This window comes from Streptomyces sp. HD (assembly GCF_028369295.1).
In the GTDB taxonomy this organism is placed as follows: Bacteria; Actinomycetota; Actinomycetes; order Streptomycetales; family Streptomycetaceae; genus Streptomyces.
Map to the genome: position 1 here is coordinate 1 of NZ_JAQMYP010000048.1, position 57,671 is coordinate 57,671.

Below are 57,671 nucleotides of genomic sequence, written 5' to 3' on the forward strand. Positions count from 1 at the left end.
GAGCGGCACCCGGGGCGCCGATGACGGCGAGCTTGGCGCCGACCTCGGCGGTCTCGTCCTCGCCGACCACGATCTCCAGCAGGACACCGGCGACCGGCGCCGGGATCTCGGTGTCGACCTTGTCGGTGGAGACCTCAAGCAGCGGCTCGTCCTCCGCGACCTCCTCGCCGACCTCCTTCAGCCAGCGGGTGACGGTGCCCTCGGTGACGGACTCGCCGAGCGCGGGCAGGACCACGTCCGTGCCCTCGGCGGAGCCGGCGCCGGCGGCGGCCTCGGCGGTGGGGGCAGGAGCCGGGGCGGCCTGCTCGGTGGACGGGGCAGCGGCCTGCGGGGCCGGCTCGGGAGCCGCAGCGGGCTCGGCGGCCGGGGCCGGAGCGGCAGCCGGCGCACCGGTGCCGTCGTCGATCACGGCCAGCTCGGCGCCGACCTCGACCGTCTCGTCCTCGGCGACCTTGATGGAGGCCAGGACACCTGCGGCGGGGGAGGGGATCTCGGTGTCGACCTTGTCCGTCGACACCTCCAGCAGGGGCTCGTCGGCCTCGACGCGCTCACCCTCGGCCTTCAGCCAACGGGTGACGGTGCCCTCGGTGACGCTCTCGCCGAGCGCCGGAAGGGTTACGGAAACCGCCATGGTTTCGGTTGCTCCTTACGAATTGCGGAAGTCTGTGTTCGTCGCGGAGTCGCGTTCGTCGACCGAGGGTCAGTCGTGCGCGTGCAGCGGCTTGCCCGCCAGGGCCAGGTGGGCCTCGCCGAGCGCCTCGTTCTGGGTCGGGTGGGCGTGGATGAGCTGGGCGACCTCGGCCGGCAGCGCCTCCCAGTTGTAGATCAGCTGGGCCTCGCCGACCTGCTCGCCCATGCGGTCGCCGACCATGTGGACGCCGACCACGGCACCGTCCTTGACCTGGACGAGCTTGATCTCGCCCGCGGTGTTCAGGATCTTGCTCTTGCCGTTGCCCGCCAGGTTGTACTTCAGAGCGACGACCTTGTCCGCGCCGTAGATCTCCTTGGCCTTGGCCTCGGTGATGCCGACGGAGGCGACCTCGGGGTGGCAGTAGGTCACCCGCGGGACACCGTCGTAGTCGATCGGAACCGTCTTCAGACCGGCCAGACGCTCCGCAACCAGGATGCCCTCGGCGAAGCCGACGTGCGCGAGCTGGAGGGTCGGGACGAGGTCACCGACGGCGGAGACGGTCGGGACGTTGGTGCGCATGTACTCGTCGACGAGGACGTAGCCGCGGTCCATCGCGACGCCCTGCTCCTCGTAGCCGAGACCGGCGGAGACGGGGCCACGGCCCACCGCCACCAGCAGCACCTCGGCCTCGAACTCCTTGCCGTCGGCGAGGGTGACCTTGACGCCGTCGGCGGTGTACTCGGCCTTCTGGAAGAAGGTGCCGAGGTTGAACTTGATGCCGCGCTTGCGGAACGCGCGCTCAAGAAGCTTCGAGCTGTTCTCGTCCTCGACCGGGACGAGGTGCTTCAGGCCCTCGATGACGGTGACGTCGGACCCGAAGGACTTCCAGGCGGACGCGAACTCGACGCCGATGACGCCGCCGCCCAGGATGATCGCGGACTTCGGCACGCGGTCCAGGACGAGGGCGTGGTCCGAGGAGATGATGCGGTTGCCGTCGATCTCCAGGCCCGGCAGCGACTTCGGCACGGAGCCGGTCGCCAGCAGGACGTGGCGGCCCTGGACGCGCTGGCCGTTCACGTCGACGGAGGTCGGGGAGGACAGACGGCCCTCACCCTCGATGTACGTCACCTTGCGGGAGGCGACGAGACCCTGCAGGCCCTTGTACAGACCGGCGATCACGCCGTCCTTGTACTTGTGGACCCCGGCGATGTCGATGCCCTCGAAGGTGGCCTTCACACCGAACTGCTCGCTCTCGCGGGCCTGGTCGGCGATCTCGCCCGCGTGCAGCAGGGCCTTGGTGGGGATGCAACCCCGGTGCAGGCAGGTGCCGCCGACCTTGTCCTTCTCGATCAGGGCGACGTCCAGGCCCAGCTGCGCCCCGCGCAGGGCCGCGGCGTAACCGCCACTGCCACCGCCGAGGATCACTAGGTCGAAAACGGTGCTGGCGTCGTTCGCCACGTCACGTCCTCCATGCATGTGCGCCGTACGCCGGTCGTCGATGACCGACAGGCGGCTGGTGTCCGGCCGCTCTTTCTTCGGCCCTGTGGTGGGGGCCCTGTCCTGCCGAGCCCCATCTTCGCACTTGTCCACACCGAACGAGACGCCGGGCCGGTGTGTGAGACGCCCCACGTTCGGTTGAGCGCGCATGGAAGAGGGGCTCCGCCCTACCCGCGCGCGGAGCCCCCTCACATACGACGACCTCAGCCCAGGTCGCCCGCAGCCGTCACCTCGGCCAGCCTGACCAGCGTGCGGACCGCGCTGCCGGTGCCGCCCTTGGGCGTGTACCCGAAGGGCCCGCCCTCGTTGAACGCGGGGCCCGCGATGTCCAGGTGCGCCCAGGTGATGCCCTCGCCGACGAACTCGCGCAGGAAGAGCCCGGCGACCAGGCCGCCGCCCATCCGCTCACCCATGTTGGCGATGTCGGCGGTCGGCGAGTCCATGCCCTTGCGCAGGTGCTCCGGCAGCGGCATCGGCCAGGACGGCTCCCCGACCTCCTCGGCCGCCTCCACGATCGCGGTGCGGAACGCGTCGTCGTTGGCCATGACGCCGAACGTCCGGTTGCCCAGCGCCAGCACCATCGCGCCGGTCAGCGTCGCCACGTCGACGATCGCGTCCGGCTTCTCCTGCGAGGCCGCCCACAGGGCGTCCGCCAGCACCAGCCGCCCCTCGGCGTCGGTGTTGAGCACCTCCACGGTCTTGCCGCTGAACATGCGCAGCACGTCACCGGGGCGCACCGCGGTCCCCGACGGCATGTTCTCGGCGAGCGCCAGCCAGCCGGTGATGTTCACCTGGAGGCCGAGGCGCGCGGCGGCGACGACGGCGGCGAACACGGCGGCCGCGCCGCTCATGTCGCACTTCATCGTCTCGTTGTGCCCGGCCGGCTTCAGCGAGATGCCGCCCGAGTCGTAGGTGATGCCCTTGCCGACCAGGGCGAGGTGCTTGCTCGCCTTGGAGTGCGTGTACGACAGCTTCACCAGCCGCGGAGTGGCGGCCGAGCCGGAGCCGACGCCGAGGATGCCGCCGTAGCCGCCCTTGGTGAGGGCCTTCTCGTCGAGCACCTGCACCTTGATGCCGTGTTCCTTGCCCGCGGCCGAGGCGATCGCCGCGAAGGACTCCGGGGTGAGGTCGTTCGGCGGGGTGTTGATCAGGTCGCGGGCGCGGTTGAGCTCCTCGGCGACGGCGGTGGCGCGCTCGATCGCCGCCTTGTGCTCCTTGTCGCGGGGCTTGCCGCCGAGCAGGGCGGCCTCGGCGAGCGGAGCCTTGCCGTTCTTGTCGTTCTTCTTGTTCTTCTCGTCCTTGCCGTTCGCCTTGTAGGCGTCGAAGGCATAGGCGCCGAGCAGCACGCCCTCGGCGACGGCGCCGATGTCACCGGCGTCGCCCAGCGGCAGCGCGAACGCGGCCTTCTTGGAGCCGGCGAGGGAACGGGCGGCGACGCCTGCGGCCTTGCGCAGCGCCTCCCCGTCGTACGCCCCGTCCTTGGCGTCCGCGGGCTCGGCACCCAGGCCCACCGCCACCACGAGGGGGGCCTTGAAGCCGGCGGGGGCGGGGAGCTTCGTCACCTCGCCCTCGGCGCCGGAGGCACCGAGGGTCTCCAGGACGCCGGCGAGCTTGCCGTCGTACGCCTTGTCCACGGCCTCGGCGCCCGGTGCGACGACGAGTCCCCCGGACTTGGACGCAGCGCCCTTGGCGACACCGATCACGATCGCGTCGGCTCGCAGGCCGGGCGCCGCTGCGGTGCTGAGAGTGAGAGCAGTCACGGTGGTGAATTCTCGCTTCCGATGTGAAGTTGCATGGCCGAATGGTGTGGGTCGACCGGGCCCGACGGCCGACCCTAGTTCGGTCTTACGGGTGGGGTGACGGCGGGGCCTTCCCCGGTACGGCGAACACTGGGGACGAGCCTACGCTCGTGTGAGCGTTCGCTCATTCCTGCGGGCGTTCACCTGTCGGTGGCGTCGTGGCCCTTTCTTGATCCAGAGCGTCGGTGAGCTGAGTCACACTCGTCTCGTTCTGGCGAGTGATCGGCTCGGGGAAGGGGCGCCCAATGGCGCAGAGCGTGCGCAGACGGAGAAGCCGCAGCCATGCAACGGCCGTCGCGACGGCCATGAGTCTGCTGACCCTGGGCCTGGCCGCGGCCCCGGGCGCCGCGGCCGCCGGGCAGCCGCGCATCGATCTCAGGGTGCTGGTCGTGGACGACGGCGGCAGCCCCGTCCGGGGCATCGCCGCCCAGCTGAAGAGCACCGGCATCCCGTACACGACCGTCGACCTCACCGACGCCGGCCGCCCGACCCTCACCGAGGCGTTCCTCAGCGACACGGTGAACGGCCGGCCCCGGGCCAGGTACCAGGGCGTCGTCCTGCCCGACGAGGCCCCCTTCGGCGCGGGTTCCGCCGAGCAGACCGCGCTGGAGACCTACGAGCGGACCTACGGCATCCCGCAGGTCGACGCCTACACCTGGGCCCACCCCGGCGTCGGCCTCGACCACACCAGCGAGGGAGGCTGGGCCGGCAGCCTCGACGGGCGGACGGCGGCCGTCACCGACGCGGGCCGGGCGGGGTACTTCGGCTATCTCGACGGCGCCCTCACCTTCGAGGACAACGACCCGTCCGTACAGGAGAGTTACGGCTACGTCGCCCGCCCGCGCACCGGCTTCACCAGCTACGTCGACCTCCCCGTGCCCGACGGCTCCGGGCGCGGCAGCCTGATCGGCGAGTACCACCACGACGGGCGCCGCGAACTGGTGGTGACCTTCGCCCACAACCACCACCAGCAGCAGTTCCGGGTGCTCGCCCGCGGCATCGTCGAATGGCTGACCCAGGGCGTGCACCTGGGCCGGGCCCGCAACTATTTCGCGGTGCATGTCGATGACGTCCTCGCGCCCGACAGCCGCTGGGACACCGCGCGCAACTGCACACCCGGTGACTTCGGCTGCGTGGGCGTTGACGGCGGGGGAACCGCGCCGATCCGGATGACCGCGGCGGACGCCGGGTACGCCGCCCAGTGGCAGCGCGAGCACTCCTTCACGCTGGACCTGGTCTACAACGCCGGCTCCGGCGAGCGGTGGAAGAGCGAGAACGGCAACACCGACGCCCTCGCCGGCCAACTGCTCGCGGACAAGGCGCGGTACCGCTGGATCAACCACACCTACACGCACCCGTTCCTCGGCTGTGCGCAGGACACCTCGACCGTGCCGTGGAGCTGCGCCAGGAACGCCGACGGCTCGACGCGGTACATGAGCCGCGCTGACATCTCGGCGGAGATCAGGAACAACCACGACTGGGGCCTCGCCCGTGGGCTTCCGCTCGACCGCACCGAGCTCGTGACCGGCGAGCACTCGGGCCTGCGGACCCTGCCCCAGCAGCCCGACGACAACCCCGACCTGGCCGGCGCCCTCGCCGACAACGGTGTCAGATGGCTCGCCTCGGACAACTCCCGTGAGCCCGAGCAGCGTTCGGTCGGCGCCGCGCTCACCGTGCCCCGGTACCCGATGAACGTGTACTACAACGCGGGCACCGAGGAGGAGATGGCCGACGAGTACAACTGGATCCACACCTCGGCGGCCGACGGCGGCAGCGGCGGCTGCGAGAACGGCCCGTCGTCCACCTGCCTCGCCGCCCCGCTCGACGCGGCCACCGGCTACCGGTCGTACATCGTCCCACTGGAGGCCCGTACCGCCCTCGGGCACGTCGTCTCGGGCGACCCGCGCCCGCACTACGCCCACCAGTCCAACCTGGCCGAGGACCGGACGCTGTACCCGGTCCTGGACGAGGTGCTCGCCGACTACCGAGCCCTCTTCGCCGACAACACCCCGGTGGAGAACCTCGGGCAGCGTGCCATCGGCACCGAGCTGCAGCGCCGCGCCGCCTGGCGGACCGCGCTGGCCTCCGGCAAGGTCACCGCGTACCGGATCGGCACGACCGTCACGATCACGGCCCCGCCCGGGACCCAGACCCCGGTGACGACACCGGAGGGCACGAAGAAGCAACTCCTGATCGGCACGACCGCGTTCGGAACGCCGTACGCGGGGCAGCGCTCGGCCTGGACCACGCCGGAGCGGCTGCAGTCGGCAGTGGCACTGAAGCTGCCGTAGCGCAACGCCCCTTCTTTTAGGGGCGCGGGGAACTGCGCGACCAGCCCAAACGCACCCGCAGACGGCGTCCGGGCAGCAGTTCCCCGAACATCATCCGCACTACCGGGGGGAGCCGCGCAGCGATGCGCACCGGACGTCATGTCACCATGCTCACCGAAGGCACCTATCCGCATGTCCACGGCGGGGTCAGCACGTGGTGCGACCAGCTCGTCAAGGGCATGCCCGAGGTCGACTTCCACATCGTGTCGCTCACCGGAACCGGCCGCGAACCCGTCACCTGGGAGCTGCCGCCCAACGTCTACCGGCACACCTCCGTACCGACCTGGGGCCCGCGTCCGGGACGCAGCCGAGCGCCGTACGGCCGGGCCCGTCGCCGTTTCGCCGACTCCTACGAGCGTTTCCTGCTCTCCTTCCTCGATCCCGGGGCCCCATGCGACTTCGGCGAGGCCCTGGACGAGCTGGCCGAACTCGCCCGCGACGGACGCCTGTCGGCGGCCCTGCGCACCGAGTGGGCACTCAGGTCGCTGATGTGGATCTGGACCATGCCGCATCTGCAGATCTCCGCCGCCCGCCCCACCGTCCACGACGCCCTGACCGCGACCGACCTGCTGGAACACGCCCTGCGCCCCCTCGGGGTCCGCATCCCCGAGGACTGCGTCGCGCACGCCGTCAGCAGCGGCCTCGCGACCCTCCCGGCCCTCGCCGCCCGCAGGCTGGACGGGGTCCCCTTCCTCCTCACCGAGCACGGCATCTATCTGCGCGAGCGCTACCTCGGCTACCGCAGCGACGCCCAGCGCTGGCCCGTGAAGGCGTTCATGCTCGGCTTCTACCGCGAACTCAACTCCCACGGCTACCGGACCGCCGACCTGATCACCCCCTGCAACCAGTACAACCGCCGCTGGGAGGAGCGCGGCGGCGCCGACGCCGACAAGATCCGCACCGTCTACAACGGCGTCGACCCGCACGCCTTCCCGCACGCCGGCCCCGAGCCCGAGCTCCCCACCCTCACCTGGTGCGGACGCGTCGACCCCATCAAGGACCTGGAGACCCTGCTGCGGGCCTACGCCATGGTCCGCGCCGAACTCCCGGAAACCCGGCTGCGGTTGTTCGGCCCGGTCCCGCCCGGCGGCGAGGCCTACCGCACCGGACTGGAGAAGCTCGCAGCCGAACTCGGCGTGAGCGACGGCCTGACCTTCGAGGGCCGGATCAGCGAGGTCCGGCGCGCTTATGCGGCAGGCCACCTGGTGATGCTGTCATCCATCTCCGAGGGCTTCCCGTTCTCCGTCATCGAGGCCATGTCCTGCGGCCGTACGACCGTCTCCACGGACGTCGGGGGAGTGCGCGAGGCCGTCGGCGACACCGGTCTGGTGGTCCCGCCGCGCGAGCCGGAGAAGATGGCGGCCGCCGCGCTCACCCTTCTCCGGGACGACGAACGACGCCTGGAATTGGGTGAGTTGGCGCGTCAGCGAGTGATCGACCGCTTCACCCTGCGCCGCTCCGTGGACCATTTCCGGACGATCTACCAGGAGCTCGCGGGCAGCGCCGAGGCCTACCAGCCCACCCTCGAAACGGTCGCCGACTGGACCCTCGAACTGCGCGACCCCTGGTACGAGAAGGTCGCGACGGACGGGGCCGACTGGTGAGCGGAAGCATCTGGATGCCGCCCGGCTCGCGCGCCGACACCCTGGCCCCGATCCCACGACAACACACCACACCCGGCTGGGCCCACCCCGACCCGGTCGACGAACTCGCCACGCGCCTCGGCGACTTCGTCGCCGCCGCCGTCCACCCCGACGAGATCGCCGCACTGCTGGAGTCCGACGGCCTGTCGGACGACCAGATACGCGAGCGCTACGGCGTGAAGAACTCCTTCGCCCTCGCCGAGGAGCTGTACGAGCGGGTCGAGCGCCGCTACCCCGAGCCGGACGGCCCGGTCCACGACCCCTGGCGGACAGGCCTGCTGGGCTGCCTGCTCCGTGGCGTCGTCTTCGCCCTCCCCGGCCTCGGCTACGTCCTCGGCGCCCCTCTCCTCACAGGCCCGAGGGACGACTTCGGCCTCCCGGCGGGCACGCTCCCGCTCCTGGTCGGCGCCCTGGCCGGCTGGACCTGGAACCAGGGCCTCGCCCACCGGGCGTACTCCTGGCTGGGCTTGGGCGACCGCGAAGCCGCCCGCCGCAGCCTCCTGCTGGGCGCTGCGACGGGCGCGTTGCTCGGCGCTCTGGTGGCCCTGACCGTCGGGGGCAACACCCTCACCACAGTGGCTTTCGCGGCGGGCCAGTCGGTATACCTTGGCGCGGCCACGGCCTTGCTGGTGATGGGCCGCGAACGTGCCTTGCTGGCGGCGTTGCTGCCGATGGCGGCGGGAGGGGTGCTGGCGCTGGCCCATCCATTGCCGAACGCCACAAGGCTCACCCTTCTCTTGGTGTCGCTTGCAGCGGTGGCACTTCTGGGCCTACGCGCGGTAGCACCCCCCAAGGGGCGCGGGGAACTGCGCGACCAGCCACAACGCACCCGCAGCCGCCAACCAACCACGGGCCCCCGTCTCTCCGCGTCCTTCCCATACGCCCTGTTCGGCCTGGCCACCGGCGTCCTGGTCCTCCACACGGCCCTCGGCGACGCCCCCGTCGCAGTCGCCCTCACCCTCAGCATGGGCCCCGCCGAACGGCTCCTGTACCGCTTCCGCAGCGCCGGCCTCACGGGCCTGCGCTCCAGCAGCACCCCGAGGGCGTTCCGGTGGACGACGGTCCGCACGGTCGCCGAATGCCTCACCGCCTACCTGATCGCCCTGCTCGCCCTCGGCCTCGCCACCTCGGCCCTGTGGCCGCATGCCCCCGCCATCGCCGGCATCCGCCTCGCCGGTCTGCTCCTGCTGGGTGTGGTCCTGTGGACGGGCCTGCTGCTCCAGTCCTTCGGCGCGGTGCTCGGGGCGGCCGCGGTCTGCTGTGCGGCGGCCCTCGCCCAGACCGTCGCCCTGCTGACGCACACGGGCAGCCCGCACTGGGCCGGCCTGATCATCCACGGCACGGCGGCGCTCGCCCAGGCCACCTTCGTCTGCACCCTGCTGGGGAGAGCGACCGCCCACCGATGAACGACCTGCTGATCCCCTACTACGAGCACCCATCCGTCCGCCCGGCCGAATGGGACGCGATCATCGCCGCCGCGCCCCGCCTCCACGGCGTCGTACTGAACCCGGCCAACGGCCCCGGCGAGATACCCGACCCGGCCTTCGCCGAGGTCGCGGCACGGCTGCGGGACTCGGGCGCGGACGTTCGGGTGCTCGGCTACGCCGACACCGACTACGGCCGCCGCCCGTACGCCGACGTCGTCCGCGACATCGCACGGCACCGCGACTGGTACGGCACGGACGGCGTCTTCCTCGACCAGGTCGCCGCGGGCCGTGCGGAGTTCGGCCACTACCAGCGGATCGCGGCGGCCGCCTGGGCCGCCGGCTGCGGCACGCTCGTGCTGAACCACGGCACGGCACCGCACCCGTCGTACGCCAGGATCGCCGACGTCCTCGTCACCTTCGAGGGCACCTGGGCGACGTACACCCGCCTCGGCCCACAGCAGTGGCGCGGCGGCACCGGAGTGCGGCTGTGCCATCTGGTGTACGGCGTCCCGCCCGACGCCGACCTCGCGGGCCTGGCACGCGCCCGCGGGGCCACGGTGCACTGCGCGGTGCCGGGGACGGGTGATCATCCGTGGGGCACGCTGCCGCACGCGTTGACGCCGACGCGCTGAGGGGCGGCGGCGTCAGCCCAGGGTCAGCACGATCAGCGCGGTCGTCGCCGCGGTCTCCGCGAGCCCGCCGAAGACGTCGCCGGTGACACCGCCGAAGCGGCGGGTGCAGTGCCGCAGGAGGAGTTCGGCGGCGGCGAGTGCGGCGAGCACCGCGAGGGCGGTGCGGGCGATGTCGTACGTCCCGAACAGCGCCCCCGCCGCGGCGGCGACGCCGGTCACGGCCAGGGCGACGGCCACCGCACCCGGCACCGGAACGACCCCGGCCACCGCGGCCCCCAGCCCCTCCGGCCGGGCGGCGGGTACGCCGGTGCGGGCGGCGAGGGTGAGCGCGAGCCGGGCGGCGACCGCCGAGACGAGGGCGGCGATGGCGCCCCGGGCCCAGGAGTCGTCGTACAGCTGAAAGAGGGCGGCGACCTGCGCGAACAGGGCGAGCACCAGCGTGATCACACCGAACGGCCCGATGTCCGACTGCTTCATGATCCGCAGCGCGTCCTCGGCGGGCTTGCCGCTGCCGAGCCCGTCGGCGGTGTCGGCGAGCCCGTCGAGATGCAGGCCCCGGGTGAGTGCGGCGGGCACGGTGACCGTGGCGACGGCGGCGAGCAGCGGACCGGCGCCGAGAACGAGGAGCAGCAGCCCGAGCAGACCGGCGCACAGCCCCAGCACCGCCCCGACCAGCGGAGCGCAGAGCATCCCGCCCCGTGCGGCCTGACGGTCCCACCGGCTCACCTTGACCGGCAGCACGCTGAGGGTGCCGAAGGCGAAGCGGAGGCCGTGCAGGGGCGGTGGGGTCATGGACACGCCCGCAGACTAGCCCGGACGCCCCGGCCACGAGGCGGCCCACCCCCGTCCCGCACACACTGGGACCATGGGTCACTGGCTGGAACGCAACGTCATCGAACCGGGGAAGCTCCCGCTGCTCCTGGCCCTGACCGCGTTCGTCGTCACCTTCCTCGTCACCCGCCTCATCACCCGCCTCATCCGCGCGGGCAAGGGCCCCTTCCGCAACATCGAGACCGGCGCCGTCCACATCCACCACGTGGTCCCGGGTGTCGTCCTCACCGTGTTCGGCGGCTTCGGCGCGGTGTCCAGCAGCCGCTACGGCTTCGGCGCCGCCGTCTTCGCGGTGCTCTTCGGCATGGGCGCGGGACTGGTCCTCGACGAGTTCGCGCTGATCCTGCACCTCGACGACGTGTACTGGAGCGAGGAGGGCCGCAAGAGCGTGGAGGTGGTGGTCCTCACGGCGGCTCTGGGGGGCCTGCTGCTCGTGGGCTTCTCACCGCTGGGCGTCAACGACCTCAACCAGGACGAGACGCAGGGCCGCGGAACCTTCCTCTTCAACATCGGGCTGAACTTCCTCCTCTCCCTCATCGCGCTCAGCAAGGGAAAGGCCCGTATCGCGATCTTCGGCGTGATCGTGCCGGTCATCGCCCTGGTCGGCGCCATCCGGCTGGCCCGCCCCAACTCTCCGTGGGCCCGTCGCTTCTACGGCCGTCGCCCGCGCGCCCGAGCCAAGGCCGCCCTGCGCGCCTACCGCCACGACCGGCGCTGGGCACGGCCTCGCCGGGCTCTGGAGGAATTGGTGGGCGGCAAACCGGACGTGGAGCCGGACACCGTCGACCGGCGCTGACGGCGCCGCCGGCGCAGCGCCGCCCCCGCGCACAGCACCAGCACGGCCGCGATGGCCGCCAGGTGCTCCTTGCCGGCGAGGTTCTCCTTCAGCGCCACCTCGACCACCATCGCCACGATCACCGCACCGGCCGTGACATACGCGCCGTACCGCCACCCGAGGAACACCGCCAGGCCCACCACGGCCGCCGACGGCCCCGTGTCCACGACCCGCGCGTCCTGGGCGGGCAGCCCGATCGGGTGGTCCGGGCCGAGTGCGATGCCCACGCGCGCGTAGAGGGTTCCGGCGAGCGTCGCGACGTAGGCGACGACCAGGGTCCGCCACCAGCCCAGACACATCTCGGCGATTCCGAACACGACCAGCGTCTGCGCGAGCGCACCCCACACCGGCAGATCGAGCGCGGGCACGAACAGCGACAACGGCGTCCGCAGAACCGCCGGCAACAGGGGGTCCTCGGCCCGAACGCCCCCGAGGTTCTGAACGACCCGATACCCCCAGGACTGGTTCTGCACGACCTGCATGACCCCGGTGAGACACACGGCCCCGACGGTCATGGGCGCAGCCCACCACCGCCGCTCGACCAAGGCCCCCCGTACGGCGCGGTACAACGCCCCCCACTCCGCACGGGCCCAGCGGACGAGGGTGTTCACATGGTGATCATATGTCCATGGTCGTAAGGAGAGGCCTGTTTTGTCCCCTACTCGGTCTCCGACTCCACCTCGGAGTCCTGCGGCTTCTCCAGCGGCTCCGGCTTCTCCGGCAGCTCCGCCGCCAGTGCCGCCGCAGCCTGGACCGTCGGCAGGGCCAGCAGGCCGCCGGCGCCCTCGCCCACCTTCACTCCCTGGTCGAGCAGGGGGTCCAGGGCCATCCGGTCCAGGGCCTTCGCCTGCCCGGGCTCACCGCTGTCGTGCGCGGCCAGCCACCAGTCCGGGGCCCGGAACGCGATCCGCTGCCCGACCAGGGCGCAGGCGGCGACCACCATCCCGTCCAGCACGACCGGCATCTTCCGCACCGCGCTCTGCAGCAGGAACCCGGTGATCGCGGCGAGGTCGGCCCCGCCCACCGTCGCGAGCAGCTGGAGCTGGTCGCCGAGCACCGGCCGCGCCCGGCGCAGCGCGTCCCGGATCGCCGCGCACTTGCGCATCCAGGCGAGGTCGTCGATGGCCAGCCCGCCCCGACCGGTCACCACCGAGGCGTCGGTCCCGCACAACGCCGCGACCAGCACCCCGGCCGCCGTGGTGCCCCCGACGCTCACATCGCCGAGCACCACCAGATCCGTACCGGAATCGGCCTCCTCGTCGGCCACCGCGACCCCGGCCCGGAAGGCGGCCTCCGCCTCCTCAAGCGTCAGCGCGTCCTCGACGTCGATACGACCGCTGCCGCGCCGCACCCGATGCCGTACGACCGTCTCCGGCAACGACTCCGGGTCGCAGTCCAGTGCCATGTCGACGACCCGCACCGGGACCCCGAGCCGTCGCGCGAGCACGGACACCGGCCGGCCGCCCTGAAGGATCTCCCGCACCAACTCCCCGGCGCCGCCCGTGGGCCGCGCCGACACGCCCAGCTCGGCGACGCCGTGGTCACCGGCGAACAGCACGACCCGCGGCTGTTCGATCGGCCGCACCGGCACGGCCGCCTGTGCGGCCGCCAGCCACTCACCCAGTTCGTCGAGTCGGCCCAGCGCCCCGGGCGGCACGATCTGACGTTCACGGCGCGCCTCTGCGTCACGGCGCACCCCGCCGTCGGGGCGCTCGATCAGATCGGTGAAGTCGTCGAGATTAAGCGAGCTCATTCGCCGAACAGTACCGGCACCGGTCGAACAGAACGGCGCCACATGGCCACCGGGGGCTCCGCCACGTCACCGCCATATCCACGCGACGTCGTTGCACCCGAGATCGCCATCCCATACGTTCCGTTTTGCAGTGGATTGTCAGGGCATGCTCGCACCACTCCGCCGAACCCCAGCCGTACACCGCCGCCCCACACCCCGCGCCCGGGAGCCGCCCATGACCGCGACCGCACCCTCCCAACGACGCCGCACCGCCTGCGCGTTCACCTCCGCCGCATGCTGGGACCACACCTACGCCCCCCGGTACCTGAAGGCCGTACGGAAGGCGTCACCACGCCGGCTGAGAGCCGCGGCCCGCGCGGCGCTCCGCTTCTTCCCCGAGCCGGAGAGCTGGCTGGACGTGGGCACGGGCGACGCCCACTTCCCGGAGGCGGCGAAGGAACTCTTCCCGTACACGGCGTTCGACGGACTGGACCCCACCCATCGGGTGCTGCAAGCGCGCGTGGCCGAGCGGGTGGAGGAGGCCCACGTCGGCCGGCTGACGGACCCCCGGGTCACGGCCCGGCTGCGCACCCGCTACGACGTCGTCAGCATGTTGCGCCACCTGGAACACGCCCCTGACCCCCGCGCGGAGCTCCGCGCCGCCCTCGCGGTGCTGCGCCCCGGCGGCCATCTCGTCCTCGAACTCCCCAACCCCCGCAGCCTGTTCGCCCTGCTGTTCGGCTGCTGCTGGGTCCCGCAGAGCCCGCACGGCCACCTGCACCTGGTGCCGCTGCGCAAGCTCCGCGAGGAACTGCGGTCCCAGGGCTGCACGATCGTGGCGACGGACCGCCGCACCCCGCACGTCCCGTACGACCTCGCGGCCACGATCGCCCTGGTCCTGAACCTGGCCCTCGGCCCGGTACTGGCGTTGGCGGGCGCACCCCTGGTGGCCGCCGCCTGGGTGATCGACCTGCTCCTGGCCCCCCTGCTCCGCCTCACCCCCCTGTCGAACGCGTACCGCGTCATCGCCCGCAAGGAGCCGGCCTGAGGTTTGACACGCCGGGTGTCTTGCAGCGCCCCAAAGGGGCGCGGGGCGGTATCGATATGCGGCTCCGCCGCGTGGGCGCGACCAGCCACCGCGGAGCCGCAGACGAAGCACGACGACATATCGCGGCACTCTCATCCGCGAAGCACGAGCGCCTGTCCCGCCACCACCAGAACAACCTGCTCACACTCGCCCGCGAACGCGGCGTTCAACCGCCCAAGTTCATCGCGATACCGCCGCCCCGACGCCGTAGCCGGCACAATCCCCGACCCCACCTCATTGGACACGGCGACGACGGTCCGCCGAGTTGCCCGCACCGCCTCCGTAAGTTCCCGCACCCGCCCTCGCAGGGCCCGCTCCCCACCATCCGCCCACACCGCGTCGTCCCAAGCCCCGACGGAGTCCATCGCATCCGTCAGCCACAAGGACAGACAGTCGATCAGCAACGGCGCCCCACCCTCGGAGAGCAGCGGCACCAGGTCGCAGGTCTCGGCCGTACGCCACGACCCCGGCCGCCGCTCCCGGTGCGCGGCGACCCGCTCCGCCCACTCGTTGTCGCCGCTCCGGGTGCCGCCGGTCGCCACGTACAGGACATCCGGAAAGGCCTCCAGCCGACGCTCCGCCTCCACCGACTTCCCGGACCGGGCGCCGCCCACCACCAGGGTCCGCCGCGGCACGTCCGGCACGTCCTCGTACGCCCCCACCACCAGCGTCGTCCCGTCCGGCACGGCCCGCGCCCCCGCCGCCGCCAGCCGCCGTCGCGTCTCGGCGCCCGGCGGTACGTCATGGTCCAGATGGACGGCGATGACATCCGTCGCCGGCCCGACCGCGCCCACCGCCCGCAGCTTGGCCAGCGCGTCCGGCCGCCCCACCACATCCCCGACGACCATGTCGTACATCCCGACGGACCCCTCCTCAAGGCCGGCCGGCGCACCCCCCGGCGGCAGATACAGCAGCCGCTGCCCGTCCGGCCCGGACACCGCGTACCCCGTGCCCGGCGAGTCCATCGCCACCGCCCGCACCCGATGCCCCGTCAGCAGCGTCAACTCCCGTCCTTCCGGCACCCGCCCGGGCTGCGGCAGCCCCGCGGGCACCTCGACGGCGGGCCCGTCGTGCGGATGCGACAACAGCACCTGCCGTACGCCGCCCAGCGAACGCCCCGCCCGCGCCGCCGCGAACGCCGCCCCGGGGGTGAGATCGAGCAGCAGCGCCCCGTCCACGAGCAACGCGGTGGCCGCCCGCGCAGCGTCACCGAGCGCGCCCGCACAGGCCGCACACGGACAGTCGGGGCGGGGGAGTCCCGCGGGGGCACCGGTGCCGAGCAGAGTCAGTTCCACGGACCGATTTTCGCCGGTCGCCGCTGATCTTGCGCGCGCGGGACGTCCCATTAGGGTCGCGACCAGCCCCCACGCATCCGCAGACGGACACGAACCGCATACGCTGTAGCACTGCACGTGTTGACACCTTGGAGGCGTACATGGCGGCATGGACGTGGCGGTTCGAGAAGGCCGACGGGGCGGAGGTCCAGCCCGCGGTGCAGCCCGAGGAGTTCACCACCCAGGGGGACGCCGAGTCCTGGATCGGTGAGCACTGGAAGGCACTGCAGGAGGGCGGCGCGGACCAGGTACGGCTGTTCGAGGACGCCGCGGAGATCTACGGCCCGATGAGCCTGCACGCCGAGGCGTGAACCGACCGGGGGCGAGGGCCGCACGCCCTCGCCCCCGTCAGTGCCCAAGTTCTCGTCCCCGTCACCGAGTACCGGATCGGGCTCAGCCGCGCACTCCGCACAGATGCAGCAGCGCCGCGACGCTCCGGTACGGATCCGTCTTCCCGGCCCGCTCCTCGACCGCCAGCAACGCGTCCGCGTCCGCCGGGATCTCCGCGTCGTCGGCCGCCGTGTCGGTGAACACCCGCACCCCGTACCAGGCGTGCAGCGGCGCCCCGATCCCCGCGAGCGTCGACGTCAGCTCCGCGAGCCGGTCCGCCCGGACGTCGAGGCCCAGCCGGTTCCGGTACCGGGTCGTGTCGAAGGAGGCCAGCGCCCCGGCCCAGTCACCGCCCAGTCCCGGCCGCATGGCCAGCGCGTCGGCATTGCGCACGAGCAGCGAGAGCAGTCCGCCCGGGGCGAGCATCCGGGCCAGCCCGGCCAGCATCGGATCGGGCTCCTTGATGTACATCAGCACGCCGTGGCAGAGCACGACGTCGAAGCTGCCCGGCAGGAAGTGCACACCGGTGTCGCGCCCGTCGCTCTGGACCAGGCGCACCCGCTCGCGGATCCCCTCCGGCTCGCGGGCCAGCTCCTCGCGGGCCACCGCGATCATCTTCGGGTCCTGCTCCACGCCGGTCACCTGATGCCCGGCCCGGGCCAGCCGCAGCGCCTGCGTGCCCTGGCCCATCCCGACGTCGAGCACCCGCAGCCGCTGCCCGACGGGGAACCGCCCGGCTATCTGCTCGTCGAGCTGCCGGGCCACCAGCTCCTGTCGTACGACATCACGCAGCCCGCCCAGCTTGTTCAGCCACGCGTCGGCCGCGCCCCCGGTGAACGCAGCAGTGCTCAGGGCCGCTCTCCGCGCTTGACCTGAGGCTTCGGCAGCCGGAGCCGGCGCATCTGCAGGGAACGCATCAGCGCGTAGGCGACGGCGCCACGCCTGTTCTCCGTGGGGAAGCGCTCGGCGATCTGCTTCTTCATGCGGAAGGCCGTGACGAACGAGTCGAGCACGATCAGCACGATCACGATCAGCCACAGCAGCAGCGCGATGTTCTGCAGCGCCGCCACCCGCACCATGCTCAGCACGAGGATGACCACGGCCATCGGCAGGAAGAACTCCGCGATGTTGAAACGGGAGTCGATGAAGTCACGCGCGAACTTGCGGACCGGGCCCTTGTCCCGGGCCGGGAGATACCGCTCGTCGCCCCCGGCCAGCGCCTGGCGCTGCTTCTCCAGGGCGGCCCGGCGCTCCTCGCGCTGCCGTTTGGCGGCGTCCTTGCGTGACGTCGACGTATTGGCGACGCTGCGACGCTGCGACTGGGCCTCACTGCGCTTGGGCGTGGGGCGGCCCTTCGGGGCCTCGGGGTGACGGGTCTGAGTGGAGTCGGTCACCAGCGCCTTGTCGGCGGCCTGGGCCTTCTCATCCTTGGCACGGCTACGGAACACAAAACCCAAGGGTACGGGGTGCCGGGGGTTGGACCCCAGCCCCATGGGGAACGATCCGGCAACACCAGTCGTCGTAGGGGGACAGAGGGGACGTTGCGAACCACCCCGGGAGTCACCTACTCCTTACGCCGGAGCGGGAGCGTCAGCAGTCGTCCTTGGGGATGAGCGCATCCGTCCCCGAACAGTGCGTCAATGGATGCAGGGCCCGTACTGTGGGTTCTGTCGCAGAGCTGGAGCTGGACGTCAGAAGGGGGCGCGCGAAGCCCATGAGCGGTGTCATGAAGCGTATGGGGATGATCTTCCGCGCGAAGGCGAACAAGGCCCTTGACCGGGCCGAGGACCCGCGCGAGACCCTCGATTACTCGTACCAGAAGCAGCTGGAGCTGCTCCAGAAGGTGCGCCGCGGAGTGGCCGACGTGGCCACCTCCCGCAAGCGCCTGGAACTGCAGCTCAACCAGCTCCAGTCCCAGTCCTCCAAGCTGGAGGACCAGGGCCGCAAGGCGCTCGCGCTGGGCCGTGAGGACCTGGCCCGCGAGGCACTGTCCCGCCGTGCCGCCCTCCAGCAGCAGGTGACCGACCTGGAGACCCAGCACGCGACGCTGCAGGGCGAGGAGGAGAAGCTCACCCTCGCGGCCCAGCGGCTGCAGGCGAAGGTCGACGCCTTCCGCACGAAGAAGGAGACGATCAAGGCCACCTACACGGCGGCCCAGGCCCAGACCCGTATCGGCGAGGCGTTCTCCGGCATCTCGGAGGAGATGGGCGACGTCGGCCTGGCGATCCAGCGGGCCGAGGACAAGACGGCCCAGCTCCAGGCGCGCGCCGGGGCGATCGACGAACTCCTCGCCTCCGGCGCCCTGGACGACCAGTCCGGCATGCACAAGGACGACATCCAGGCCGAGCTGGACCGGCTCTCCGGTGGTACGGATGTAGAGCTGGAACTGCAGCGCATGAAGGCGGAGCTGGCGGGCGGCTCGCCCTCGCAGCAGGCGATCGAGGGCGGCAACGGCCAGTCGCAGTCCCAGCAGCAGCCGCAGGACACCCCGCGCTTCGACAAGCAGTAGCCGACGGCCGGGGCTCACGCCGAGGAGGCCGAGATGGGCGACATGATCGTCCGGATCATGGGTGAGGGGCAGGTGAAGCTGTCCGACAGCCACCTGCCCGAGCTGAACAAGCTCGACGACGAGCTCCTGTCGGAAATGGAGAACGGCGACGGCCCCGGCTTCCGCCGCACCCTCGGGGCCCTCCTGTCCAAGGTCCGCGAACTGGGCACACCACTGCCCGACGACTCCCTGGAACCCTCCGAACTGATCCTCCCGTCGCCGGACGCGACGCTGGAGGAGGTTCGGGAGCTGCTGAGCGACGACGGGCTGATCCCGGGCTGATCCCGGGGACTGACGTCCGCCCCCGTTCCAAGCCCCGCGGGGACGCCGTACCGTAATCAAGCGTGAGCACCCTCGACCGCGCCCGGCGGCATCTGAAAGCGCATCCCATGGCGCTGGACGCGGCGCTGGCCGTCGGCGTACTGGCCTGCATGGTGGCCGGCTCGTTCGTGGACCCGCACGAGAAGAACGGCGTCACCTGGGCGCTGCGCACCCCGGACGCGCTGAGCCTCGTGCTCATCGTCCTCGGCTCCGCGGCCCTGGTCTTCCGCCGCCGCGCCCCCATCACGGTCCTCGCCCTCACCGGCACCGCCTCCGTCGTCGAGTCCGTCACCGGCGACCCCCGCGCCCCCGTCGCCATGTCCGCGGTCATCGCCCTCTACACCGTCGCCTCGACCACCGACCGCACCACCACCTGGCGCGTCGGCCTGCTCACCATGACCGTGCTGACCGGCTCCGCCATGCTCGCCGGCCCCCTGCCCTGGTACGCCCAGGAGAACCTCGCCATCTTCGCCTGGACCGGTATCGGGGCCACCGCGGGCGACGCCGTCCGCAGCCGTCGCGCCGTGGTCGCCGCCATCCGCGAGCGTGCCGAACGGGCCGAGCGCACCCGTGAGGAGGAGGCCCGCCGCCGCGTCGCCGAGGAGCGCCTGCGGATCGCCCGCGACCTGCACGACGTCGTCGCCCACCACATCGCCCTGGTCAATGTGCAGGCCGGCGTCGCCGCGCACGTCATGGACAAGCGGCCCGACCAGGCCAAGGAGGCCCTCGCCCACGTCCGCGAGGCGAGCCGCTCCGCGCTCAACGAACTGCGCGCCACCGTCGGCCTGCTCCGCCAGTCCGGCGACCCCGAGGCCCCCACCGAACCCGCCCCCGGCCTCGACCGGCTCGACGAACTCGCCGGCACCTTCCGCAGCGCCGGCCTCCAGGTCGAGGTCGCCCGTGCCGACCAGGGCGCCACCCTCCCCGCCGCCGTGGACCTGGCCGCCTACCGCGTGATCCAGGAGGCCCTCACCAACGTGCAGAAGCACGCGGGCCCCGAGGCGAAGGCCGAGGTCAGCGTCGTCCGCGTGGGGCCGAACGTGGAGATCACCGTCCTGGACGACGGCGCCGGCGAGGACGACACCCCCGACGGCGGCGGCCACGGCCTGCTCGGCATGCGCGAACGCGTCACCGCCCTGCGCGGCACCCTCACCACCGGCCCCCGCTACGGCGGCGGCTTCCGCGTCCATGCGATCCTGCCGGTCAAGAGCCGTACCCGCGCAGCGGAAGACGCCGGATGACGCAGTCGCGGAACTCGGGCGCACCCCGCGGAAGTTGTCGTATGGCGAAGCCACCCGCCCCCTGCCCCGCAGAGGACCCGCCATGACCATCCGCGTCCTGCTCGCCGACGACCAGGCCCTCCTCCGCAGCGCCTTCAGGGTGCTCGTCGACTCCGAGCCCGACATGGAGGTCGTGGCCGAGGCGTCCGACGGTGCGGAGGCGGTGCTGCTGGCCAAGGAGGAGCGGGCGGACGTCGTGCTGATGGATATCCGGATGCCCGGCACCGACGGCCTCGCCGCCACCCGCATGATCAGCGCCGACCCGACCCTCGCGCACGTCCGCGTCGTCATCCTCACCACCTTCGAGGTCGACGACTACGTCGTGCAGTCGCTGCGCGCCGGCGCCTCCGGCTTCCTCGGCAAAGGCTCCGAACCCGACGAACTCCTCAGCGCCATCCGCGTCGCGGCCGGCGGTGAGGCCCTGCTCTCCCCGGCCGCCACCAAGGGCTTGATCGCCCGCTTCCTCGCCCAGGGCGGCGGCGACGACGACCGCGACCCGGCCCGCGCCGAGCGGCTCGACGCCCTCACCGTCCGGGAGCGCGAGGTGCTGGTGCAGGTCGCCGGCGGGCACTCCAACGACGAGATCGCCGAGCGTCTGGAGGTCAGCCCGCTGACCGTGAAGACGCACGTCAACCGGGCCATGTCCAAGCTCGGCGCCCGCGACCGGGCCCAGCTCGTGGTGATCGCGTACGAGTCCGGGCTGGTACGTCCAAGGGTGGAGTGAACTCCACCTCGCGTACTGCGCCCGGAGTATGCGCCGTATAAGGAAATGGACCTGGGGCCTACGAAACCGGGCTCCGGGATGGCTCAGGGTGTAAGGGCGGGCGCTCATCTGTGAAGCACAGGCGTCTGCTGCCACTTCTGCCGCTCACAGAAGAGAGACCCTGAACCCATGTCCTGGCTGTCCAGATTCAGCCTCGCCCAGCGTGCCCTCATAGGCCTGATGTCGATCATCGCGATCGCCTTCGGCGCGATCGCGATACCCCAGCTCAAGCAGCAGTTGCTGCCCTCCATCGAACTTCCGATGGTGTCCGTGCTCGCCCCGTACCAGGGCGCGTCGCCGGACGTCGTCGAGAAGCAGGTCGTCGAGCCGATCGAGGACAGCCTCGAAGCCGTCGACGGCATCACCGGCGTCACCTCCACGGCCGGTGAGGGCAACGCCGTCATCATGGCGTCCTTCGACTACGGCCCCGACTCCAAGCAGCTCGTCGCCGATGTGCAGCAGGCCGTCAACCGGGCCCGCGTCCAGCTGCCGGACGATGTGGACCCGCAGGTCATCGCCGGTTCCACGGACGACATCCCGACCGTCGTGCTGGCCGTCACCTCCAGCACGGACCAGCAGGCACTGGCCGACCGGCTCGACCGGACCGTCGTGCCGGACCTGAAGGAGATCGACGGCGTCGGCCAGGTCACCGTCGACGGCGTACGCGACCTCCAGATCACCGTCACGCCGGACGACGCGAAGCTGGCGAAGGCCGGTCTGACCTCGGCGGCCGTCTCGCAGGCCCTGCAAGCGGGCGGCGCCACCGTCCCGGCGGGCTCCTTCGACGAGGGCGGCAAGAACCGCACCGTCCAGGTGGGCGGCGGCTTCACCTCGCTCAAGCAGATCGAGGACCTGATGGTCACCGGCGAGGCCGCACCCGGCAAGAAGCCGGTCCGCCTCGGTGACGTCGCCTCCGTCAAGCAGGAGCAGGCCCCGGCCGACTCCATCACCCGCACCGACGGCAAGCCGTCCCTCGCGGTCGCGGTCACCATGGACCGCGACGGCAGCGCGGTCGCCATCTCGGACGCGGTGCAGGACAAGCTGTCGGAGATGCGGGGGGACCTCGGCCCGGACGCCACGATCACCGTGGTCAGCGACCAGGGCCCGGCGGTCAAGAAGTCCATCGACGGACTGACGACCGAGGGCGCGCTCGGTCTGCTCTTCGCGGTCCTCGTCATCCTGGTCTTCCTCGCGTCGATCCGCTCGACGCTGGTGACGGCGGTGAGCATCCCGCTCTCCGTCGTCCTGGCCCTGATCGTCCTGTGGACGCGCGACCTGTCGCTCAACATGCTGACGCTGGGCGCGCTCACCATCGCCATCGGCCGGGTCGTCGACGACTCGATCGTGGTCCTGGAGAACATCAAGCGCCACCTCGGCTACGGCGAGGAGCGCCAGGACGCCATCCTCAAGGCGGTCCGCGAGGTCGCCGGCGCGGTGACCTCCTCGACCCTGACCACGGTGGCCGTCTTTCTGCCGATCGGCCTGGTCGGCGGCATGGTGGGCGAGCTGTTCGGCTCGTTCAGCCTGACGGTCACGGCGGCCCTGCTGGCGTCGCTGATCGTGTCCCTGACGGTGGTCCCGGTCCTGTCGTACTGGTTCCTGCGCGCGCCGAAGGGCACGCCCGAGGACGCCGAGGAAGCGCGCCGGGTGGCGGAGGAGAAGGAGGCGAGGAGCCGGCTCCAGCGCCTCTACGTCCCCGTCCTGCGGTTCGCGACCCGCCGCCGGCTGACCAGTGTGCTGCTGGCGATCGTCGTCCTCGTCGGTACGTTCGGCATGGCGCCGCTGCTGAAGACGAACTTCTTCGACCAGGGCGAGCAGGAAGTCCTCACCGTCAAGCAGGAGTTGAAGCCGGGCACCAGCCTGGCGGCTACCGACGAGCAGGCCCGGCGGGTCGAGCAGCTGCTCGCCGGCACCAAGGGCGTCAAGGACTACCAGGTCACGGTCGGCTCGTCCGGTTTCATGGCGGCCTTCGGCGGCGGCACCGACACCAACCAGGCGTCCTACCAGGTGATGCTGGAGGACTCGGCGTCGTACGACGACGTACAGAACCGCATCGAGGCCGGCCTGAAGAAGCTGGACGGCATCGGTACGACCACCATCGCGGCCGGTGACGGCTTCGGCGCCCAGGACCTGAGCGTCGTCGTGAAGGCGGCCGACGCGGATGTGCTGCGCAAGGCGTCGGACCAGGTGCGGGACGCGGTGGCGGGCCTGGACGACGTCACCGACGTCACCAGCGACCTGTCGCAGAGCGTGCCACGCATCTCGGTGAAGGCCAACGACAAGGCGGCCGCGGCGGGCTTCAACGACCAGACCCTCGGTATGGCGGTGGCCCAGGCGGTCCGCGGCAACACGGCGGCCCAGGCGATCCTCGACGACACCGAGCGGGACATCGTCATCAGGGCGGCCGAGCCGGCGAAGACCCTGAAGCAGCTTCAGGACCTGCGCCTCGGCCCGGTGAAGCTGGGTGCCATCGCGGACGTGAAGCTGGTGGACGGCCCGGTCTCGATGACCCGGATCGACGGCCAGCGCGCGGCCACGATCACCGCGAAGCCGACGGGCGACAACACGGGCGCGGTGAGCGCGGACCTCCAGTCCAAGATCAACGGCCTGACGCTCCCGGCGGGCGCGACGGCGTCGATCGGCGGTGTCTCCCAGGACCAGGACGACGCGTTCGCCAACCTGGGCCTGGCGATGCTGGCGGCGATCGCGATCGTCTTCATGCTGCTGGTGGCGACGTTCCGCTCGCTCGTCCAGCCGCTGATCCTGCTGGTCTCGATCCCGTTCGCGGCGACGGGCGCGATCGGCCTCCTGGTGGCGACCGGCACCCCGATGGGCGTCCCCGCGATGATCGGCATGCTGATGCTGATCGGCATCGTGGTGACGAACGCGATCGTGCTGATCGACCTGATCAACCAGTACCGCAAGGAGGGCTACGGCGTCGTCGAGGCCGTGATCGAGGGCGGCCGCCACCGTCTGCGGCCCATCCTCATGACGGCCCTGGCGACGATCTTCGCCCTGCTGCCGATGGCCCTGGGCGTCACCGGCGAGGGCGGATTCATCGCCCAGCCCCTGGCCGTGGTCGTGATCGGCGGTCTGATCACCTCCACCCTGCTGACCCTCCTCCTCGTCCCGACGCTGTACGCGATGCTGGAACTCCGCAAGGAGCGGCGCGCGAAGAAGAGGGCGGCGAAGCGGGCCAAGAAGGCGGGCACGCCTGCCGAGCCGGCCTCGGACGAGCCGGAGCCGGCAGGGGTCTGACGGCCCCTCGCCGACCGGTACGGCGACGGTCGTGATCCACACGGCGGCCGGGTCCCCGATGCACAAAGATCGGGGATCCGGCCTTCGGCGTTTTCGGATTACGTATTCTTTGCCTCGAACTGCTCTGCGGTAGAAGGGGAATCGGGCGTGCCGTTGCACAGGGACGACCCGAGGTCGGTCGGGGGGTACAAGCTGGTCGACCGGCTCGGGGCCGGCGGGATGGGGATCGTCTACCGGGGCAGGGCGCGGTCGGGGCGTGAGGTCGCCGTCAAGGTGGTGCACTCCCAGTACGCCGAGGACGCCGTGTTCCGGATGCGGTTCCGGCAGGAGATCGAGGCCGTCCGCAAGGTGAGCGGTGCCTTCACCGCGCCCGTCGTGGACGCCGATCCCGAGGCGGCCCGGCCCTGGATGGCGACCCAGTACGTGCCCGGCCGCTCGCTCGCCGAGCGGCTGCGTGAGCGGGGCCCGTTGCGCGGCGCCGAGTTGCGGCAGCTGGCGCTGGGGCTGGTGGAGGCGCTGCGGGACATCCACCGGGCCGGGGTGGTGCACCGGGACCTGAAACCGGCCAACGTCCTGATGGCCGAGGACGGTCCCCGCGTCATCGACTTCGGCATCTCCCGCGCGGCGGAGAACCACCAGACCCTCACCGAGACCGGCCAGATGATCGGCACCCCGCCCTTCATGTCGCCGGAACAGTTCACCGACGCCCGCAAGGTCGGCCCCGCCTCCGACGTCTTCTCGCTCGGGGCGCTACTGGTGTTCGCCCTCACCGGGCGCGGCCCCTTCGACGCGGACAGCCCCTATCTGACGGCGTACCGGGTGGTCCACGACGCACCCGTGCTGGACGGACTGGCTCAACCGCTGCGCTCGGTACTGGAGCGCTGCCTCGCCAAGGAAGTGGCGGACCGGCCCGAACTCGACGAACTGGCAAGCAGGTTCGCGGACGTCCTGCCCGACCCGGCGGAGGGCGACCCGCAGACCGTGAGCCTGCGCCTGGACGCGCTGGTCACCCCGCGGTCCGACGGGGAGACCAGCCCCGGGAACGGCACCGACCGGATGGCCGCCACCGGTTCCGGGGGAGTGTCCGGGAGCCTCTCTGGGCGGACGTACTCCCCCCGCCTGGGCCGCCGCGGCGGCAGGCGCGCGCTGTGGGCCGTGACCGGTACGGCCGGCGCCCTTGCCCTGGGGCTGACGGCCTATCTGCTGCTCGGGGCGGGCTGGGAGGACAGCGGCGACGGGGCGGCCACCGCACCGTCCGTGTCCGCTTCGCCCGCCACGTCCCGGTGGTCGGCGCTGCCCGACGGCTGGCGGGCCTGGCAGACGACGGTGAACGAGACGGCGCCGCTCGGCGCGCGGAAGGCGATCGCGGACTCCGCGTTCGACGGTGACGCCGCCTGTGTGATGTACGACCTCGCCGCGTACTGCGCCGGCCAGGGAGTTCTCCCGGTACGCCTGGACGGCCTGACCGGCAGGACCGTCTGGCGCGCCGATCTGGCACCGGCCGCCGACGACGGCGGGGACTACTGGGCCAAGCCGCTCGGTGTGCGCGAGGGCGCGTTGCTCGTCCGGCAGAACGTCACCAGCGACGACGGCGCGACCGAGACGACCCACCTGGTCGCCCTCGACACCAGGACAGGCGCCGAGCTGTGGTCCCGCAAGGTGAAGGACGGCAACGTCGACCTGGTCCTGTCCGGCGACGTGGTCCTGACGGCCGAGACCGACGGCCGGACGGTGACGGCCCGGTCGCCGCGCACCGGCGCCGCGCGCTGGACCATGAAGGTGCCCGACGGCTACTACTGCACGTTCTCGACGGTCGACACGGACCTGTACGCGCACTGCACCCATGACGAGGCCGAGGCATCCCTGGTCCTGGCGGTGGACCGGACCGACGGCTCGGTGCAGCGCATCGCGGTGCCGTACCAGAGCGGCATCCTCGGGAGCGTCGAGGGCCGACTGGCCGTACTGGTGTGGGCCGACGACAGCGAGCCGATCGCGACGGGCTCGGCGTTCGGCCAACTCCTGCTGATCGACCCGGACAAGAAGACCCGCAGTACGGTGAAGCTGGCGTCGGGCTACAACGGGCAGCCGACGCTGGCCGACGGCACCCTGTTCATCGTGTCGTCCAACGGCCGGGTGACCGCCCTGTCGGCCCGCACGGGCAAGCAGCTGTGGGAGACCTCCACCAGCCTGGAATCGCCGGGCAAGGCCACCTACGACACGCGGACGCGCACCCTGTACATGTCCAGCGACAGCGGCCGGGTGGCTGCTCTCGACGCACGCGAGGGCACCCTGCTGTGGGAGACGCTGCCGCGGGTCACCCGGGTGTTCTCCGGCGGCACCGCCGGGCCCGAGGTGCAGCTCAACGAGGGTGCGCTGGTCGTCACCGCTCCCGACGGCACCGTCTTCAGCCTCGACCCCGCGCACCCCGAGCGGAAATCCGCCTCGGGGTGACAGCGGGCCGGACCGGGGGTTACGGCAGGGCCAGCATCCGCTCCAGCGCCAGCTTCGCGAACGCCTCGGTCTCCTTGTCGACCTCGATGCGGTTGACCAGGTTGCCTTCGGCCAGCGACTCCAGCGCCCAGACCAGGTGCGGCAGGTCGATGCGGTTCATGGTCGAGCAGAAGCAGACCGTCTTGTCGAGGAAGACGATCTCCTTGCCCTCGGGCGCGAAACGGTTCGCCAGGCGCCGTACGAGGTTCAGCTCGGTCCCGATGGCCCACTTGGAGCCGGCCGGGGCGGCCTCCAGGGCCTTGATGATGTACTCGGTGGATCCGACGTAGTCCGCCGCGGCCACGACCTCGTGCCTGCACTCGGGGTGGACCAGCACATTGACGCCGGGGATCCGGGCGCGCACGTCCTCCACCGACTCCAGGCTGAACCGGCCGTGCACCGAGCAGTGGCCCCGCCACAGGATCATCTTCGCGGCGCGCAGCTCGTCGGCGGTCAGCCCGCCGTTCGGCTTGTGCGGGTTGTAGACGACGCAGTCCTCCAGGGACATGCCCATGTCGCGGACGGCGGTGTTGCGGCCGAGGTGCTGATCGGGCAGGAAGAGCACCTTCTCGCCCTGCTGGAAGGCCCATTCCAGCGCCCGCTCCGCGTTGGACGAGGTGCAGATCGTGCCGCCGTGCTTGCCCGTGAACGCCTTGATGTCCGCGGACGAGTTCATGTACGACACCGGCACGACCTGCTCGGCTATGCCGGCCTCGGTCAGCACGTCCCAGCACTCGGCAACCTGCTCGGCCGTCGCCATGTCGGCCATCGAGCAGCCGGCGGCGAGGTCGGGGAGGACCACCTTCTGGTCGTCGGACGTCAGGATGTCCGCCGACTCCGCCATGAAGTGCACACCGCAGAAGACGATGTACTCGGCCTCCGGGCGCGCGGCGGCGTCCCGGGCCAGCTTGAACGAGTCACCGGTCACATCCGCGAACTGGATGACCTCGTCGCGCTGGTAGTGGTGGCCGAGCACGAAGACCTTGTTCCCGAGCTTCTCCTTCGCTGCCCGGGCGCGCTCGACCAGGTCCGGGTCGGACGGCGAGGGCAGGTCGCCGGGGCACTCGACGCCACGCTCGCTCCTCGGGTCGGCCTCACGGCCGAGGAGCAGCAGGGCGAGGGGCGTCGGCTGTACGTCGAGCTCCTGGGTCTGGGCGGTGGTCACGACACGCACCCTTTCTGTTCTGCGGCTCGCCGGGCCGGAAAAGTCCGGACCCGGCGGGGCAAGCGGGACACCTTCACCGACTTCTCGTCGGATTGACGCTATCTATCATAACCGGTTCACGTCAGTTTGACGATGGCCATCATGTCGATGTGACGTGAATCCCGGTGACGGCCCCGCGTATTCCCCAAAGAGGCGTTTTCCGCTTCGCGCGCCGTGTGCGAGCATGAAGAAGGACCGAAAGACAAGCATCCGGCCCGGAATGAATCCGCCGACCCGCCGGTTGCAATGGTCGGCAAGCAGTCTCCGTACAACCCGGGAGAGATGTAGATGTCCGTATCGGACGAGACCAGCACCGCCACCGACGGCATCATTCTGAGCGACGCCGCCGCGGCCAAGGTGAAGGCCCTGCTCGACCAGGAAGGCCGTGACGACCTCGCCCTGCGTGTGGCCGTCCAGCCCGGTGGCTGCTCGGGTCTGCGCTACCAGCTCTTCTTCGACGAGCGCTCGCTCGACGGCGACGTCGTCAAGGACTTCGGCGGGGTCAAGGTCGTCACCGACCGCATGAGCGCTCCCTACCTGGGCGGCGCCTCCATCGACTTCGTGGACACGATCGAGAAGCAGGGCTTCACGATCGACAACCCGAACGCGACGGGCTCCTGCGCCTGCGGCGACTCCTTCAGCTGAGTCCCGCCCCGTTCGGCCGGGATCGGCCGAAGGCGCGCACGCCGAAACGCGGAAAGGCGGCGGCCCCCTCCGACGGGGCCGCCGCCTTTCGCTGTCCGTGGTCCTTCGGAGCCGCTCCGGCTCCTACCGGGCCCCGGACGTCTCGGGTGCGTCCGGGAGCCGTGCCCCGGGCTTCTCCAGCGGGATCTTCTGGCCGTCCGTGCCCACGACCTTCCGGTCGCCGAGCGGCTCGTCGAGCTGCACGGTCTTGTGGAACACCTTGGCGATCAGGATGCAGACCTTCTCCGGCTGCGAGGTCTCGGTCACCCGCACCGTCACCTCGTCACCGCTCTCGTCCGCCGTCACCTTGTAGTCGGCGCACACGCCGCCGGTGAAGGCGACGGTCAGCTCCGAGCCTTCGGCCGTGTAGCCGTCCACCGTCACATTGCGGGTGACCGGCGCCGACGTCGGCTGGTCCTTGGGCTCGGTCGGCCGCGGGCTCGGCTGCCCGGTCGGCTCCTCGGACGGCGTGGCCGAGACCAGGTACTTCGGGTCGACCGCCGGATACGTGACGGTGAAGCCGTCCTGCGCGCCCGGCGCCTTCACCTGGAACAGCCAGGACGGCACCAGCGCCTGCCGCGCGTCCACGTAGTGCGAGGCCAGCCCGAACACCGCCTTCTCGACGGTCACGGTGTCCTTCTTCGGCGCCGCGCCCGACGACGCCTCCTGGCCGCAGGGCGCCTCAAGGCGGTCCTTCAGCGGTACGGGACTGGCGCAGCCGCCGATGCCCATGCGGTGGTCGGTCCGCGGTGCCGTGTTCATCAGCTTCAGCGTCTTCTCGGCGTCCAGCACGGGGTACGTGTCCCCCTTCACCGGCGCCTTCAACTGGCCGCTCCCGCCGACCACTTCACCCTGGGCGCTCACGGTGACCCCGGTCGTCCAGCCGTAGGTGGGCAGCCCGCCGACCATGGGATCGGCGTTCACCACCCGCTGACCGCCCATGACCTGGCTCGCGTCGAGCTTCGCGTCGTCCTGACCGACCGCCTTCAGGATCGGGGCGGCGGCCTTCTTCGCGGCCTCCTCGCCGACCGGGTCGCCGGCCCGCCCGGCGGAGTCCTTCTGGCACACCGTGGTGCTCTGGCAGTTGTCGGTGCCCGGCGTGTACCGGTAGTACGTCCAGGTCCCCGGCGCCTGCTTGTTCACCTGCAGGCTGGGCCCGGCCCCGTCCTGCGCGCCGACCCGCCAGGTCTGCCCCTGGGCCACCGGCGCCCCGTCCACCCCGAGCGACTTCGCCAGCCGGGCCACCTCGTCGGCGCCGACCTCGCCCGCCGCACGGTACACCGGCGCCGAGCCGGGCCCGTCCGCGAGATCCCCGTCGGCCTTGTAGGTGACGCCGTACGGATTCGGCTCCCCGGGCGCGATCCCGCCGGTACCGCCCCCGGCGTCACTCCCGGTGAACCCGTCGAGGTGAAGCGGCGGCGGAGTCTCACCGCCGGGCGCCGCCGAGGTCGTACCACCGTCCGACCCACCCGACGCGTTCGCGGCGAGATAGGCCCCGCCGCCCCCCACGAGCAGTACTGCGGCGGCGACGGAGGCGATGATCGCGGGGGAGCGGCGGCGGGCTGAGCCGTCGGCCCGGTCCCCTTCTTCACCGGACTCCTCAAGGTCCGGAGGGGAGGCGGAAGCGGAGGCGGGGGCGGAGGCCGGAGAAGGCGCCTCGGCGTCACCAGCCGGTTCGCCCCCGACGGCGCCGGACGCGCTCTCCTCGCCGCCGCCGGAAGCCTCGGTGTCACCGGAAGCACCGGTGTCACCGGAAGCCTCGGCATCGGCGGCGCCCTTCTTCTCCGGGATGCCCTTCTCTTTCGGAGCGCCCTTTTCCTCCGGGGTGCCCGTCTCCTCCCGGGCGCCCTGCTTCTCCTGAACGCCCTGCTCCTCGGCGGAGCCCTCGGCGCCCGGGTCGTCGTTCTCGGGTCGCTCGGTGTTCACCGCATCGCTCCTTCGGCTGCGCACATGTCCCATGACCCTGACCCGACCCTGTCAAAAAGGACGGCCCACGGGGTCGTATCCCGCATCCCCTTTACGGGGGACAGCGATGGGACGCAGCGGGGGAGCGCACGGTTCCCTGAACGGCGCGGATTCGGTCGCCGTATCAGTCGCCGTAGTCCGACATGGCGTCCAGCAGCCGCGCCGACCTCGGCGGCACGGTCACCCCGTGGATGCGTGAGGGGGAGACCGGAAGGGAAAGGACGCGGTCAGGGACGGTCCAGTGGGGAGCCATCCGCGCGCAGTCACCGAGCAGCGACGCCAGGTCGACCTCCAGGTCGGCCGGAACGGGGGCGTGGACCTCGATTTTCGTCATAGCGGCACCGTATGCACGCCGGAGCCCGCGAAGAAAGATCTACTATCAGGTATTTTTGACTGCTTCAGAGTCCTGGTCACGCACGGTAGCGTGGAATGTCAACCGGCCCTCCCGTCGCCCACCACCGCCCTTCCAACGAGCGCTATCGCGCGCCCCCTTTGATTCCGCAGGAGACTCCAGCCGTGCGCATCGCAGTCACCGGCTCCATCGCCACCGACCACCTCATGACCTTCCCCGGCCGCTTCGCCGACCAGTTCGTCGCGGACCAGCTGCACACGGTCTCGCTTTCCTTCCTGGTCGACAACCTGGACGTACGCCGGGGCGGCGTAGGCGCGAACATCGCCTTCGGCATGGGCCAGCTGGGCACGAACCCGATCCTGGTCGGCGCCGCGGGCTCCGACTTCGACGAGTACCGGGCCTGGCTGGACCGGCACGGCGTCGACACCGGCTCGGTCCGTATCTCCGAGACCCTGCACACCGCCCGCTTCGTCTGCACCACCGACGCCGACCACAACCAGATCGGCTCGTTCTACACGGGTGCGATGAGCGAGGCCCGGCTGATCGAGCTGAAGACCGTCGCGGACCGCGTCGGCGGCCTCGACCTGGTCCTCATCGGCGCCGACGACCCCGAGGCGATGCTCCGCCACACCGAGGAGTGTCGCTCGCGCCAGATCCCCTTCGCCGCCGACTTCTCGCAGCAGATCGCCCGTATGAACGGCGACGAGATCCGGATACTGCTGGACGGCGCGACGTACCTCTTCTCCAACGAGTACGAGAAGGGGCTCATCGAGTCCAAGACCGGCTGGAGCGACGAGGAGATCCTCTCCAAGGTCGGCCACCGCGTCACGACCCTCGGCTCGCGCGGCGTACGCATCGAGCAGGCCGGCCAGGACCCGATCGAGGTCGGCTGCGCCGAGGAGGAGCGCAAGGCCGACCCCACGGGTGTCGGCGACGCCTTCCGCGCCGGGTTCCTGTCGGGACTGGCGTGGGGTGTCTCGCTGGAGCGGGCCGCGCAGGTCGGCTGCATGCTGGCGACGCTCGTCATCGAGACGGTGGGCACGCAGGAGTACCAGCTGCGGCGGGCGCACTTCATGGATCGGTTCATGAAGGCGTACGGGGACGCTGCCGCCGAGGAGGTTCGCAAGCACCTCGGCTGAGGCCGGGTGCGTGCGACTGCGCGTCTGCCCTGGCAGTGGCGTTGTCGTGTGCGGGTGCGTGGGGGGCTGGTCGCGCAGTTCCCCGCGCCCCTGATCAGCGCCGCTTCGCAGCGTCTGATCAAGCGAGTCGGCGCACCGTGTACGCCGCCCCGCGCTCCGCCGGTTCCTCGCCCACGTACTCCTGCCCCCGCATCTCGCACCACGCCGGAATGTCCAGGCGGGCGGCCTCGTCGTCGGAGAGGACCCGTACCAGTCCGCCCACCGGCACCTCCCCGATGACCTTCGCGAGCTCGATGACGGGGATCGGGCACCGTTTGCCGAGGGAGTCCACGACCAGGACGTCCTCGTCCTGTACGACCGACTCGGCGGCCGGTGCCCCCAGCTTCTCCCGCACTCCCGCGACGGCCCCCGGCAGCACCTCCAGGAACCGCTCGACCTCCTCCGCGGCCGTCCCGAGCGGCAGGGACACCCGCACGTTCCCCTCGCTCAGCACGCCCATCGCCTTCAGCACATGGCTGGGCGTCAGCGTGCTGCTCGTGCACGACGAACCGGACGAGACCGAGAAGCCGGCCCGGTCCAGCTCGTGCAGCAATGTCTCCCCGTCGACATAGAGACAGGAGAAGGTGACGATGCCGGGCAGCCGTCGCACCGGATCGCCGACCACCTCCACATCCGGCACCAGCCGCGGCACCCGCGCCCGGATCCGCTCCGTCAGCTCCCGCAGCCGTACCGCCTCTTGGGCCGCCTCCGCCCGAACGGCCCGCAGTGAGGCCGCCGCGGCGACGATCGCCGGGATGTTCTCGAACCCGGCCGCCCGCCCCGACTCCCGCTCGTCCACGGGCCCTTGCGCGGCGAACCGCACCCCTTTCCGTACGACAAGCAGCCCGACCCCCGACGGACCGCCCCACTTGTGGGCACTCCCGGTCAACACCGACCAGTCGCCCTCGACCCGCCCCCACCCCAGCGACTGCGCCGCATCCACCAGCAGCGGCACCCCGGCCGCCCGGCACGCCACGGCCACCTCCGCCACCGGCTGCTCGGTCCCCACCTCGTGGTTGGCCGACTGAAGACAGGCCAGCGCGGTGTCGGGCCGCAACGCCTCCGTATACGCCCGCACGCTCACCGCCCCCGCACGGTCCACCGCGACCTGCGTGACCGCCCCGCCCGAAGCCTCGTGCGCGTCAGCCGCATGGAGCACAGAGGAGTGTTCGACGCCAGACACGATCAGGTGGCGCCCGACCCGCCGCCGCCCCGCCAACACTCCGGCGATGCCGGTGTGGACGGCCCGAGTACCGGACGGCGTAAAGGCCAGCTCGTCCGGCCGACACCCGACGGCCTCCGCGGCAGCCTCCCGAGCCGCATCCAACAACAACCGCGCACGCCGCCCCTCCCGATAGAGACGTGCAGGATCGGCCCACCCTTCATCGAGGGAAGCCTGTAGCGCCTGCCGGGCAACAGGATGAAGAGGAGCACTGGAAGCAGCATCGAAGTAGCTCACACAGCAACGCTAAAACGCCCGGCAAGTGCAACGCCGCTCAGGGGCGCGGGGAACTGCGCGACCAGCCCCCACACACCCGCAGCCGCCAATCCAGCGAACCCCCCACTCCACTAGGCCCCCCTCCTCGCGAACCCTCGAAGAGCGTCGGCTAGGGTTTGGTCCGCATAAACATCCAAACCCCTGCCCGTCGCAGGGCGGCGACCGACCAGCGAGAAGGCAGGCCGCAGCCATACCGCGCGGGCGAGACTCTCGGGAAGGCGCTACGTGAGTCCCAACGGCTCCGACCGCTCGCCGCGGCGCCCGATGCGGCGGAAGCTGCTGCAGGCAATGACCGCGGGCCTGGTCCTGGCGACAGCCACCGGTTGCTCGTACAACTGGGAAGACTTCCCCCGCCTTGGTATGCCCACCCCGACCACGGAAGAGGCTCCGCGGATCCTCTCCCTCTGGCAGGGATCGTGGGCGGCCGCGCTCGCCACGGGCGTGCTGGTCTGGGGCCTGATCCTGTGGAGCACCATCTTCCACCGGCGCAGCCGCACCAAGGTCGAGGTTCCTCCGCAGACCCGGTACAACATGCCGATCGAGGCGCTGTACACGGTGGTTCCGCTCATCATCGTCTCGGTGCTCTTCTACTTCACGGCCCGCGACGAGACGAAGCTCCTCAGCCTCAAGGACAAGCCCGACGTCACCGTCAACGTCGTGGGCTACCAGTGGAGCTGGGCCTTCAACTACGTCCAGCCCGTCGAAGGTTCCAGCGGCAACGCGAAGACCGACAAGAACCTGGCCGCCATTCCGGACCGGTTCAAGGAGGACTTCCCGGCGAACGCGGGCGGTGTCTACGACGCCGGCACCCCGGGCACCCGGAACCCGCAGACCGGCAACCCGGGCCCGACCCTGTGGCTGCCGAAGGGCAAGACGGTCCGCTTCGTCCTCACCTCGCGTGACGTCATCCACTCCTTCTGGGTGGTGCCGTTCCTGATGAAGCAGGACGTCATCCCGGGCCACACCAACGCCTTCGAGGTGACCCCCAACCGTGAGGGCACCTTCCTGGGCAAGTGCGCCGAGCTGTGCGGCGTCGACCACTCCCGGATGCTGTTCAACGTGAAGGTCGTCTCCCCCGAGCGCTACGAGCAGCACCTCAAGGACCTCGCCAAGAAGGGGCAGACCGGTTACGTTCCCGCCGGCATCGCGCAGACGAGCCACGAGAAGAACCGGGAGACGAACAACCTGTGAGCATCCTCAACGAACCCCAGGGTGCCGCCGCAGCTGAGGACTCGTACGAGAACGAGCTGCCGGTCAGGCGCAGGCAACCCGGCAACGTCGTGATCAAGTGGCTCACCACCACCGACCACAAGACGATCGGGACGCTGTATCTCGTCACGTCGTTCGCGTTCTTCGTGATCGGCGGCGTGATGGCGCTGCTCATGCGTGCCGAGCTGGCCCGTCCGGGCCTGCAGATCATGTCGAACGAGCAGTTCAACCAGGCGTTCACGATGCACGGCACGATCATGCTGCTGATGTTCGCGACGCCGCTGTTCGCCGGCTTCACGAACTGGATCATGCCGCTGCAGATCGGCGCGCCGGACGTGGCCTTCCCCCGGCTGAACATGTTCGCCTACTGGCTGTACCTGTTCGGCTCGCTCATCGCGGTCGGCGGCTTCCTGACGCCGAGCGGCGCGGCCGACTTCGGCTGGTTCGCCTACAGCCCGCTGTCGGACGCGGTCCGCTCCCCGGGCATCGGCGCCGACCTGTGGATCATGGGTCTGGCCTTCTCCGGCTTCGGCACGATCCTCGGCTCGGTCAACTTCATCACCACGATCATCTGCATGCGTGCGCCGGGCATGACCATGTTCCGCATGCCGATCTTCGTGTGGAACGTGCTGCTGACCGCGGTGCTGGTCCTGCTGGCCTTCCCCGTCCTTGCGGCGGCGCTGTTCGCGCTGGAGGCGGACCGCAAGTTCGGTGCGCATGTCTTCGACGCCTCGAACGGCGGGGCGCTGCTATGGCAACACCTCTTCTGGTTCTTCGGCCATCCAGAGGTGTACATCATCGCCCTGCCGTTCTTCGGAATCATTTCCGAAGTCATCCCGGTCTTCTCCCGTAAGCCGATGTTCGGCTACATGGGTCTGATCGCGGCGACGATCGCCATCGCGGGTCTGTCCGTGACGGTGTGGGCGCACCACATGTACGTCACCGGCGGTGTGCTGCTGCCGTTCTTCGCCTTCATGACGTTCCTCATCGCGGTGCCGACCGGTGTGAAGTTCTTCAACTGGATCGGCACCATGTGGAAGGGCTCACTGTCCTTCGAGACGCCGATGCTGTGGGCGACCGGCTTCCTCATCACCTTCACCTTCGGTGGTCTGACCGGCGTCATCCTGGCCTCGCCGCCGATGGACTTCCACGTGTCCGACTCGTACTTCGTGGTGGCGCACTTCCACTACGTCGTCTTCGGCACCGTCGTCTTCGCGATGTTCTCCGGCTTCCACTTCTGGTGGCCGAAGTTCACCGGCAAGATGCTCGACGAGCGCCTCGGCAAGATCACGTTCTGGACGCTGTTCATCGGCTTCCACGGCACCTTCCTCGTCCAGCACTGGCTGGGTGCCGAGGGCATGCCGCGTCGTTACGCCGACTACCTCGCGGCCGACGGCTTCACCGCCCTGAACACGATCTCCACGATCAGCTCGTTCGTGCTCGGCGCGTCGCTGCTGCCCTTCTTCTACAACGTGTGGAAGACGGCCAAGTACGGCAAGCCGGTCGGCGTCGACGACCCGTGGGGCTACGGCCGCTCCCTGGAGTGGGCGACGTCCTGCCCGCCGCCGCGCCACAACTTCCTCACCCTGCCGCGGATCCGTTCCGAATCCCCGGCGTTCGACCTGCATCACCCTGAGATCGCCGCTCTCGACCAGCTTGAGAACGCCCCTCACGGTGAGAAGGCCCTGGCTGGTGGCAAGGAGGCCGGCAAGTGAAGACCCAAGGCACGATGTTCGCCTGGCTGAGCGTCTTCGTTCTCGGCATGGCGATCGTCTACGGCGTCTGGTCCAAGGAGCCGGCCGGCACCACGGCCCTCTTCCTGGCCTTCGGCCTGTGCATCATGATCGGCTTCTACCTGGGCTTCACCGCCCGGCGGGTCGACGCGGGCGCGCAGGACAACAAGGAGGCGGACGTCGCGGACGACGCCGGCGAGGTCGGGTTCTTCAGCCCGCACAGCTGGCAGCCGCTCTCCCTCGGGATCGGTGGCGCGCTCGCCTTCCTGGGGATCGCGGTCGGCTGGTGGCTGCTGTACTTCTCGGCCCCACTGATCCTCATCGGTCTCTGGGGCTGGGTCTTCGAGTACTACCGCGGTGAGAACCGCACCCAGTAACACGAAGCGAGTTCACAGGAGCCCGGACATTCCGTCAGGAGTGTCCGGGCTCCCGCTTTTGCAGCAATCGACATCACCCGTACGAGTCACCCGGCGCGCCGCCACCCATCCGGCTTCCTAGCGTGAGGCCATGAGCAAAACACCGTCCACGAGCACCGTCATAGGCTGCACCCTCCTGCTGGTCGCGCTGGGCGCGAGCGCCGCCGGATGCAGCAGCGACGGCAACCCGCTGTCCGCCGAGCCCTACGACGCGGCCGACCAGATCGCCTTCAACGGCCCCTCGGGGGGCGGCCGCAAAGCCGACCCCGACAAGCCCCTGGAGGTCACCACGGAGGACTCGGACGGCCGTATCACGGACGTCACCGCCAGGGACGCCGCAGGACGCTACGTCGCGGGCGAACTCTCCGCCGACGGCACCCGCTGGCACAGCACCTCCCCGCTCGCCGCCCACGCCCGCTACACGGTGCGCGTGAGCACGGAGGACGAGGACGGAGCCCCCGGTCGAAAGACCCTCACCTTCGTCACCAGCAAGCCGACCACCAAGAAGCATCTGACGGTGGAGTTCGGCCCGAAGGCGGGCAAGTACGGCGTGGGCCAACCCATCACGGCCAAGCTGAACCAGGCCGTCAAGGACCGCAAGCAGCGCGCCATAGTCGAGCGGGCCCTCAAGGTCGACTCCACGCCCGCCGTGGAGGGCACCTGGCACTGGGTGGACGACAAGGAACTCCACTACCGCCCCAAGGAGTACTGGCCCGCCGGCGCCACGATCCGGGCCCGCAGCAACCTCGACGGCGTCAAGATCAGCGACCGGGTGTGGGGCGGCAAGGTCAAGCCCCTGAAGATAACCACCGGCGACCAGGTCATAGCCGTCACCGACGCCGCCTCCCACCAGCTGACGCTCTACCGCAACGGCGAGGAGGTCCGGTCCATACCGGTGACGACCGGCAAGCCCGGCTACGAGACCCGCAACGGGGTCAAGGTCGTACTGGGCAAGGAGTACTTCGTACGCATGCGCGGCACGAGCATAGGCATAGCGGAGGGCTCCGCCGACTCGTACGACCTACCCGTCTACTACGCCACCAGGGTGACCTGGAGCGGCGAGTACGTGCACGCCGCCCCCTGGTCGGTCGGCTCCCAGGGTTACGCCAACGTCAGCCACGGCTGCACCGGCATGAGCACCGCCAACGCCGAGTGGTTCTTCGACAACGTCCGCGAGGGCGACGTCGTCAAGGTCATCAACTCGTACGGCAACACGATGGAATCCTTCGGCAACGGCTTCGGCGACTGGAACCTGCCGTGGAAGAGCTGGCGCAACGGCAGCGCCCTGATCGCCGGCACCCCGGACGGCCCGAGTCCGTCGGAGCGGGCCAGGCTGAGGCCCCAGAGCGTGTGAGACGGGCCCCGGGGCCGTGACGAACTCCTAGGCGCTCTGAAGCCTCTTCGTCCGCAGCAGAGAGGCCAGCGCGGCCGCGAACTCCACCGGCTCCACAGGCAGCGTCACAGCCGCCTCAGCCCGGCTCCAGGTGGCCAGCCACGCATCCTGCGGGCGGCCGATCAGCAGCAGCACCGGCGGGCAGTTGAACACCTCGTCCTTGATCTGCCGGCAGACCCCCATGCCCCCCATGGGCACCGCCTCGCCGTCCAGGACACAGACGTCGATCCCGCCCTTGTCCAGCTCCCTGACGACGGCGGCAGGGGTCGCGCACTCCACGAACTCCACCACAGGGACATCCGGAGCAGGCCTCCGACCCGTCGCCAACCTCACCTGCTCGCGGGTGTTGGAGTCGTCGCTGTAGACCAGCACCGTGGCGGTCGGCTGCATTGTTCCTCCGTGACGTCAGCGTCGTAAGGACAGGCCTGTTGGGCCGGATGCTACTCCCTTGAACACCACGTCAACACCGGTATGAACGGCGAAGACACTCCGAACGGCACCCCCCGGAGTGAGGGCGGGATAAGCGACCGACATAATGTCGGTCGTGGCGACAGCAACGACAGTAGACAAGGGTCACGCGCACCCGTCGGTCAATCGACCGAACCTCACCAGCGTCGGAACCATCATCTGGCTGAGTTCCGAGCTGATGTTCTTCGCGGCCCTCTTCGCGATGTACTTCACCCTGCGATCGGTGACGGGGCCCGATTTCTGGCACGAGAAGGCCGAGGCCCTGAACTTCCCGTTCTCGGCGACGAACACCACGATCCTGGTGCTCTCCTCGCTCACCTGCCAGCTCGGCGTCTTCGCCGCCGAGCGCGGTGACGTCAAGAAGCTCCGGGGCTGGTTCATCGTCACCTTCATCATGGGTGCGATCTTCATCGGCGGTCAGGTGTACGAGTACACCGAGCTGGTCAAGCACGAGGGCATCTCGCTCTCGTCCGACCCGTACGGCTCGGTCTTCTACCTGACCACCGGCTTCCACGGCCTGCACGTGACGGGCGGTCTCATCGCCTTCCTGCTGGTCCTCGGCCGTACCTACGCGGCCCGGAGGTTCACGCATGAGCAGGCGACCGCCGCGATCGTCGTGTCCTACTACTGGCACTTCGTCGATGTCGTCTGGATCGGCCTCTTCGCCACGATCTACATGATCAAGTAGCCGGGCCCGATCCCGCGCGCGTTCCACAAAGCGCACCAAACAGAAGCATCGACGCAGAAGATCCTGACACCGGGGTAATCCGTGAAAAAGCTCTCCGCACGACGACGCCATCCGCTGGCGGCAGTCGTCGTCCTACTCCTCGCGCTGGCGTGCACGGGGGGGCTGTACGCCGTGTTCGCGCCCGCGGACAAGGCGCAGGCCGAGGAATCCGCCCAGTCCCTCACCATCGAGGAGGGCAAGAAGCTCTACACCGTCGGCTGCGCCAGCTGCCACGGAACCGATGGTCAGGGCACCTCCGACGGCCCCAGCTTGGTGGGCGTCGGCGCCGCCGCCGTCGACTTCCAGGTGTCGACGGGCCGCATGCCCGCCGCCACCTCCCAGGGCGCCCAGGTCCCGAGCAAGAAGAACATCTACTCGCAGGCCGAGATCGACCAGCTCGCCGCGTTCATCGCCTCGCTGGGTGCCGGCCCGTCCGTCCCGACCGAGGAGCAGTACGGCCCCGAGGGCGCGGACATCGCCAAGGGCGGCGAGCTCTTCCGCAACAACTGCGCCCAGTGCCACAACTTCACCGGCAAGGGCGGCGCGCTGACACACGGCAAGTACGCGCCGACGCTTGAGGGCGTCGACCCGAAGCACATCTACGAGGCCATGCAGACCGGCCCGCAGAACATGCCGTCGTTCCCCGACACCACGCTGTCGGAGCAGAACAAGAAGGACATCATCGCGTACCTCCACGCGGTCAACAGCGACGAGACGGTCAACCCCGGTGGTCTGGAGCTCGGCGGCCTCGGCCCGGTGAGTGAGGGCCTCTTCGCCTGGATCTTCGGTCTCGGTGGATTGATCGCGGTCGCCGTCTGGGTCGCCGCTCGGACCGCAAAGGCCAAGAAGTCATGAGTAGCCAAGACATTCCAGAAGAGAACCTGCCCGCTGAGCAGGACGCCACCGTCGCGGTAGCGGACGAGAAGCACCCCTTCGCCGACCCCGGCCTGCCGCCCCACGAGCACCGGATCCAGGACATCGACGAGCGGGCCGCCAGGCGGTCCGAGCGCACGGTCGCCCTGCTGTTCACGGTGTCGATGCTGGCCACCGTCGGCTTCATCGCCTCGTACGTCACGATCCCGCACGACAAGTCGATCTTCGTCTTCCCGATCGGTCACCTCAACGCGCTGAACTTCGCGCTGGGTCTGACCCTCGGTGCGGCGCTGTTCTGCATCGGCGCGGGCGCGGTCCACTGGGCCCGCACCCTGATGTCCGACGTGGAGGTCGCGGACGAGCGGCACCCGATCGCGGCGGAGCCCGAGGTCAAGGCCAAGGTCATGGCCGACTTCAAGCAGGGCGCCAAGGAGTCCGCGCTGGGTCGCCGCAAGCTGATCCGCAACACGATGTTCGGCGCGCTGGCCCTGTTCCCGCTCTCCGGTGTCGTCCTGCTGCGTGACCTCGGCCCGCTGCCCGGCACCAAGCTGCGCCACACCCTGTGGTCCAAGGGCAAGCTGCTCGTCAACATGAACACCAACGAGCCGCTGCGTCCCTCGGACGTCGCGGTCGGCTCCCTCACCTTCGCCAAGCCGGAGGGCCTGGAGGAGCACGACCACGACTTCCAGAACGAGATCGCCAAGGCCGCCCTGATGATCGTCCGGCTCCAGCCCGACGACATCAAGGACAAGCAAGAGCTTGAGTGGTCGCACCAGGGCATCGTCGCGTACTCGAAGATCTGCACCCACGTCGGTTGCCCGATCTCCCTGTACGAGCAGCAGACGCACCACGTGCTCTGCCCCTGTCACCAGTCCACCTTCGACCTCTCCGACGGTGCCCGAGTGATCTTCGGCCCGGCCGGTCACGCCCTGCCGCAGCTGCGCATCGGCGTGAACGACGAGGGCTACCTTGAGGCGCTCGGCGACTTCGAAGAGCCCGTCGGTCCTGCATTCTGGGAGCGCGGATGAGCACTACAGAGACCACCGAGTCCCGCTCTCGCGGGAAGGCACCGGCCGGCGAGCGCGTCGCCGACTGGGCCGACGGCCGCCTGGGGATCTACTCCCTGGCCAAGGCCAACATGCGCAAGATCTTCCCCGACCACTGGTCGTTCATGTTGGGCGAGGTCTGCCTCTACAGCTTCATCATCATCATCCTCACGGGTGTGTATCTGACGCTGTTCTTCCACCCGTCGATGAACGAGGTGGAGTACCACGGCAGTTACGTCCCGCTGCAGGGACAGCTCATGTCGGAGGCGTTCAGCTCGACGCTGCACATCTCCTTCGACGTCCGTGGTGGTCTGCTCATCCGGCAGATCCACCACTGGGCCGCGCTGATCTTCCTCGCGGGCATGTTCGTGCACATGATGCGCGTGTTCTTCACGGGCGCGTTCCGCAAGCCGCGTGAGATCAACTGGCTGTTCGGCTTCCTGCTGTTCGTCCTGGGCATGTTCACCGGTTTCACCGGCTACTCGCTCCCGGACGACCTGCTCTCCGGCACCGGTGTCCGCTTCACCGAGGGCGCGATCCTGTCCATGCCGATCGTCGGCACGTACATCTCGTTCTTCCTCTTCGGCGGCGAGTTCCCGGGCGTCGACTTCGTCGCCCGCTTCTACTCGATCCACATCCTGCTGCTGCCGGGCATCATGCTCGGTCTGGTGGTCGGCCACCTGATCCTGGTCTTCTACCACAAGCACACGCAGTTCGCGGGCCCCGGAAAGTCCAACAAGAACGTCGTCGGCATGCCGCTGCTGCCGGTCTACATGGCCAAGGCCGGAGGCTTCTTCTTCCTGGTCTTCGGTGTCATCGCGGCCATCGCGGCGGTCGCCCAGATCAACCCGATCTGGGCCATGGGCCCCTACCGGCCGGACCAGGTGTCCACGGGCGCCCAGCCCGACTGGTACATGGGCTTCGCCGAGGGTCTGGTCCGCTACATGCCGGGCTGGGAGGTCAACTTCTGGGGTCACACGCTGGTCCTCGGTGTGTTCATCCCGCTGGTCCTCTTCGGCGTGGTGCTGGCCGCGATCGCGCTCTACCCGTTCATCGAGTCCTGGGTCACCGGCGACAAGCGCGAGCACCACATCCTGGACCGCCCGCGCAACGCCCCGACGCGTACCGGGTTCGGTGTCGCCTGGATCACGGTGTACATGATCGGCCTGGTCGGCGGTGGCAACGACCTGTGGGCCACCCACTTCCACCTGTCGATCAACGCGGTCACCTGGTTCGTCCGGATCGGGTTCTTCGCCGGACCGGTCCTCGCGTTCATCATCACCAAGCGGATCTGCCTCGGCCTGCAGCGCCGGGACAAGGACAAGGTGCTGCACGGCCGCGAGTCGGGCATCATCAAGCGCCTGCCGCACGGTGAGTTCATCGAGGTCCACGAGCCGCTCAGCCAGGACGCGCTGTACACGCTCACCGCGCACGAGCAGTACCAGCCGGCCGAGATCGGCCCGAAGGTCGACGAGAACGGTGTCGAGCGCAAGGTGAAGGCCACCGAGAAGCTGCGCGCCAAGCTCAGCAAGTCCTACTACGGCGAGGACGGCCAGATCCCCAAGCCGACCGTCGAGGAGTACAAGGAGATCACGAGCGGCCACGGCCACCACTGATCGCTGCGAAAGCGCTCCGCTGATGGTGCCGCGTTGTGTCGGCTGTCGTCTGCGGCGCCGTAGTGGCTGGTCGCGCAGTTCCCCGGGCCCCTGAAGGGGCGCGGCCGAACCGCGGCCTCGCCAGAGCTGCCTAGCCACGCCACGGCAGAAGGGCCCCGTCCGGTCTTCGGACGGGGCCCTTCTCCGTGTCCCGGGGCTGGATAGGGTGGACCTCGTTGAGACTCTCGTCCCGTAGTGCGGGACGCCTGATCCTGGAGCGGCTTATGAGCGCTGTGACCCCCGCTGGAGGCGACACCGCGGCGGGCCGCTCCTGGCCCCTGCTGCTGAACGGCCTGCTGGACGGCCGGGACCTGTCCGCCGACGACACCGCGTGGGCGATGGATCTGATCATGCGCGGCGAGGCGACGGACGCGCAGATCGCCGGGTTCGTGGTGGCACTGCGGGCCAAGGGCGAGACGGTGCAGGAGATCACCGGGCTCGTGCGGACGATGTACGAGCACGCCAACGTGATCGAGGTGCCCGGGCCGACCGTCGACATCGTCGGCACGGGCGGTGACGGCGCGAAGACCGTCAACATCTCCACCATGTCGGCGATCGTCATCGCCGGCACCGGCGCGAAGGTCGTCAAGCACGGCAACCGGGCGGCGTCCTCGGCGTCGGGTGCCTCGGACGTGCTGGAGAAGCTGGGCGTCAATCTGAACCTGCCGGTGGGGCGGGTGGCCGAGGTCGCGGAGGAGGCCGGGATCACCTTCTGTTTCGCGGTGAAGTTCCATCCGTCGCTGCGCCATGTGGCGGCCGCGCGCGGGCAGTTGGGCATCCGGACCACCTTCAACGTGCTCGGTCCGCTGACCAACCCGGCGAAGGTGCGGGCCCAGGCGGTCGGCGTGGCCGACCCGCGCATGGCGCCGATCGTCGCGGGCGTCTTCGCCGAGCGCGGCAACTCCTCGCTGGTGTTCCGCGGCGACGACGGCCTCGACGAGCTCACCACGACGGCCACCTCACGGGTGTGGGTCGTGCGCGACGGCAAGGTGGCCGAGGAGACCTTCGACCCGCGTGACGTCGGCATCGAGCTGGTGCCGGTGGAGGCGCTGCGGGGCGCGGACGCGTCCTACAACGCCGATGTGGCGCTGCGCCTGCTGAACGGCGAGACGGGGCCCGTACGGGACGCCGTACTGCTCAACTCGGCTGCCGCGCTGGTGGCGCTGAACCCGACGGAGGCTCCGCTCGCGGAGCAGATCCGGGCCGGGATGGCGAAGGCCGCGGAGGCGATCGACTCGGGGTCGGCGAAGCGGACCCTCGACCGGTGGGTGGCGGCCAGCAACGCCTAGCGCGTACCCGGGATGTCGTCCCGCGATCCGGACACGGGTTGCGGGACGACGATCATTTCACGTACGTTCCTGTACCAGGTCATGAGTGACAGTCATGAGGCCCCGGCCGACTGTCCGGCAACCCTCCGTCCGTGGCGGGGTGCCCCGGGTGAAGACCAGGCCGTAGGCAGCGAGGTCTACGGCAAGCGCGGGCCCCTCTCGAAACCAGGGGTCCTGGTCGTTCGAGGGAGTCTTCCGTGAGCAAGCGAATGCGATAGGGCCGCCGAGCCCCGCCTCCGCGCACCCGTCTTCACTTTCTTCTTTCCTCTCACGGGAGTTCCGTCATGTCTGCCTCCGCGTCTGTCTCCACCGCTGCCTCCGCCCAGACCATTTGTGCCCCGCTGCCCGTTCTGGGCCGTGATGTCACCGTCCCGCTCGTCACCGGCGGCGAGGTCACCTACGCCGCGCTCGACTACGCCGCCAGCGCCCCGGCCCTGCAGCGGGTCTGGGACGACGTGGCCGCCTACGCGCCGTACTACGGCAGCGTCCACCGCGGTGCCGGGTACCTCTCCCAGCTGTCGACGGACCTCTTCGAGAACGCCCGCCGGACGGTCGCCGAGTTCCTGGACTGCCGGGCCGACGACCAGGTGGTCTTCACCCGGTCCACCACCGACTCCCTCAACCTCCTCGCCGCCGCCCTTCCGGCCGACTGCCAGGTCTTCGTCTTCGAGACCGAGCACCACGCCTCCCTGCTGCCCTGGCGCGACGCCCGTGTCACCTACCTCAACGCGCCCCGCACCCCCCGCCAGGCCGTCGAGACCCTGGAGCGCGCCCTCGCCGACCGCGACCCATACGGCCCGGCCCTGGTCTGCGTGACCGGCGCCTCGAACGTCACCGGCGAGCTGTGGCCCGTACGGGAGCTCGCGGCGGCCGCCCATGCCCACGGCGCCCGGATCGTGCTGGACGCCGCGCAGCTGGCCCCGCACCACCCGGTGAGCGTCCGTGACCTCGACGTCGACTGGGTCGCCTTCTCCGGCCACAAGCTGTACGCCCCGTTCGGCTCCGGCGTCCTCGCCGGCCGCGCCGACTGGCTGCGCGAGGCCGAGCCGTACCTCGCGGGTGGCGGCGCCAGCCGCAAGGTGTCGCGGCGCGAGGACGGGGGAGTGGACGTCGAGTGGCACGAGAGCGCCGCACGGCATGAGGCGGGGTCGCCCAACGTCATCGGCGCCTACTCCATCGCGTCCGCCTGCAAGGCGTTGACGGAGGCCGGTTTCGACAGCCTGGTCGCCCGTGAGCAGTACCTGGTCGAGCGGGTGCGGGAAGGTCTCGCCGAGGTTCCCGAGGTCCGGATCCTCTCCCTCTTCGGCGACGACGCCCCCCGCGTCGGCGTCATCTCCTTCGTCGTCGACGGCTGGAACAGCTCCCACTTCGCCGCCGCCCTCTCCGCCGAGTACGGCATCGGAGTGCGGGACGGGTTGTTCTGCGCCCACCCGCTGGTCCGGACGCTGCTGGGCAGCGACGCGCAGGCGCAGGGCGAGTGCGGTGCCCCGGAGGCGGCGCCCGGCGAGAAGTCCCTCAACGCCATCCGCGTCAGCTTCGGTGCCGGTACGCCGGACGAGCACGTCGAGCGGTTCGTGAACGCCGTCAAGGAGCTCGTGACGGACGGCGCGCAGTGGAACTACCGCACCGAGGACGGCCGTTGCGTGCCGGACACCTCCGCGTGAGCCGGTAGCCGGGCGCCCAGCAGGATCATCCGCAGGGCGCGTTCGGTGGCGTCCGTGAGGAGTTCGGAGGCCCGCACCAGAGCCTCCGCCAGCGCCATCGGCGCCGGCAGGATCCCGCTGTACGCGTCCACGCCCGGCACGTCGTGCGCGCCCTCGCCGAGTGTGCCCGCCAGCGCGAGCACGGGGCGGCCGTACAGCTTGGCCCGGCGGGCCACCTCGGCCGGCACCTTCCCGCGGGGCGTCTGGTGGTCCAGGGCGCCCTCGGCGGTGACGACCAGGTCGGCGCGGGCGAGGCGGGCGTCCAGGTCGAGGTGGTCCAGCAGGACGTCGAAGCGGGGGAGGAGACGGGCGCCCAGCGCGGCGAGGCCGGCGCCCAGACCGCCGGAGGCTCCGGTGCCGGGGCCGTGGCGCAGGTCGGTGCCCACGGCCCCCAGGTCCCGGGTGAGGACGTCCGCCCAGGTCTCCAGCCCCGCCGACAGATGCTCGACCTGGGCGGGCGTCGCCCCCTTCTGCGGCCCGAAGACACGGGCCACGCCGCGTTCGCCGCACAGCACGTTGTACGGGTTGCAGGCGACCAGCAGCTCGACGTCCCGCAGGCGCGGGTCCAGACCGGACGGGTCGATCCGGGCGAGCCGCGTCAACTCCCCTCCACCGTGGGGGAGTTCGAACCCGTCGGCGTCCAGCAGTCGCGCGCCGAGCGCCTGGAGGGCTCCCGCGCCCCCGTCGGACGTACCGGAATCGCCGCAGCCGATCAGGATCCGCCGTACGCCCGTGTCGAGCGCGGCGCGGATCAGCTCGCCGACGCCGTACGTCGTCGTGGCCCCCGGGTCGCGCAGGGCGCGGGGCACGAGGGACAGCCCGGCCACCGCCGCCATCTCCACGACCGCCGTCTCCCGTCCGCCCAGCAGCGCGAAGTGCGTGCCGACCTGCTCGCCGACCGGCCCCGTGGCGGGCAGTGCGACGAGCCGCCCACCGGTCGCGGCGGCCAATGCGGCGGCGGTGCCCTCGCCCCCGTCCACCAGCGGAATCAGATCGAGCACGGCCTCCGGCAGCACCCGCCGCACCCCGTCGGCAATGGCATCGGCGGCGGCCTGGGCGGACAACGACTCCTTGAAGCCACTGGGGGCTACGACGACGCGGGTCAGCATCAGAGTTCTCCTAAGCGGATCGGATGCGCACGGAGGCAACGCCCTTGGGGGCGCGGGGAACTGCGCGACCAGCCACGGCGGCGCAGCAGACAGGCGACGACACAGCGCGGCACTCTCACCGGGTCACCGGCACACCAAGCACCGGCCACAGCGCAACGGCGAACAACAGAACGACCGCGGCCGTCAGCGGAGCCAACACCGCGGACAGCCGCAACAGATCACGCGGGGTATACGTCGGCGTCCCGGGAAGGTCCGAGAAGAGCGTCACAGGCTTCGCGGAAGCCGGCAGGGTATGGCAGAACCCGGCCGCCGCAGTGGACGCAAGCGCCGCGGCCACCGGATTCACCCCCGCCCCCACCGCCGCCGCGACCACCAGCGGCACCAGCACCGACGAACGGGCCGACCGGGACTGCAGGACCAGATGGGCAGCCGTACTGATCACCACCACGACGGCCAGGAACAGCAGCGGGCCGACGCCCGAGGGAAGCCCGTCCACCAGCCATTCCGCCGCCCCGGAGTCGGCCAGCGCCACACCCATCGCCATCGTCGCGGCCATGAACAGCAGCAATGACCAGGGCACCGTCTTCAGCGCGTCCTTCAGATGCACCGTCCCGAGCACCGGCGAAGCCGCCACCACCGCGCCGATCAGCGCCACGACGGCGGGCGGCACCCGGTGCAGCGGCTCACTGCACCACAGCAGGACGACCGTGCCGAGCAGCAGCGCGCACCGCTTCTCGGCCTGCGACCAGGGGCCGGTGACAGGGTGGTCGCTGTGCTGCTGGATCTGCTCGGGAGTGATGTGCACGGGCCCCTTGCGGTCCGCGCGCCGGGTGCTCGTCAGGAGTACGGTCTCGGCGGCCAGGTGGGACGAGGCCACCGCCAGGGGCAGGCCCAGCAGCAGCCACTCCGTGAAGCCGATCCGGTCTCCGGTGGCCTGCCACAGCACCGACACGGTGATCAGATGCGCGCCCGCCCCGATCAGGGTCGCCACCGCCGACAGCAGGATCACGGTCGGGAACAGCAGCGCCAGCATCACCACCAGCCGTTTCCGGTCGGCCAGCGCCTTGGCCAGCGCGAGGAACACCGGCAGGGCGAGGGCCGCCCGCCCCGAGGTGGCCGGCACCGCGAACGCCGTGACGACCAGGGCGGCCGTGGTCAGATGCACCAGCTGCCGCACCGTGCGCGCCCCGCCGACCAGGAACGCCGCCGCCCGTCCCGCGAGCCCCGTCCGGGTCACCGCCGCCGCCAGCACGAAGGCGCAGATCAGCAGCCAGACCGTGGAGTCGCCGAGGGTGCCGAAGAGGGTGTCGCTGCTGATCACGCCGGTCACCGTGAGCGCGAGTCCGGCGCCGAGCGCGATGTAGGTGTCGTCGACCGGGGTGGCGATCCAGGCGCAGGTCGCCAGCGCGAACACGGCGAGGGTGAGGCGGGCGTCGGCGCCGAGGCCGGGGAAGTTGGCGGGCACCGCGAGCAGCGCGCACAGGGAGAGCGCCACGCACAGGGCCGCGACCGGACGGAGGTTCAGGGTCACGTCATCGAGGGTTCACCTCGGCCGTGAGCCCTCGATGAGCCGTACATGAAGGAGACTTCACGCGGACGGAAGGGGGCTTCACGCGGGCAGGCGGTACCCCACGCCGCGCACCGTCTCGACCCGTTCGGCGCCGAGCTTCCTGCGCAGCGCCCGCACGTACACGTCCACGATGTTGGAGCCGGGGTCGAAGTCGTAGCCCCACACGTGCGACAGGATCTGCTCGCGGGACAGTACCTGCCCCGGGTGCCGCAGGAACAGCTCCAGGAGCACGAATTCACGGGCCGTCAGATCGACCGTCCGCTCGTCGGCCCGCGCCCGCCGGGTGCGCAGGTCCAGGGTGAGTGAGCCGGATCGCAGCACCGTCACCTCGGGCGCCCGCGCCGCCGTACGCAGCCGGAGCCGTACCCGGGCGAGCAGTTCCTCGAAGCGGAACGGCTTGGTCATCCAGTCGTCGGCGCCGCCCTCCAGACCGGCCACCGTGTCCCGTACGGAGTCCCGTGCGGTCAGCACGATCACCGGGACCGTCACCCGCGCCTCGCGCATCTCGCGCAGCACCGTGAAGCCGTCCCGGCCGGGCAGGCCGATGTCGAGGAGCACCAGGTCGAAGGCGCCCGTGACGGCGTACTCGTACGCCGCCTCGCCGTCGCCGACGACGGTCGTGGTGAAGCCGTTGGAGCGCAGGCCCTTCTCGACGAAGGAGGCGATGCGCTCCTCGTCCTCCACGATGAGGATCCGGTTCACGTGTGTCCCTCTCCCAGTGCCAGTACGAAGGTGGCGCCGCCGCCCGCCGTGTCGCGCAGCCGGACCCGGCCGCCGTGCGCCTCCGCGATCGCCCGGACGATCGACAGGCCGAGTCCGGCACCGGAGCCGCGGGCGCCGCGCCGGGAGGTGCCGCGCCGGAAGCGTTCGAAGATCACCTCGGCGTCCTGCGGCTGCACACCGCACCCCGAGTCGGCGACGTAGAGCTCGACGCCCTGCCCGTCGGCGCGGGAGCCGATCCGGACGGTCTGGCCGGGTGTGGTGTGCTGCACGGCGTTCTGGGCGAGCTGGACCATCGCCTGGGTGATCCGCTGCGGGTCCAGCCCGGCCTCCACGTCGGCCACCTCGGCGAGCTCCCAGTCCCGTTCGCCGAGGGTGCGGGCCTTGACGTAGACGTCGGCGGTGAGCTCGGCCAGCTGGACCGGCTCCGGGGTGACGAAGTCGGGGCGTTCGGCCTTGGCGAGCAGCAGCAGGTCCTCCACGATGCGGCTCATCCGGTCCAGCTCGTCGGTGACCAGCCGTATCGTCTCCTCGCGCTCGGCCGGATCGTCGCCCATCAGCTCCAGATGGCCGCGCACGATGGTGATCGGCGTGCGCAGCTCGTGGCCCGCGTCGTCGACGAACTCGCGCTGGGCGGCGAAGGCGCGCTCCAGCCGGTCTAGCATCGCGTTGAAGGTCTCGGCGAGCGCGGCGATGTCGTCGCGTCCGTGCACCGGGATACGGCGGGTGAGGTCCTGCTCGGTGAGCTGCGCCGCCGCCGTGCGCACCAGGCGTACGGGTTTGAGGATCCGGCCGGAGACGGCCCAGCCGACGCCGGTCATCATCAGCAGGGCGACGCCGGAGATGGCGAGCAGGATACGGAACTCCTCGTTCACCGCGGCCTGTTCGCGCCCCGGGTGGAAGGCGACGACGAACGCGGCCTCCGTGTCGCCGCCGGCCCGGGCGACGGCCACCTTGGCCCAGCGGACCTCGCCCGACGCGCGGTGCAGCGTGCCCGTGGAGTCGGGGGAGTCGAAGATCCGGCGGCGGGCGTCGGGGTCCTTGTGCAGCGGCAGGGCGACGGGGATGTCGCGGGGCTGGCTGAACTGTGCCGGGGTGCTGCCCGGCCGGCCCACCAGGCCGATCAGCTCCTCGTCCGGGTCGGCGTACTGCCGTACCAGGAACTCACGCAGCAGCCTGGACGGGTCGGTGAACGGACGGCCGGTCTCGGGGTCGACGCCCCGCTCCTCGAAGTTGGCGAACTCACCGGCCTCCTGCGCGAGCAGCCCGTTCACCCGGTGGTCGACGTCCCGCAGCAGGATCGAGCGCGTGGTCGTGGCCACGGACACCAGTCCCACGGCCATCACCAGCAGCAGCCAGAGCAGGATCCGGACCCGGGCGGAGACCCGCCGGGTCACCGGATCAGCCGTCGTCCCCGACCTCGCCGCGGTCGTCGTCCGAGGGCTCGCGGTCGGGGGCGTCGTCATCGTCGTCACTCGGGGAGCTGTCGGTCACCGGGGGCCTGGACACGACCTCGTCGCGCGGTGTCGGCGTCGGCGTGGACCGGGTGGACGTCGGGGTGGGGGAGCCGCTGTCCAGCTCCACCTTGGGCGGGACCTTCGGCGACTCCTGCTGGTCGGTGAGGGCGAAGCTGGTCGCGGCGATGCCCAGCGGGATCGCCACTACGGCGGCCAGGGCCGCGATCCGGTGCGAGAAGACCATGCGGCCGATCGTGCCCCCGGCACCCGGCGCCGTGGATGAGCCCAGGATGAAGAACTCTTCATCCGGCGGGCCGGGACGTCAGTTGTCCAGGCCGATGGCGAAGGCGGCCTCGATGTCGTGCTGGGAGTAGGTACGGAACGCCACGTGCGTGTCCGTGCCCTCCACGCCGGGGATCTTGCTGATCCGCCCGGGGATGACCTCGGCCAGCTCCTCGTGCTCCTTCACCCGCACCATGGCGATCAGGTCGTAGGTGCCGGTGACGGAGAAGACCTCGGTCACGTTCTCCAGCGAAGCGATGCGCTCCGCGATCTCGGGGATCCGGTCCACGCTGGTCTTGATCAGGACGATCGCGGTGATCACGGCTGGTTCTCTCCCTCGGGGGCCGGAGCTGGGGCGGCCTTCACTCTAGTGGGCCGACCGAAGCGGACCCACGCGTAGCCGAAGCCCAGTCCGAAGCCCACCAGGTGCGCCAGATACGCGACCCCGGGCCCCTGCGTCGCCCGCCCCGCCGCCACCCACTGCAGGGCCACCCAGAACGGCAGCACCACCCACGCCGGGAAGCGCAGCGGCAGGAAGAGCAGGAACGGCAGCAGGCTTGTCACGCGCGCCCCGGGGAAGAGGAACAGGAACGCGCCCAGGACGGCCGAGATCGCCCCGGACGCGCCGACCAGGGACTGGGTGGAGTCGTCGTTGACGGCTGCGTAGCCCAGCAGGGCCAGATAGCCGCAGCCGAGATAGAAGAGCGTGAACTGGACGCGGCCCATCCGTTCCTCGGTCATCACGCCGAAGACGTAGAGGAAGAGCATGTTGCCGAGCAGGTGCACCCAGCTGCCGTGCACGAACAAGGCCGTGGCAGGCGTCAGGGCGGCCCGGGGAGCGCCCTCGAACAGCTCCGCGGGCACCACGCCCCAGCGGTGGAAGTAGGCCCGCTGCGCGGCGAGCAGCCCCTCCCCGGATCCGTACTCCGCACTGAGTCCCGCCGCCGGGCCGATCAGGAAGAGCAGGCAGCACAGGGTGATCAACCCGTACGTCACCGGAGCCGGCGACCGCAGGACCGTCAGGCCCGCTCTGCCGAACCGAGTCCCGAAACGCGCCACGCTCCAGTTGCCGATCATGCCTACAGAGCATGACGTAACAGGACGCACACGCACAGACCGCCTCGCCGCCCGAGACGGACGGGCGGCGAGTACCCGCCAGGCCGTAGGGTTACGAGCCACACGCACCGGGGTGCCGGGGCGTCGCGGACAATAGAAGACCTAGAAGGAAAGAGCACGGTCACGATGACGGTTCCCCTGCCCACCGAGACGACGCGGTGGCGCTGCACCCTCTGCGGCAACCTCACCCGCTTCGACGTGACGCGCTCGTCCAGGGTCGTGGAGTACGTCCACCTCGATCTGGCCGGCGAGTCCAAGGTCGAGGAGCGCGAGGTGCTCAGTGAGACGATCGAGTCGGTGCGCTGCCGCTGGTGCAACGCGGTGGACAAGGTGGAACTCGTGGACAGGCCGGGCGCCGGCTCCTGACGGGAGCGGGCCCCGCACAGACATTGGGGTGTGACGGATGGTGGAGACACAAGGCGGGGGGCCGGGCGACGGCGCCGCCGAGGTGCTCGACCGTCCGCTGCCCGACGGGGTACGGCGCAAGGTCGTACAGATCGTGTCCGACGGATTCGGCGGACTGACCGTCGGCGAACTGCCCACACAGTTGCGGCAGTACGCCCGGTTCGCACCGAACCGCCGGGCCAAGTTCGCCGGCAACGCGATGGCGGCGGCGCTGGAGACCGATCCGGTGTTCCGGCAGCGGATCGGGGAGAAGCTCAGAGAGGCCCAGCCGGAGCTCTCCGGCGCTCTCGACTCCGGCTCGGCGCCTGCGGCCGCGGATCCGCTCGATGTGGCGGCCGCGGCCTATGTTCTACGGCCCACCGGCTGGGTCAAGCTGGTCACCGCGGCCGGCGAGGAGGCCCAGCGGGCCGACGCCGAGCGTGCCGACGAGGAGAGCCGCGCCGAGCTGGAGCGGCTGCGCGAGGAGCTCGACCACGCCCGGGAGCACACCCGGCACGAGACCGAGCGGCTGCGTACCGAGCTGGACGCGGCCAAGAAGGAAGCCGAATCGCTTCACCGAAAGCTGCGCTCCGCCCTCAGTGACGTCAAGCGCGGCGAGGCCGCCCTGCGCAAGGTCCAGAGCGAGATGGAGACCGTGCGCTCCGAGAGCCAGGCCCACGTCTCCGCGGCCGAGAGCGAGACCCGGCGGCTCAAGGCGCGGCTCGGGGAGGCCGAGGCCGCCCTGGAGGCCACGCGCAGAGCGGCACGCGAGGGGCGCAGTGTCGAGGACATGCGCGTCCGGCTGCTCCTTGACACCCTCCTGGACGCCACCCAAGGGCTGCGCCGTGAACTGGCGTTGCCGCCGGTCTCCGTGCGCCCCGCCGAGACCGTGGACGCGGTCGAACCGGGACGAATGACCCCGAAGGACATCGCCGCGCGGGCGCTGTCCGAGAACGACCCCGCGATCCTCGACCAGCTTCTCGCCCTGCCGCAGGCCCACTTGGTGGTCGACGGCTACAACGTCACCAAAACCGGCTATCCCCAGATGCCCCTGGAGAAGCAGCGCCTGAGGCTGCTCGGCCAGCTCTCGCAGCTCGCCGCCCAGACCGGCGCCGAGGTGACCTGTGTCTTCGACGGGGCCGAGCTGGCCGCGCCGGTGCTGCTGGCCCCGCCGCGCGGCGTGCGGGTGCTGTTCTCCAAGCCGGGCGTGACCGCCGACGAGCTGATCCGCCAGCTGGTGCGCGCCGAGCCGCCCGGCCGTCCGGTCATCGTCGCCTCCACCGACCGTGAGGTCGCCGACGGGGTGGCCCGGGCCGGAGCCCGGCCGGTGGCTTCTGCGGTGCTTCTCAAGCGACTGTCCTGAATCGGTCAACGTACAGGGGCAATGCCCGAATTGACCTGACCGTCACGCAACGTAGCGTCAAGGGCACGTCACCTCATGTGAGTTGTGTGTAAAGAATGACGGGTGTGGCGAGATTTTTCGTGTGAGGATTTGATCTGATCACAAGAGGGTCACTAGGGTCTGGCCTCGAACCTCCGAGCGGGTGATCACTCAGAAGAAGGGTTTCACCTCCGTGGCGTCCCACCGTCGACCCAAGCAGCCGAGCCGAGCACGCGTGACCGTGCTGACCACCGCTGCCGCTGCTGCCGTGGCCATCTCTTCTCAGGCGGCCAACGCGGCCCCCAGCGAGAAGCCGAGCAAGGACGAGGTCAAGGCCAAGGTCGACAAGCTCTACGAGCAGGCCGAGCACGCCACCGAGGAGTACAACGGGGCCAAGGAGAAGCAGGGGAAGCTCCAGAAGGAGATCTCCACCATCCAGGACAACGTCGCGCGTGGTCAGGAAGAGCTCAACGAGCTGCGCGACTCCATGGGTCTGGCCGCTGCCGCCCAGTACCGCACGGGCAGTATCGACTCCTCCCTCCAGCTCTTCCTGTCGTCGAACCCCGACGACTACCTGGACAAGGCGTCCACCGCCGACCAGCTCAGCGCCCAGCAGGTCGAGGCGCTGAAGAAGATCCAGGAGAAGCAGCGCGAACTCGCCCAGGAGCGCGCCGAGGCATCCGCGAAGCTCAAGGACCTCGCCTCCACCCGCACCGAGCTGGGCAAGAAGAAGAACGAGGTCCAGGCCAAGCTCGCCGAGGCGCAGAAGCTGCTCAACTCCCTGACGGCCGCGGAGAAGGCCGCCATGGCCGCCGAGGAGGAGCGCGCCAGCCGTTCCTCCGCCGAGCGCGTGGACCTCGGCAACTCCAGCGCCGCCTCGGGCCGGGCCGCCGCGGCCTACTCCGCCGCCCAGAGCAAGCTCGGCTCGCCCTACGTCTACGGCGCCTCCGGCCCCTCCTCCTACGACTGCTCCGGCCTGACTTCCTGGGCCTATGCCCAGGCCGGTGTCTCCATTCCGCGCACGTCGGAGGCGCAGGCCAACATCGGCACCCGCATCTACTCGCAGAGCGATCTCCAGGTCGGCGACCTCGTCTTCTTCTTCAACGACCTGCACCACGTCGGCCTCTACGCCGGCAACGGCCAGATCATCCACGCCCCGCGCACCGGCACCGTCGTCCGGTACGAGTCGATGAACACCATCGGCGGCCCGTTCATGTGGGGTGTCCGGGTCTGATCCGGCCCCTCCAAGATCAACACAGGGTGCCGCCCGAACGAGCGAATTACGGCACCGCCGACTGACCCCACGCCCCGCCCATGACCTGCGTCAGAGGCGGGGCGTCACTTTGTGTGCCCGCAACGGTCGTTGGTCGGCGCCCCCGCACGGAGCTACTGTCTGCCGCGTTTCCCCGACGCCGGGGAAGGTCCTTGTCCGCCAGCGGAAGGAGTGCGGCTTCCCGTGGTGTCCCATCGTCGTCTTGCAGCGCCCGGGTTCGACCGGGGCGCCAACGCAGCGCTCTGCTTCATGTCGGCCGCCGCCGCGGCCCTCGGGGCCGTACCGGCCACGGCCGCGCCACAGGACGACACCCGGGCCAAGGTGGACCGCCTCTACGAAGAGGCCGAGAAGGCCACCGAGGCCTACAACAAGGCCGACGAGCGCGCCGACCGGCTGCGTGAGCAGGTGAGCAGGTCACAGGACCGGATCGCCCGGCAGCAGGACAGCATCAACTCCATGCGGGACACGCTCGGTTCGCTGGCCGGTGCCCAGTACCGGTCCGGCGGCATCGACCCCTCCCTGGTCCTGCTGCTCTCCGACGACCCGGCCGACTACCTCGACAAGGCCGCCCGGATCGCCCGTATCACCGCCCACCAGGCCGGTCAGCTGAAGGACCTCCAGGACGCCATGCGCGTGCTCGCCCAGGAGCGCGCCGAGGCGACCAGGAAGCTCACCGAGCTGGAGAAGAGCCGCAAGGCCGTCGTCGCCCACAAGCGCACCGTCGAGCACAAACTCGCCCACGCCCGCAGGCTGCTCAACTCCCTCACGGCCGCCGACCGTGCCGCCTACGACCGGGCCTCCCGCTCCGGCCGCGACGACATGCAGGCCTTCTTCGGCAGCGCCGTCCCGGCCTCGGGGCGCGCCGCGGCCGCCGTCGCCGCCGCCCAGTCCGCGCTGGGCCGGCCGTACATCTGGGGCGCCAACGGGCCCTCCGGCTTCGACTGTTCGGGCCTGATCCAGTGGTCGTACGCCCAGGCCGGCGTCTCCCTGCCGCGCACCTCGCAGGGCCAGCGGTACGCGGGCCGGCAGATCCCCCTCTCCGAGGCCCAGCCCGGCGACGTCGTCACCTATCGCAACGACGCCAGCCACGTCGGCATGTACATGGGCAACGGCCAGGTGATCCACGCGCCCTATCCCGGCGCGCCCGTGCGCTATGACCCGGTGGGCATGATTCCTGGGGCGACGGTCACCAGGGTCTGAGGATCCAGGGTCTGAAGGCTCAGGTTCTGAAGGCTCAGAGGCTGAAGGTCCAGGGGCTGAAGGTCACCGGGCCCGACGCGGGTCTGACCTTCGTGCCCGCGTCGCCGTACGATCGGGAAATGGCTGGTCGAAGGCGGGCGTCGGGAGCGCGCATGGTCGTCGCGCTCTGTCTGCTGCTCGTCTCGCTGGTGAGCTGCGGCGGGCGGCCCGCCACCGACGCCGCGCAGGCCGAGGTGCAGCGCCTCCTCGACCGGCGGGCGGACGCGATACTCGACCGCGACCAGGCGGCGTTCCTGCGCACGGGCGCCCGGGACTGGTTCGGCAACCTGCGTGCCGTGCCCCTCGCCGACTGGTCGTACCGCCTGACCACCCTGCACCGCACCGGCGACACCGCCACCGCCGAGGCCGAACTGCGCTATCGCGTCCAGGGCTACGACCGGGCGCCCGTCAGCGCCGGCCGCACGCTGAGGCTGCGCCTGGACGCGTCGGACGGCTGGTACATCGAGGCCGAGCGGCCCGCGAAGGGCTCCGCGGAGCAGTTGTGGGACCAGGGCAGGGTGAGCCTCGCCCGGGGTGAGCACAGCCTCGTGCTGGGCGTCGGGCAGTCCGCCGCACAGCTGCGGTCGTACGCGGAGCTGGCGGACGACGCGGTACCGGCCGTGTCGCAGGCGTGGGGCACGGACTGGCCCCGGCACATCGTGGTCCTCGTCCCGGATTCCCTGGCCGACATGGCGGGGCTGCTCGGCTCGCCCGAGTCCTCCTACCGCGGGATCGCCGCGGTCACCACGGGCGAGACCGGCGCCCCGGCGAGCGCGCCCGCGGACCGGATCATCGTCAACCCCGACGCGTACGGCGTGCTCGGCGGCACCGGCAAGCAGGTCGTCCTGACCCACGAGACCACCCATGTCGCCACCCGCGTCCACACGACCGCGGCCACCCCGCTGTGGCTCTCCGAGGGCTATGCCGACTGGGTCGGCTA

Annotated in this window: 51 protein-coding genes and 1 riboswitch (1 of these 52 running past the window's edge); of the genes, 30 read left to right on the plus strand and 21 right to left on the minus strand. The window is 70.7% G+C overall.

All coding sequences use genetic code 11. The annotated features are described in order from the left end of the window. From POF73_RS35130 to POF73_RS35140, 3 genes are all read right to left on the minus strand, one after another. Positions 1-631: biotin/lipoyl-containing protein (locus tag POF73_RS35130; protein WP_334313642.1), on the minus strand; the 631-nt coding region annotated here is incomplete at its 3' end. A gap of 69 nt (positions 632-700) precedes the next feature. After that, the gene (lpdA, locus tag POF73_RS35135) at positions 701-2,089 is read right to left on the minus strand and encodes a dihydrolipoyl dehydrogenase (protein ID WP_272123168.1); all 1,389 of its coding nucleotides are present in this window, start codon (positions 2,087-2,089) and stop codon (positions 701-703) included. Between the two features lie 242 nt (positions 2,090-2,331). Continuing rightward, entirely contained in the window at positions 2,332-3,888 is a 1,557-nt protein-coding gene (locus POF73_RS35140) for a leucyl aminopeptidase (RefSeq protein ID WP_272123169.1), read from the minus strand. A gap of 344 nt (positions 3,889-4,232) precedes the next feature. Here POF73_RS35140 and POF73_RS35145 point away from each other — a divergent pair, with 344 nt between their 5' ends. The 4 genes from POF73_RS35145 to POF73_RS35160 all read left to right on the plus strand — a co-directional run bounded on the left by POF73_RS35145 (position 4,233) and on the right by POF73_RS35160 (position 9,959). Beyond that, entirely contained in the window at positions 4,233-6,218 is a 1,986-nt protein-coding gene (locus POF73_RS35145) for a hypothetical protein (protein WP_272123170.1), read from the plus strand. A gap of 122 nt (positions 6,219-6,340) precedes the next feature. Beyond that, the gene (gene pelF, locus POF73_RS35150) at positions 6,341-7,861 is read left to right on the plus strand and encodes a GT4 family glycosyltransferase PelF (protein WP_272123171.1); all 1,521 of its coding nucleotides are present in this window, start codon (positions 6,341-6,343) and stop codon (positions 7,859-7,861) included. Continuing rightward, on the plus strand, positions 7,858-9,306 hold the full coding sequence (locus tag POF73_RS35155; RefSeq protein WP_272123172.1) for a hypothetical protein: 1,449 nt from the start codon (positions 7,858-7,860) through the stop codon (positions 9,304-9,306). Before pelF ends, POF73_RS35155 begins: the two co-directional genes overlap by 4 nt. Then, positions 9,303-9,959: a spherulation-specific family 4 protein gene (locus POF73_RS35160; protein ID WP_272123173.1), complete on the plus strand. Its 657-nt coding sequence runs from the start codon at positions 9,303-9,305 to the stop codon at positions 9,957-9,959. The genes POF73_RS35155 and POF73_RS35160 overlap by 4 nt, the downstream gene beginning before the upstream one ends. A 12-nt stretch (positions 9,960-9,971) precedes the next feature. On the opposite strand, the gene POF73_RS35165 is transcribed toward POF73_RS35160, so the two are convergent. Next, on the minus strand, positions 9,972-10,751 hold the full coding sequence (locus POF73_RS35165) for an adenosylcobinamide-GDP ribazoletransferase (protein WP_272123234.1): 780 nt from the start codon (positions 10,749-10,751) through the stop codon (positions 9,972-9,974). 73 nt (positions 10,752-10,824) lie between these two features. Between POF73_RS35165 and POF73_RS35170 the strand changes: the two genes are divergently transcribed. Continuing rightward, positions 10,825-11,586 carry a hypothetical protein gene (locus tag POF73_RS35170; protein WP_272123174.1) on the plus strand — a complete coding sequence of 254 codons (762 nt, stop codon included), beginning with the start codon at positions 10,825-10,827 and terminating at the stop codon, positions 11,584-11,586. Here POF73_RS35170 and POF73_RS35175 read toward each other — a convergent pair. Both POF73_RS35175 and cobT read right to left on the minus strand, forming a co-directional pair. After that, a complete protein-coding gene (locus tag POF73_RS35175; protein WP_272123175.1) occupies positions 11,487-12,236 on the minus strand; it encodes a hypothetical protein in 750 nt (249 codons plus the stop codon). The two genes, POF73_RS35170 and POF73_RS35175, sit on opposite strands and share 100 nt — an antisense overlap. A 47-nt stretch (positions 12,237-12,283) precedes the next feature. Then, positions 12,284-13,378: a nicotinate-nucleotide--dimethylbenzimidazole phosphoribosyltransferase gene (gene cobT, locus POF73_RS35180; RefSeq protein WP_272123176.1), complete on the minus strand. Its 1,095-nt coding sequence runs from the start codon at positions 13,376-13,378 to the stop codon at positions 12,284-12,286. A 214-nt stretch (positions 13,379-13,592) separates the two neighbouring features. Between cobT and POF73_RS35185 the strand changes: the two genes are divergently transcribed. Beyond that, a complete protein-coding gene (locus tag POF73_RS35185) occupies positions 13,593-14,405 on the plus strand; it encodes a class I SAM-dependent methyltransferase (protein ID WP_272123177.1) in 813 nt (270 codons plus the stop codon). 131 nt (positions 14,406-14,536) lie between these two features. Here POF73_RS35185 and POF73_RS35190 read toward each other — a convergent pair whose 3' ends face one another. Continuing rightward, a complete protein-coding gene (locus POF73_RS35190) occupies positions 14,537-15,739 on the minus strand; it encodes a bifunctional adenosylcobinamide kinase/adenosylcobinamide-phosphate guanylyltransferase (protein ID WP_272123178.1) in 1,203 nt (400 codons plus the stop codon). A 140-nt stretch (positions 15,740-15,879) separates the two neighbouring features. On the opposite strand from POF73_RS35190, the gene POF73_RS35195 reads away from it, so the two are divergent. Beyond that, complete coding sequence (locus POF73_RS35195; protein WP_126391668.1) at positions 15,880-16,089, plus strand: hypothetical protein; 210 nt, start codon at positions 15,880-15,882, stop codon at positions 16,087-16,089. Positions 16,090-16,171: 82 nt separating this feature from the next. On the opposite strand, the gene POF73_RS35200 is transcribed toward POF73_RS35195, so the two are convergent. Together POF73_RS35200 and POF73_RS35205 are read right to left on the minus strand one after the other, a co-directional pair. After that, positions 16,172-16,873 carry a class I SAM-dependent methyltransferase gene (locus POF73_RS35200; protein ID WP_272123179.1) on the minus strand — a complete coding sequence of 234 codons (702 nt, stop codon included), beginning with the start codon at positions 16,871-16,873 and terminating at the stop codon, positions 16,172-16,174. Between the two features lie 83 nt (positions 16,874-16,956). Further along, the gene (locus tag POF73_RS35205; protein WP_272123180.1) at positions 16,957-17,601 is read right to left on the minus strand and encodes a DUF3043 domain-containing protein; all 645 of its coding nucleotides are present in this window, start codon (positions 17,599-17,601) and stop codon (positions 16,957-16,959) included. A 221-nt stretch (positions 17,602-17,822) separates the two neighbouring features. On the opposite strand from POF73_RS35205, the gene POF73_RS35210 reads away from it, so the two are divergent. From POF73_RS35210 to POF73_RS35235, 6 genes are all read left to right on the plus strand, one after another. Further along, positions 17,823-18,617, plus strand: coding sequence for a PspA/IM30 family protein (locus tag POF73_RS35210; RefSeq protein WP_272123181.1), 795 nt, complete (start codon positions 17,823-17,825; stop codon positions 18,615-18,617). Between the two features lie 42 nt (positions 18,618-18,659). Then, a complete protein-coding gene (gene pspAA, locus POF73_RS35215; RefSeq protein WP_272123236.1) occupies positions 18,660-18,938 on the plus strand; it encodes a PspA-associated protein PspAA in 279 nt (92 codons plus the stop codon). Between the two features lie 62 nt (positions 18,939-19,000). Continuing rightward, a complete protein-coding gene (locus tag POF73_RS35220; protein ID WP_272123182.1) occupies positions 19,001-20,218 on the plus strand; it encodes a sensor histidine kinase in 1,218 nt (405 codons plus the stop codon). A gap of 82 nt (positions 20,219-20,300) precedes the next feature. After that, positions 20,301-20,981 carry a response regulator gene (locus POF73_RS35225; protein WP_272123183.1) on the plus strand — a complete coding sequence of 227 codons (681 nt, stop codon included), beginning with the start codon at positions 20,301-20,303 and terminating at the stop codon, positions 20,979-20,981. Between the two features lie 168 nt (positions 20,982-21,149). Then, entirely contained in the window at positions 21,150-24,278 is a 3,129-nt protein-coding gene (locus POF73_RS35230; RefSeq protein ID WP_272123184.1) for an efflux RND transporter permease subunit, read from the plus strand. 147 nt (positions 24,279-24,425) lie between these two features. Beyond that, a complete protein-coding gene (locus tag POF73_RS35235; protein ID WP_272123185.1) occupies positions 24,426-26,729 on the plus strand; it encodes a protein kinase domain-containing protein in 2,304 nt (767 codons plus the stop codon). Positions 26,730-26,748: 19 nt separating this feature from the next. Here POF73_RS35235 and nadA read toward each other — a convergent pair whose 3' ends face one another. Then, positions 26,749-27,933 (minus strand): quinolinate synthase NadA, encoded by a 1,185-nt coding sequence (gene nadA, locus POF73_RS35240; protein WP_272123186.1) that lies wholly within the window; start codon positions 27,931-27,933, stop codon positions 26,749-26,751. A 327-nt stretch (positions 27,934-28,260) separates the two neighbouring features. On the opposite strand from nadA, the gene POF73_RS35245 reads away from it, so the two are divergent. Then, positions 28,261-28,617, plus strand: a complete 357-nt coding sequence (locus POF73_RS35245) for an iron-sulfur cluster assembly accessory protein (RefSeq protein ID WP_030951236.1) — start codon at positions 28,261-28,263, stop codon at positions 28,615-28,617. 123 nt (positions 28,618-28,740) lie between these two features. On the opposite strand, the gene POF73_RS35250 is transcribed toward POF73_RS35245, so the two are convergent. Continuing rightward, a complete protein-coding gene (locus POF73_RS35250; protein ID WP_272123187.1) occupies positions 28,741-30,582 on the minus strand; it encodes a hypothetical protein in 1,842 nt (613 codons plus the stop codon). A gap of 163 nt (positions 30,583-30,745) precedes the next feature. After that, on the minus strand, positions 30,746-30,955 hold the full coding sequence (locus POF73_RS35255) for a hypothetical protein (protein WP_272123188.1): 210 nt from the start codon (positions 30,953-30,955) through the stop codon (positions 30,746-30,748). Positions 30,956-31,137: 182 nt separating this feature from the next. Between POF73_RS35255 and POF73_RS35260 the strand changes: the two genes are divergently transcribed. Next, the gene (locus POF73_RS35260; protein ID WP_272123189.1) at positions 31,138-32,112 is read left to right on the plus strand and encodes a carbohydrate kinase family protein; all 975 of its coding nucleotides are present in this window, start codon (positions 31,138-31,140) and stop codon (positions 32,110-32,112) included. A gap of 118 nt (positions 32,113-32,230) precedes the next feature. Here the strand turns inward: POF73_RS35260 and POF73_RS35265 are convergent, their stop codons facing one another. Beyond that, the gene (locus tag POF73_RS35265) at positions 32,231-33,610 is read right to left on the minus strand and encodes a cysteine desulfurase/sulfurtransferase TusA family protein (protein ID WP_272123190.1); all 1,380 of its coding nucleotides are present in this window, start codon (positions 33,608-33,610) and stop codon (positions 32,231-32,233) included. A 264-nt stretch (positions 33,611-33,874) separates the two neighbouring features. Here POF73_RS35265 and ctaC point away from each other — a divergent pair, with 264 nt between their 5' ends. From ctaC to POF73_RS35285, 4 genes are all read left to right on the plus strand, one after another. Further along, on the plus strand, positions 33,875-34,840 hold the full coding sequence (gene ctaC / locus POF73_RS35270) for an aa3-type cytochrome oxidase subunit II (protein WP_272123191.1): 966 nt from the start codon (positions 33,875-33,877) through the stop codon (positions 34,838-34,840). Further along, positions 34,837-36,573: an aa3-type cytochrome oxidase subunit I gene (ctaD, locus tag POF73_RS35275; RefSeq protein WP_272123192.1), complete on the plus strand. Its 1,737-nt coding sequence runs from the start codon at positions 34,837-34,839 to the stop codon at positions 36,571-36,573. Before ctaC ends, ctaD begins: the two co-directional genes overlap by 4 nt. After that, entirely contained in the window at positions 36,570-36,968 is a 399-nt protein-coding gene (locus POF73_RS35280; RefSeq protein ID WP_272123193.1) for a cytochrome c oxidase subunit 4, read from the plus strand. The genes ctaD and POF73_RS35280 overlap by 4 nt, the downstream gene beginning before the upstream one ends. 130 nt (positions 36,969-37,098) lie before the next feature. Continuing rightward, complete coding sequence (locus POF73_RS35285) at positions 37,099-38,361, plus strand: L,D-transpeptidase (protein WP_272123194.1); 1,263 nt, start codon at positions 37,099-37,101, stop codon at positions 38,359-38,361. A gap of 27 nt (positions 38,362-38,388) precedes the next feature. Here POF73_RS35285 and POF73_RS35290 read toward each other — a convergent pair whose 3' ends face one another. Continuing rightward, positions 38,389-38,790 carry a hypothetical protein gene (locus POF73_RS35290; protein WP_272123195.1) on the minus strand — a complete coding sequence of 134 codons (402 nt, stop codon included), beginning with the start codon at positions 38,788-38,790 and terminating at the stop codon, positions 38,389-38,391. Positions 38,791-38,935: 145 nt separating this feature from the next. Here POF73_RS35290 and ctaE point away from each other — a divergent pair, with 145 nt between their 5' ends. The 6 genes from ctaE (at position 38,936) to POF73_RS35320 (ending at position 46,161) form a co-directional block, all read left to right on the plus strand. Further along, positions 38,936-39,556 (plus strand): aa3-type cytochrome oxidase subunit III, encoded by a 621-nt coding sequence (gene ctaE, locus POF73_RS35295; RefSeq protein WP_272123197.1) that lies wholly within the window; start codon positions 38,936-38,938, stop codon positions 39,554-39,556. 81 nt (positions 39,557-39,637) lie between these two features. Then, complete coding sequence (qcrC, locus tag POF73_RS35300) at positions 39,638-40,450, plus strand: cytochrome bc1 complex diheme cytochrome c subunit (protein ID WP_272123198.1); 813 nt, start codon at positions 39,638-39,640, stop codon at positions 40,448-40,450. Next, a complete protein-coding gene (qcrA, locus tag POF73_RS35305) occupies positions 40,447-41,496 on the plus strand; it encodes a cytochrome bc1 complex Rieske iron-sulfur subunit (RefSeq protein WP_272123199.1) in 1,050 nt (349 codons plus the stop codon). Before qcrC ends, qcrA begins: the two co-directional genes overlap by 4 nt. Continuing rightward, entirely contained in the window at positions 41,493-43,130 is a 1,638-nt protein-coding gene (gene qcrB / locus POF73_RS35310; RefSeq protein ID WP_272123200.1) for a cytochrome bc1 complex cytochrome b subunit, read from the plus strand. The genes qcrA and qcrB overlap by 4 nt, the downstream gene beginning before the upstream one ends. Positions 43,131-43,393: 263 nt before the next feature. Continuing rightward, positions 43,394-44,458 carry an anthranilate phosphoribosyltransferase gene (gene trpD / locus POF73_RS35315; protein WP_272123201.1) on the plus strand — a complete coding sequence of 355 codons (1,065 nt, stop codon included), beginning with the start codon at positions 43,394-43,396 and terminating at the stop codon, positions 44,456-44,458. 77 nt (positions 44,459-44,535) lie between these two features. Then, positions 44,536-44,652, plus strand: a riboswitch (SAM riboswitch). Positions 44,653-44,781: 129 nt separating this feature from the next. After that, positions 44,782-46,161 carry an aminotransferase class V-fold PLP-dependent enzyme gene (locus POF73_RS35320; protein WP_272123202.1) on the plus strand — a complete coding sequence of 460 codons (1,380 nt, stop codon included), beginning with the start codon at positions 44,782-44,784 and terminating at the stop codon, positions 46,159-46,161. On the opposite strand, the gene POF73_RS35325 is transcribed toward POF73_RS35320, so the two are convergent. The 7 genes from POF73_RS35325 to POF73_RS35355 all read right to left on the minus strand — a co-directional run bounded on the left by POF73_RS35325 (position 46,116) and on the right by POF73_RS35355 (position 52,415). After that, entirely contained in the window at positions 46,116-47,309 is a 1,194-nt protein-coding gene (locus POF73_RS35325) for a glycerate kinase (RefSeq protein ID WP_272123203.1), read from the minus strand. The genes POF73_RS35320 and POF73_RS35325 overlap by 46 nt on opposite strands. Before the next feature lie 115 nt (positions 47,310-47,424). Further along, a complete protein-coding gene (locus tag POF73_RS35330; protein WP_272123204.1) occupies positions 47,425-48,840 on the minus strand; it encodes an SLC13 family permease in 1,416 nt (471 codons plus the stop codon). A gap of 78 nt (positions 48,841-48,918) precedes the next feature. Continuing rightward, entirely contained in the window at positions 48,919-49,581 is a 663-nt protein-coding gene (locus POF73_RS35335) for a response regulator transcription factor (RefSeq protein WP_272123205.1), read from the minus strand. Beyond that, positions 49,578-51,065 carry a sensor histidine kinase gene (locus tag POF73_RS35340; RefSeq protein ID WP_272123206.1) on the minus strand — a complete coding sequence of 496 codons (1,488 nt, stop codon included), beginning with the start codon at positions 51,063-51,065 and terminating at the stop codon, positions 49,578-49,580. Before POF73_RS35340 ends, POF73_RS35335 begins: the two co-directional genes overlap by 4 nt. Beyond that, positions 51,001-51,300 carry a small secreted hydrophilic protein gene (locus POF73_RS35345; protein ID WP_272123207.1) on the minus strand — a complete coding sequence of 100 codons (300 nt, stop codon included), beginning with the start codon at positions 51,298-51,300 and terminating at the stop codon, positions 51,001-51,003. Before POF73_RS35345 ends, POF73_RS35340 begins: the two co-directional genes overlap by 65 nt. A 78-nt stretch (positions 51,301-51,378) precedes the next feature. Further along, positions 51,379-51,660 carry an Lrp/AsnC family transcriptional regulator gene (locus POF73_RS35350; protein WP_272123209.1) on the minus strand — a complete coding sequence of 94 codons (282 nt, stop codon included), beginning with the start codon at positions 51,658-51,660 and terminating at the stop codon, positions 51,379-51,381. After that, positions 51,657-52,415, minus strand: coding sequence for a rhomboid family intramembrane serine protease (locus tag POF73_RS35355; protein WP_272123210.1), 759 nt, complete (start codon positions 52,413-52,415; stop codon positions 51,657-51,659). The genes POF73_RS35350 and POF73_RS35355 overlap by 4 nt, the downstream gene beginning before the upstream one ends. 165 nt (positions 52,416-52,580) lie before the next feature. Between POF73_RS35355 and POF73_RS35360 the strand changes: the two genes are divergently transcribed. The 5 genes from POF73_RS35360 to POF73_RS35380 form a co-directional block, all read left to right on the plus strand. Next, positions 52,581-52,820, plus strand: a complete 240-nt coding sequence (locus tag POF73_RS35360) for a hypothetical protein (protein WP_272123211.1) — start codon at positions 52,581-52,583, stop codon at positions 52,818-52,820. A gap of 37 nt (positions 52,821-52,857) precedes the next feature. Then, positions 52,858-54,201 (plus strand): NYN domain-containing protein, encoded by a 1,344-nt coding sequence (locus tag POF73_RS35365; RefSeq protein ID WP_272123212.1) that lies wholly within the window; start codon positions 52,858-52,860, stop codon positions 54,199-54,201. 211 nt (positions 54,202-54,412) lie between these two features. Continuing rightward, complete coding sequence (locus POF73_RS35370; RefSeq protein ID WP_272123237.1) at positions 54,413-55,453, plus strand: C40 family peptidase; 1,041 nt, start codon at positions 54,413-54,415, stop codon at positions 55,451-55,453. A 222-nt stretch (positions 55,454-55,675) separates the two neighbouring features. Beyond that, entirely contained in the window at positions 55,676-56,692 is a 1,017-nt protein-coding gene (locus tag POF73_RS35375) for a C40 family peptidase (RefSeq protein ID WP_272123214.1), read from the plus strand. A gap of 119 nt (positions 56,693-56,811) precedes the next feature. Next, a protein-coding gene (locus tag POF73_RS35380; RefSeq protein WP_272123215.1) for a hypothetical protein crosses the window boundary here: on the plus strand, positions 56,812-57,671 show its 5' portion. It continues 334 nt past the right edge of the window; only the first 860 of its 1,194 coding nucleotides appear in the window; its start codon is at positions 56,812-56,814; its stop codon lies beyond the right edge, outside the window.

Excerpts from the sequence above, each read along its gene's own strand:
- POF73_RS35145 (WP_272123170.1), top strand. The coding sequence starts at position 4,233 with ATGAGTCTGCTGACCCTGGGCCTGGCCGCGGCCCCGGGCGCCGCGGCC.
- pelF (WP_272123171.1), top strand. The coding sequence starts at position 6,341 with ATGCGCACCGGACGTCATGTCACCATGCTCACCGAAGGCACCTATCCG.
- POF73_RS35160 (WP_272123173.1), top strand. The coding sequence starts at position 9,303 with ATGAACGACCTGCTGATCCCCTACTACGAGCACCCATCCGTCCGCCCG.
- POF73_RS35165 (WP_272123234.1), bottom strand. The coding sequence starts at position 10,751 with ATGACCCCACCGCCCCTGCACGGCCTCCGCTTCGCCTTCGGCACCCTC.
- POF73_RS35170 (WP_272123174.1), top strand. The coding sequence starts at position 10,825 with ATGGGTCACTGGCTGGAACGCAACGTCATCGAACCGGGGAAGCTCCCG.
- cobT (WP_272123176.1), bottom strand. The coding sequence starts at position 13,378 with ATGAGCTCGCTTAATCTCGACGACTTCACCGATCTGATCGAGCGCCCC.
- POF73_RS35185 (WP_272123177.1), top strand. The coding sequence starts at position 13,593 with ATGACCGCGACCGCACCCTCCCAACGACGCCGCACCGCCTGCGCGTTC.
- POF73_RS35195 (WP_126391668.1), top strand. The coding sequence starts at position 15,880 with ATGGCGGCATGGACGTGGCGGTTCGAGAAGGCCGACGGGGCGGAGGTC.
- POF73_RS35205 (WP_272123180.1), bottom strand. The coding sequence starts at position 17,601 with ATGGGGCTGGGGTCCAACCCCCGGCACCCCGTACCCTTGGGTTTTGTG.
- POF73_RS35210 (WP_272123181.1), top strand. The coding sequence starts at position 17,823 with ATGAGCGGTGTCATGAAGCGTATGGGGATGATCTTCCGCGCGAAGGCG.
- pspAA (WP_272123236.1), top strand. The coding sequence starts at position 18,660 with ATGATCGTCCGGATCATGGGTGAGGGGCAGGTGAAGCTGTCCGACAGC.
- POF73_RS35225 (WP_272123183.1), top strand. The coding sequence starts at position 20,301 with ATGACCATCCGCGTCCTGCTCGCCGACGACCAGGCCCTCCTCCGCAGC.
- POF73_RS35230 (WP_272123184.1), top strand. The coding sequence starts at position 21,150 with ATGTCCTGGCTGTCCAGATTCAGCCTCGCCCAGCGTGCCCTCATAGGC.
- POF73_RS35245 (WP_030951236.1), top strand. The coding sequence starts at position 28,261 with ATGTCCGTATCGGACGAGACCAGCACCGCCACCGACGGCATCATTCTG.
- POF73_RS35255 (WP_272123188.1), bottom strand. The coding sequence starts at position 30,955 with ATGACGAAAATCGAGGTCCACGCCCCCGTTCCGGCCGACCTGGAGGTC.
- POF73_RS35285 (WP_272123194.1), top strand. The coding sequence starts at position 37,099 with ATGAGCAAAACACCGTCCACGAGCACCGTCATAGGCTGCACCCTCCTG.
- POF73_RS35290 (WP_272123195.1), bottom strand. The coding sequence starts at position 38,790 with ATGCAGCCGACCGCCACGGTGCTGGTCTACAGCGACGACTCCAACACC.
- ctaE (WP_272123197.1), top strand. The coding sequence starts at position 38,936 with ATGTCGGTCGTGGCGACAGCAACGACAGTAGACAAGGGTCACGCGCAC.
- qcrA (WP_272123199.1), top strand. The coding sequence starts at position 40,447 with ATGAGTAGCCAAGACATTCCAGAAGAGAACCTGCCCGCTGAGCAGGAC.
- qcrB (WP_272123200.1), top strand. The coding sequence starts at position 41,493 with ATGAGCACTACAGAGACCACCGAGTCCCGCTCTCGCGGGAAGGCACCG.
- trpD (WP_272123201.1), top strand. The coding sequence starts at position 43,394 with ATGAGCGCTGTGACCCCCGCTGGAGGCGACACCGCGGCGGGCCGCTCC.
- POF73_RS35320 (WP_272123202.1), top strand. The coding sequence starts at position 44,782 with ATGTCTGCCTCCGCGTCTGTCTCCACCGCTGCCTCCGCCCAGACCATT.
- POF73_RS35325 (WP_272123203.1), bottom strand. The coding sequence starts at position 47,309 with ATGCTGACCCGCGTCGTCGTAGCCCCCAGTGGCTTCAAGGAGTCGTTG.
- POF73_RS35340 (WP_272123206.1), bottom strand. The coding sequence starts at position 51,065 with ATGACGACGCCCCCGACCGCGAGCCCTCGGACGACGACCGCGGCGAGG.
- POF73_RS35345 (WP_272123207.1), bottom strand. The coding sequence starts at position 51,300 with ATGGTCTTCTCGCACCGGATCGCGGCCCTGGCCGCCGTAGTGGCGATC.
- POF73_RS35355 (WP_272123210.1), bottom strand. The coding sequence starts at position 52,415 with ATGATCGGCAACTGGAGCGTGGCGCGTTTCGGGACTCGGTTCGGCAGA.
- POF73_RS35360 (WP_272123211.1), top strand. The coding sequence starts at position 52,581 with ATGACGGTTCCCCTGCCCACCGAGACGACGCGGTGGCGCTGCACCCTC.
- POF73_RS35365 (WP_272123212.1), top strand. The coding sequence starts at position 52,858 with ATGGTGGAGACACAAGGCGGGGGGCCGGGCGACGGCGCCGCCGAGGTG.